At 74.0% G+C, this 57,671-nt stretch carries 22 protein-coding genes (1 of these 22 running past the window's edge); 12 read left to right on the top strand and 10 right to left on the bottom strand.

The genetic code is table 11. The annotated features are described in order from the left end of the window. The 4 genes from ACZ4A5_RS16630 to ACZ4A5_RS16645 all read right to left on the bottom strand — a co-directional run. On the bottom strand, positions 1-6,141 hold a 6,141-nt coding region (locus ACZ4A5_RS16630), incomplete at its 3' end, for a type I polyketide synthase (protein WP_467583576.1). 83 nt (positions 6,142-6,224) lie between these two features. Beyond that, the gene (locus ACZ4A5_RS16635; RefSeq protein ID WP_467583580.1) at positions 6,225-18,152 is read right to left on the bottom strand and encodes an SDR family NAD(P)-dependent oxidoreductase; all 11,928 of its coding nucleotides are present in this window, start codon (positions 18,150-18,152) and stop codon (positions 6,225-6,227) included. A 52-nt stretch (positions 18,153-18,204) separates the two neighbouring features. Then, entirely contained in the window at positions 18,205-24,681 is a 6,477-nt protein-coding gene (locus ACZ4A5_RS16640) for a type I polyketide synthase (protein WP_467583838.1), read from the bottom strand. A gap of 45 nt (positions 24,682-24,726) precedes the next feature. Further along, positions 24,727-32,013: a type I polyketide synthase gene (locus ACZ4A5_RS16645; RefSeq protein ID WP_467583582.1), complete on the bottom strand. Its 7,287-nt coding sequence runs from the start codon at positions 32,011-32,013 to the stop codon at positions 24,727-24,729. Between the two features lie 276 nt (positions 32,014-32,289). Here ACZ4A5_RS16645 and ACZ4A5_RS16650 point away from each other — a divergent pair, with 276 nt between their 5' ends. Continuing rightward, a complete protein-coding gene (locus ACZ4A5_RS16650) occupies positions 32,290-33,072 on the top strand; it encodes a thioesterase II family protein (RefSeq protein ID WP_467583585.1) in 783 nt (260 codons plus the stop codon). A 234-nt stretch (positions 33,073-33,306) separates the two neighbouring features. Here ACZ4A5_RS16650 and ACZ4A5_RS16655 read toward each other — a convergent pair whose 3' ends face one another. Together ACZ4A5_RS16655 and ACZ4A5_RS16660 are read right to left on the bottom strand one after the other, a co-directional pair. Beyond that, the gene (locus tag ACZ4A5_RS16655; RefSeq protein ID WP_467583588.1) at positions 33,307-33,918 is read right to left on the bottom strand and encodes a TetR/AcrR family transcriptional regulator; all 612 of its coding nucleotides are present in this window, start codon (positions 33,916-33,918) and stop codon (positions 33,307-33,309) included. Beyond that, on the bottom strand, positions 33,896-35,431 hold the full coding sequence (locus tag ACZ4A5_RS16660) for a DHA2 family efflux MFS transporter permease subunit (protein WP_467583590.1): 1,536 nt from the start codon (positions 35,429-35,431) through the stop codon (positions 33,896-33,898). The genes ACZ4A5_RS16655 and ACZ4A5_RS16660 overlap by 23 nt, the downstream gene beginning before the upstream one ends. A 301-nt stretch (positions 35,432-35,732) precedes the next feature. Here ACZ4A5_RS16660 and ACZ4A5_RS16665 point away from each other — a divergent pair, with 301 nt between their 5' ends. From ACZ4A5_RS16665 to ACZ4A5_RS16675, 3 genes are all read left to right on the top strand, one after another. Beyond that, positions 35,733-36,584 (top strand): alpha/beta fold hydrolase, encoded by an 852-nt coding sequence (locus tag ACZ4A5_RS16665; RefSeq protein ID WP_467583592.1) that lies wholly within the window; start codon positions 35,733-35,735, stop codon positions 36,582-36,584. A 122-nt stretch (positions 36,585-36,706) separates the two neighbouring features. After that, on the top strand, positions 36,707-39,112 hold the full coding sequence (locus ACZ4A5_RS16670) for a type I polyketide synthase (protein ID WP_467583594.1): 2,406 nt from the start codon (positions 36,707-36,709) through the stop codon (positions 39,110-39,112). A gap of 15 nt (positions 39,113-39,127) precedes the next feature. Continuing rightward, positions 39,128-39,436 carry an acyl carrier protein gene (locus tag ACZ4A5_RS16675; protein WP_467583597.1) on the top strand — a complete coding sequence of 103 codons (309 nt, stop codon included), beginning with the start codon at positions 39,128-39,130 and terminating at the stop codon, positions 39,434-39,436. An 82-nt stretch (positions 39,437-39,518) separates the two neighbouring features. On the opposite strand, the gene ACZ4A5_RS16680 is transcribed toward ACZ4A5_RS16675, so the two are convergent. Then, on the bottom strand, positions 39,519-42,272 hold the full coding sequence (locus ACZ4A5_RS16680) for a SpoIIE family protein phosphatase (protein WP_467583600.1): 2,754 nt from the start codon (positions 42,270-42,272) through the stop codon (positions 39,519-39,521). A 217-nt stretch (positions 42,273-42,489) separates the two neighbouring features. On the opposite strand from ACZ4A5_RS16680, the gene ACZ4A5_RS16685 reads away from it, so the two are divergent. The 3 genes from ACZ4A5_RS16685 to ctaF all read left to right on the top strand — a co-directional run bounded on the left by ACZ4A5_RS16685 (position 42,490) and on the right by ctaF (position 47,405). Then, the gene (locus tag ACZ4A5_RS16685; RefSeq protein ID WP_467583603.1) at positions 42,490-45,003 is read left to right on the top strand and encodes a sensor histidine kinase; all 2,514 of its coding nucleotides are present in this window, start codon (positions 42,490-42,492) and stop codon (positions 45,001-45,003) included. 306 nt (positions 45,004-45,309) lie between these two features. Then, positions 45,310-47,019, top strand: a complete 1,710-nt coding sequence (ctaD, locus tag ACZ4A5_RS16690) for an aa3-type cytochrome oxidase subunit I (RefSeq protein WP_467583606.1) — start codon at positions 45,310-45,312, stop codon at positions 47,017-47,019. Then, positions 47,016-47,405 carry an aa3-type cytochrome oxidase subunit IV gene (gene ctaF / locus ACZ4A5_RS16695; RefSeq protein ID WP_467583609.1) on the top strand — a complete coding sequence of 130 codons (390 nt, stop codon included), beginning with the start codon at positions 47,016-47,018 and terminating at the stop codon, positions 47,403-47,405. Before ctaD ends, ctaF begins: the two co-directional genes overlap by 4 nt. 10 nt (positions 47,406-47,415) lie before the next feature. On the opposite strand, the gene qcrB is transcribed toward ctaF, so the two are convergent. Together qcrB and ACZ4A5_RS16705 are read right to left on the bottom strand one after the other, a co-directional pair. Further along, positions 47,416-49,044, bottom strand: coding sequence for a cytochrome bc1 complex cytochrome b subunit (gene qcrB / locus ACZ4A5_RS16700; RefSeq protein WP_467583612.1), 1,629 nt, complete (start codon positions 49,042-49,044; stop codon positions 47,416-47,418). An 89-nt stretch (positions 49,045-49,133) separates the two neighbouring features. Next, positions 49,134-50,219 (bottom strand): carboxylate-amine ligase, encoded by a 1,086-nt coding sequence (locus ACZ4A5_RS16705; protein ID WP_467583615.1) that lies wholly within the window; start codon positions 50,217-50,219, stop codon positions 49,134-49,136. A gap of 166 nt (positions 50,220-50,385) precedes the next feature. On the opposite strand from ACZ4A5_RS16705, the gene ACZ4A5_RS16710 reads away from it, so the two are divergent. Together ACZ4A5_RS16710 and ACZ4A5_RS16715 are read left to right on the top strand one after the other, a co-directional pair. After that, on the top strand, positions 50,386-51,504 hold the full coding sequence (locus tag ACZ4A5_RS16710; protein ID WP_467583618.1) for an AI-2E family transporter: 1,119 nt from the start codon (positions 50,386-50,388) through the stop codon (positions 51,502-51,504). Between the two features lie 28 nt (positions 51,505-51,532). After that, positions 51,533-52,498, top strand: coding sequence for an LLM class F420-dependent oxidoreductase (locus ACZ4A5_RS16715; protein ID WP_467583620.1), 966 nt, complete (start codon positions 51,533-51,535; stop codon positions 52,496-52,498). Between the two features lie 21 nt (positions 52,499-52,519). Here ACZ4A5_RS16715 and ACZ4A5_RS16720 read toward each other — a convergent pair whose 3' ends face one another. Then, positions 52,520-53,350: a class I SAM-dependent methyltransferase gene (locus ACZ4A5_RS16720; protein ID WP_467583623.1), complete on the bottom strand. Its 831-nt coding sequence runs from the start codon at positions 53,348-53,350 to the stop codon at positions 52,520-52,522. A gap of 142 nt (positions 53,351-53,492) precedes the next feature. Between ACZ4A5_RS16720 and ACZ4A5_RS16725 the strand changes: the two genes are divergently transcribed. The 3 genes from ACZ4A5_RS16725 to ACZ4A5_RS16735 form a co-directional block, all read left to right on the top strand. Then, entirely contained in the window at positions 53,493-54,059 is a 567-nt protein-coding gene (locus tag ACZ4A5_RS16725) for a helix-turn-helix domain-containing protein (RefSeq protein ID WP_467583626.1), read from the top strand. 82 nt (positions 54,060-54,141) lie between these two features. Continuing rightward, a complete protein-coding gene (locus tag ACZ4A5_RS16730) occupies positions 54,142-56,874 on the top strand; it encodes an AfsR/SARP family transcriptional regulator (protein WP_467583628.1) in 2,733 nt (910 codons plus the stop codon). A 434-nt stretch (positions 56,875-57,308) separates the two neighbouring features. Next, positions 57,309-57,671 carry the 5' end (the start) of an ATP-grasp domain-containing protein gene (locus ACZ4A5_RS16735; protein WP_467583631.1) on the top strand. 927 nt of this gene lie beyond the right edge of the window, so only the first 363 of its 1,290 coding nucleotides appear in the window; its start codon is at positions 57,309-57,311; its stop codon lies beyond the right edge, outside the window.

The raw sequence follows: 57,671 nt of genomic DNA on the forward strand, positions 1-57,671 counted from the left end.
ATTACTCGCACCGTCCTGATTCACCGCCGAACCCCGCACCACCCCCCACACCCGATGCCCATGACGCCGAGCATCCGACAAACGCTCCAGCAGGATCAGGCCGACGCCCTCCGAGAATCCGACGCCGTCGGCCGCGGCCGCGTACGGCTTGCAGCGGCCGTCGGGGGACAGGCCGCGCTGGCGGGAGAAGCCCGCGAACACGTCGGGGTCCGCCATGACGGTCACGCCGCCCGCGAGGGCCAGGTCGCACTCACCCTGACGCAACGCCTGCGCCGCCATGTGAATGGAGACCAGTGACGACGAGCACGCCGTGTCGACCGTCACCGCCGGACCCTCCAGACCCAGCGTGTACGCCACCCGCCCGGAGACCACACTCCCCGAGCTCGCCAGGTAGGCGTAGCCCTCCAGTTGGGCGTCGGCCTCGGGGAACGCCTTGCCGTAGTCGTGGTACATGACGCCCACGTACGTACCGGTCAGCGTGCCCTTCAGCGACGTCGGATCGATACCCGCCCGCTCCAGCACCTCCCACGACGCCTCCAACAGCAACCGCTGCTGCGGATCCATCGCCAGCGCCTCACGCGGACTGATACCGAAGAACCCGGCATCAAAATCACCCGCGTCGCACAGGAACCCACCCTGATCGCTGTAGCTCGTGCCGGGGTGGTCCGGGTCGGGGTGGAAGAGCCGGTCCAGGTCCCAGCCGCGGTCGGTGGGGAACGCGCCCATCGCGTCCCCGCCGGACTCGACAAGGTCCCACAGCTCGTCGGCGGAGGTCACGCCGCCCGGGAAGCGGCAGGCCATGGAGACGATGGCTATGGGCTCGTCCGCCTCGACGGTGGCGGGGAGGGTGAGGGGCGCGGCCGCCGTGCCGCCCAGGCGGGTGCACAGATGGGCGGCCAGCGCCTGCGGCGTCGGGTGGTCGAAGACCAGCGTCGCGGGAAGCCGCACGTCGCAGGCGGCCGACAGGCGGTTGCGCAGCTCCACCGCTGTCAGCGAGTCGAAGCCGAGGTCCTTGAAGGCGGCGTCCAGCTTCACCTGGGCGGCCGAGCCGTGGCCGAGCACCGCGGCCACGTACTCGCGGACCAGATCGGTGACGGCGGCGAGGCGGCCCTCCTCGTCCAGGCCGGCCAGGCGCGCGGCCAGCGCGCCACCGGTCGTCCCGGCCGCCGCCACGCGGCGCTGCGTGGCGGGCGCAGCGAGTGTGCGCAGCAGTGGGGACAGGCCGTCGGCCGTGGTGCGCGGGTCGAGGTCGGCGGCCAGGACGTACGGTCGGCCGTGTGCACGGGCGGCGTCGAGCAGGGCCAGGCCGTTCTCGGTGGTCAAGGGCGCGAAGCCGGTGCGCTTCATGCGCGCCAGGTCCCTCTGGCCGAGTTGCCCGGTCAGGCCGCTGGTGGCCTGCCACAGCCCCCAGCCGATGGAGAGGCCCGCGAGTCCCTCGGCGCGGCGGTTTCGCATGAGCGCGTCGCAATAGGCGTTCGCTGCCGCGTAGTTGGCCTGGCCGGGGCTGCCGAGTGCCGCCGCGGCGGAGGAGAACACCACGAAGAGTCCGAGCGGCATGCCGCGCGTCGCCTCGTGCAGGTGGTGGGCGGCGGCCGCCTTGGCGGACCACACCCTGGCCAGGCTCTCGGCGGACTGGGCGGTGACGACGGCGTCGTCCAGGACGCCCGCCGCGTGCACGACACCGGTCAGTGGGTGGGCCGTGTCGATACCCGCGAGCAGTTCGGCGACCGCGGTGGGATCGCTGACGTCGGCCGCGGCGATGTGCACCTCGGCGCCCAGCCCGGTCAGCCGCTCCCTGAGTTCGGCGCTGCCCGGGGCGTCGGCACCGCGGCGGCCCACGAGGAGCAGGTGCCGTGCGCCCTCAGCGCGTACGAGGTGTTCCGCCACGGCCCCGCCGAGCACCCCCGTGCCGCCGGTGATCAGAACCGTGCCGTCCGGATCGATGTCCTCGGCGGCGCTCTCTCGCGTGGTGACGGCGCGGGTCAGCCGGGGCACACGGATCTCGTCGGCGCGCACGGCCAGTTGCGGTTCGTCCACATGCCGCGCGGCCGCCATGGCCGTGGCGAGCGTGTCGTCCGGGCCGAGGTCGATCAGGGTGAAACGGCCGGGATGCTCCGACTGGGCGCTTCGGATGAGGCCCCATACGGCTGCGGCCGCCAGGTCAACGTCGCCATCGAACGCTGCCGTCGCCCCGGATGTCACCAATACCAGGCGACTGTCGGCGAGTTGCGCGCAACCGAGCCAGAGCTGTGCCAGGTCGAGGATCTGTGTGGCGAGCGTCAGGCCGTCGTCGTCCGCGGCGGGTCCGACCGGAGCGGCCACGAGCGGTGGTGCCGGGTCGCCCGCTTCGAGGGACGCCACGAGGTCGGCGAGGCCGGAGCCGTTCCGGCCCAGCGTCAGCCAGGTGCCCTCCTGGGCCTCCGGCTCCCCGGCGGGCAGTAGTGGGGTCCAGTCCAGGTCGAACAGGCCGCTTCGCGAGCCGTGAGCCGCCGCCTCCGCGAGCCGGTCGATGTCGGCCGGGCGCGAGTGCAGGCCCTGAACGGTGAGCACGGGGGCACCGACGGCGTCGGCCACGGTAATCCGTACACCCTGCTCGACCCGCTCGCCGAGCGGCGCGAGCCGCACCCGGACCGTAGTGGCGCGCACCGCGTGCAGCTCCACATCGCTCCAGGCGAACGGCAGCCAGACCTGTGCGCCGTCGGAGGGCGGAAGGAGCAGCGCGGCGGGCTGGAGGACGGCGTCGAGCAGCGCCGGGTGGATGCCGAACCCCTCCGGGTCACCGGCCTCCTGCGGCAGCGACACCTCGGCCAGCACGTCACCGCCGTGCCTCCACAGCGCCCGCACGCCACGGAACGCCGGCCCGTAGCCGTACCCTGCGTGCTCCGCCCGTGCGTAGAGCTCCGTGACGTCGACCGGCTCGGCGCCGGCCGGGGGCCAGGCGCCGTCCAGGGACGCCGCTTCGCCACCCACCGGTTCGGGGCAGAGCACCCCGGTGGCGTGGCAGGTCCACGGCCGCGTGGCCGCGAAGGCATCGTCGTCATCGGGGCGTGAGAACACCTGGACGTCGCGGCGGCCGCGTGTGTCGGCCGCCTGCACGACGACCTGGATCTGCAGGGCCCCGCTGGCGGGGAGTACGAGCGGCGCCTGGAGCGTCAGCTCCTCCAGGGTCGGGCAGCCCGCCTCGTCGGCGGCGCGCAGCACCCACTCCACCTGCGCGGCGCCGGGCACGAGGGCCCGGCCTGCCACGACGTGATCGTCCAGCCAGGCACCCGACTGCCGGGACACCCGACCGCTGAGCAACTGCACGTCCCCGCTGGCCAACCCGACCGAGGCGCCCAGGAGCGGATGTCCCGACGCGGCGAGGCCGAGCCCTGCCGGGTCGCCTGCCCGTCCGCCGGTGACGGCCAGCCAGTAGCGCTGGCGCTGGAAGGCGTACGTGGGCAGGTCGACCGTACGAGGAGTCGGCTCGGCCGGGAACCACCGCCGCCAGTCGACGGCGACACCCGCCGTGAACGCCAGCGCGGCGGAACGCGTCAGCTGGAGCGTGTCACCCTGGTCACGGCGCAGAGTCGGCACCACCGTGGCGGAAACACCCGCCAGCTCGATGGTCTCCTCCATACCCAAGTTCAGGACCGGGTGCGGGCTTGCCTCGATGAAAACGCGGTAGCCGTCCGCCAGGAGGGCATCGACCGTGTCGGCGAAACGAACCGGCTGCCGGAGATTCTTGACCCAGTAATCCGAGGTCAGGACACCGGCGTTGACCCGCTCAGCGGTGACCGTGGAGTAGAACGCCACATCGGTTGCCTGTGGCGCGATGCCACTCAACCGGTCCGTCAGCAGATCCGCGATCTCATCGACCTGCGGCCCGTGCGAGGCGTAATCCACGTCGATGAGCCGGGCACGGAGCTCGCGCTCCTTCGCGTCGGCCACGACAGCGGCGACCTGCTCCGGAGGTCCGGAGATCACCGTCGAAGACGGGCCGTTGACGGCGGCGATGCCCACCCCGGCGTGGGCATCGATGAGCTCGGCAGCCAACTCCCGGCTCACACCGAGCGAAGCCATCGCACCACCCCCGGCCAACTGCCGCAGAGCATCACTGCGCACAGCGACAATCCGCGCCGCATCCTCCAACGACAACGCACCGGCCACACACGCCGCAGCCATCTCACCCTGGGAATGACCGATCACCGCAGCCGGGATCACACCACAGTCGGCCCAGACAGCGGCCAGCGACACCATCACCGCCCACAGAACCGGCTGCACCACCTCCACCCGCGACAACTCGCCACCATCACCACGCAGAACACCGGTGAGCGACCAGTCCACATACGGCGACAACGCCCGCTCACACTCGGCAATACGCGCCGCGAACACCGGCGAATCATCAAGCAGTTGAGCACCCATGCCCACCCACTGCGACCCCTGCCCCGGAAACACCAACACCGGACCAGCACCCGGAGAACCAGCCACCCCGGACACCACATGAGGCGAAACCTCACCCGCCGCCAACGCACCCAGCCCGGCCGTCAGCTCCTCCTGGGACCGGCCCACCACCACGGCCCGGTGTTCGAACACCGACCGTGTCGTGGCCAGCGACCAACCCACCTCCATCGCACTGGAGTGTTCCGAGGCGAACGCCCCCAGCCGGGCGGCCTGTTCCCGCAGCGCCTCGGTGTCGCGCGCCGATACCACCCAGGGCACCACGGCGTCCGGAGCGGGCTCCGGCGCCTCGGCGGTGGCTTCGCTTTCCGGGGCCTCCTCCAGGATCACATGGGCGTTGGTCCCGGACATCCCGAACGCGGAGACCCCCGCCCGGCGCGGCCGGTCACCACGCGCCCATGGCACCGGCCGGGTCAGCAGCCGGACGGAGCCGGAGGACCAGTCGACGTGCGGGGTCGGCTCGTCCGCGTACAGAGTGGCGGGCAGCAGTTCGCGCTGGAGCGCCATCACCATCTTGATCACACCGGCGACACCGGCGGCGCCCTGGGGGTGGCCGATGTTGGACTTCACCGAGCCCAGCCAGAGCGGGCGGTCCTCGTCGCGGTCGCGGCCGTAGGTGGCGAGCAGGGCCCCGGCCTCGATGGGGTCGCCCAGCCTGGTGCCGGTGCCGTGGGCCTCCACCGCGTCCACCTCGGCGGCGCCCAGTCCGGCGTTGGCCAGGGCGGCGCGGATGACGCGCTCCTGCGAGGGGCCGTTGGGGGCGGTGAGGCCGTTGCTGGCCCCGTCCTGGTTGACGGCCGAACCCCGCAGCAGCGCGAGGATCCTGTGCCCGTTGCGGCGCGCGTCCGACAGGCGCTCCAGCAGGATCAGGCCGACGCCCTCGGAGAAGCCGGTGCCGTCGGCCGTCGCGGCGAAGGGCTTGCAGCGGCCGTCGGGAGCCAGGCCGCGCTGACGGGAGAACTCCGTGAACATGCCCGGGGTCGACATCACCGTCACGCCGCCCGCGAGGGCGAGGTTGCACTCGCCCTGGCGCAGCGCCTGCGCCGCGAGGTGCATGGCCACCAGCGACGAGGAGCACGCCGTGTCGACGCTGACTGCCGGGCCTTCGAGGCCGAGGGTGAAGGAGACGCGGCCCGACAGGACGCTCAGGGCGTTGCCGGTCAGCAGGTGTCCCTCCACCGACCTGTCGGCCTGGCCGCTGCCGAAGCCGGGGACGCCCGCGCCGACGTAGACGCCGGTGGGGGTGAGCTTCAGGCCGGCGGGGTCGATGCCGGCCCGTTCCAGGAGTTCCCAGGCGGTCTCCATGAGGACCCGCTGCTGCGGGTCCATCGCCAGTGCCTCGCGCGGGCTGATGCCGAAGAAGGAGGAGTCGAAGCCGGGCGCGTCGTGCAGGAACCCGCCGTGGCGGACGTAGCTGGTGCCCGGGTGCTCGGGGTCGGGGTGGTAGAGGCCGTCCAGGTCCCAGCCGCGGTCGGTGGGGAACTCGCCGATGGCGTCGCCGCCTTCGGCGACCAGTTCCCACAGCGCCTCGGGCGAGCGGGTGTCGCCCGGGAAGCGGCAGGCCATGGAGACGATCGCGACCGGCTCCTGGTAGCGCTCCTCCACCTCGCGCAGCCGCTGGCGGGTCTGTCCGAGGTCGACGGTCACCCGCTTCAGATACTGACGAAGCTTCTCTTCGGTACTCGGTTCGGCACTCGACATCGAACGTCACTTCTCCATCAGCGAGGGGCACGGCAGGGCAAGGCCGCCGGTCGGGGAATGTGGGAGCTCCCGGTCGACGCGCATCACAGCTCGCGGTCGATGAACGCGAACATCTCGTCGTCGGAGACGCCGTCGAGCGCGTCCAGCTCGGTCGCGCCCGTGGCGGCGCGGTCCGCGCCGTTCAGCTTGGTCAGCAGGGCGTTGAGCCGCCTGGCGATCCGGCCGCGCGCCTCCTCGTCCAGCGCGAGCGCGTCCAGGCCCGACTCGATCCGGCCGAGGTCGCCCAGGACCGGGTCGGCCGCGTCCTGCGAGGGCGCGGGCGCGCCGTCGGGCGACAGGAGTGTCAGGAGGTGGTCGACGAGGGTGGCGCTCTCCGGGTAGTCGAAGACGAGCCCGGCGGGCAGCTTCAGGCCGGTGGCCGCCGAGAGCCGGTTGCGCAGTTCCACGGCGGTGAGGGAGTCGAAGCCGAGTTCCTTGAACGAGGTGTCCGGGCGGATCGCGTCGCGGTCGGCGTGGCCGAGGACCCCGGCGACGTTCGCGCGTACGAGATCGAGCAGCAGGCGCTGCCGTTCGGGGGCCGGCAGTCCGGCGAGCCGGTCGGCGAGGCCGTCCCCGGCGGCCGCGCCGGTGGCGGCGGTGGGCCGGCGGTCACGGCCGCCCGGCGCCGTGCCGGCCAGGGCGCGCAGGAGCGCGGGCCGGGACGCGGCCGGCTGGGCGGCGACGGCCCGTGGGTCGAGGTCGACCGCGACGAGGTGCGGGCGGCCATGGCCGCGGGCGGCGTCGAGGAGGGCCAGGCCACGCTCGGTCGTCAGAGGCGTGAAACCGGTGCGCTTCATGCGCGCAAGGTCCGTCTCACCGAGATGCCCGGTCATGTCGCTCGCGGTCTCCCAGAGCCCCCAGCCGACGGAGAGGCCCGGCAGCCCGGAGGCGCGGCGGTGCTGGATCAGAGCGTCGCAATAGGCGTTCGCCGCCGCGTAGTTGGCCTGCCCCGGGCTGCCCAGTGTCGCCGCGGCGGACGAGAACACGGCGAACAGGCCGAGGCGCAGATGCCGCGTCGCCTCGTGCAGGTGGTGCGCGGCGGCGGCCTTGCCCGCCCACACCCTGGCCAGGCTCTCGGGGGTCTGCGCGGTGACGACGGCGTCGTCCAGGACACCGGCGGCGTGCACGACGCCGGTGAGCGGGTGGGCGGGATCGATCTTGCCGATCAGTTCGGCCACCGACTCCGGGTCGCTCACGTCGGCCGCGACGACGGTCGCCGTGGCACCCGATCGGCCGATGCGGGCGAGGAGTTCCTCCGCGCCGGGGGCCTGTGTGCCGCGCCGGCCCGCGAGGAGCAGGTGCCGTACGCCCCATGCGCGGACGAGATGTTCCGCCACCGCCCCGCCGAGCACCCCCGTGCCACCGGTGATCAGGACCGTGCCCTCGGGTTCGAGGGCGGGCGGGATCTCCAGGGCCAGCTTGCCGGTGTGCTTGGCCTGGCTCATGAACCGGAACGCCTCACGTGCCCGGCCGAGCGGCCACGACTTGACGGGCAGCGGCTTGAGTGCCCCGGAGGCGAACAGTTCGCCCATCTCCGCCAGCATCTCGCCGATCCGGTCCGGCCCGGCGTGCGGTACGAGGTCGAAGGCCCGGTACCAGGCGCCCGCGTGGTCGGCGGCGACCTGGGCGGGGTCACGCTTGTCGGTCTTGCCCATGTCGACCATGCGCCCGCCCTCGGCGAGCAGCCGCAGGGAGGCGTCGGTGAACTCGCCCGCCAGACTGTGGAGCACGACGTCCATGCCCTGTCCGCCGGTGGCCTCCCGCAGGGTGTGCTCGAAGTCGAGGTCACGGGAGGAGGCGCGGTGGGCGGCGTCGATGCCCATCGCCTCCAGCACGGCGTGCTTGGCGGGACTCGCGGTGGCGTACACCTCGGCACCCAGGTGACGGGCGATCTGGGTGGCGGCCATGCCCACCCCGCCGGTCCCGGCGTGGATGAGCAGCGATTCGCCCGCCCCGAGACGGCCCAGGTCCACCAGGCCGTACCAGGCCGTCAGGAACACCACCGGCACCGCCGCGGCCTCCTGGAGGCTCCAGCCTTCGGGAACCGGCACGACCATCCGCGCGTCGGCGATCGCCACCGGTGCGAAGGCGCCCTCGAACAGGCCCATCACGCGGTCACCGACCGACAGGCCCGTCACGCCGGGGCCGACCTCCGTGACATGGCCGGCACCCTCGCTGCCCGCGAAGGTGCCCTTGTCGGGGTACATGCCCAGGGCGATCAGGACATCGCGGAAGTTCATGCCCGCCGCCCGTACGGAGATCCGCACCTGGCCCGGCTCCAGCGGCGCGAGCGCCTCCGGCGCCTCGATCACCGACAGGCTCTCGACGGTGGCGGTGCCCACGGTGCCCAGCCGCCAGGCGGGGGCGCCGACGGGCGGGACGAGCTCCGTGGGAGCACCGGCGGGAACCATCCTCGGGACGAGAACGAGGCCGTCACGCAGGGCGAGTTGCGGCTCGTCCTGCTCCTCGATCACATGGCGCAGGGCGGGCTGCGGGAGATCGTCGCCGTCCGCGTCCACGAGGGCGAAGCGGCCCGGGTTCTCGGACTGGGCGCTGCGGACCAGCCCCCAGACGGCCGCGGCCGCCGGGTGGGCATCGCTGCCGTCACCGGTGGCCACGGCACCGCGTGTCACCAGCAGCAGGCGGGACTCGGCCAGCTCGGGCGCCGCCAGGAACTCCTGGACCAGGGACAACGCCCTCCCCGCCGTCGCGAGACCGTCACCGGTCTCGACGGGGGCGACCACGGCCCACGGCGCGTCGCCCGCGGCGGACACCACGTCGGCCAGGCCGACACCGTCCGCCAGCGTGACCCAGGTGTCGCTGCCCGACGTGCCCTGCTCCGGCACCGGGAGCGGCGTCCACTCCACGGCGAAGAGACCGTCGACACCGCTGCGGGCGGCGGCCGAGAGCTGCGCGGGGTCGGCCGCTCGCAGGGTCAGGGACTCCACGCCGAGGACGGGCGCACCGGTGCCGTCGGCGAGCGTGACCCGCAGATCCCGCTCGGCCGACTCCCCCCGCGGGGACAGCCGGACGCGGACGCGGGTGGCCTGCTCGGCGTGGAGCGACACGCCGCTCCACGCGAACGGCAGCCACATCTGCCCGTCCTCGGGCCGGTCGATGAGCAGCAGCGGGTGCAGGGCGGCGTCGAGGAGGGCCGGGTGGATGCCGGAACCGTCGGCGTCACCGGCCTGTTCGGGCAGCTCCACCTCGGCGAGCAGGTCGTCACCGTGCCGCCACAGCGCCCGCACGCCCTGGAACGCCGGCCCGTAACCGTATCCGGCCTCCGCGGCCCGCGCGTAGAAGTCCGCGACGTCCACCGCTTCCGCACCGGCCGGAGGCCACTGCCCGTCCAACTGACCGGACGTGGCCGCCGGTTCCGGGCTCAGCACACCGACTGCGTGACACACCCAGGCGCCACCCGCACCGGGCTGGTCCGGGCGGGAGTGTACGCGTACGTCACGCCGGCCCTGCCCGTCGGCGGCGCCCACGGCCACCTGGACGGACAGGCCGCCCGCTTCGGGCAGCACCAGCGGTGCCTGGAGCGTCAGCTCCTCCACCGTGGCGCATCCCGCCTCGTCGGCGGCCCGCAGCGCCCACTCCACGAGCACCGCGCCTGGCACCAGCACCGTCCCGCCCACCACGTGCTCCGCGAGCCAGGAGGGCGCCTCGCGGGTGAGCCGCCCGGTGAGCAAGTACGAGTCGGCGTCGGCCAGTTCCACAGCGGCGGCGAGGACCGGGTGCCCGGAGGAGGCCATTCCGAGCTCGGCCGGGTCGCCGGTGAGCCGGGTGGGCGCGTCAAGCCAGTAGTGCTGGTGCTGGAAGGCGTAGGTGGGCAGGGTGACGGTACGAGGGGTCGGCTCGGCCGGGAAGAAGCGCCGCCAGTCGACCTCGACACCGGCCGTGAACGCCTGCGCGACGGCACGGGCGAGCTGGGCGCTGTCACCGTGATCACGGCGCAGAGTGGGCACCACCATGGCGGGGACGTCCGTCTTCTCGATGGTCTCCTCCATCCCCAGGTTCAGGACCGGGTGCGGGCTTGCTTCGATGAAGACGCGGTAGCCGTCCGCCAGGAGGGCGTCGATCGTGTCGGCGAAACGAACGGGCCGACGCAGGTTGGTGACCCAGTAGTCGGTGGTCAGGATGCCGGTGTCGATCCGCTCGGCGGTGACCGTGGAGTAGAACGCCACATCGGTGGCGTGTGGCTCGATGCCGTTCAACCGCTCGGTCAGCAGATCCGCGATCTCATCGACCTGCGGCCCGTGCGAGGCATAATCCACATCGATGAGCCGGGCCCTGTGACCACGCGCCTCCGCCCCCGCGACCAAGGCCGCCACCCGCTCCGGCGGACCAGAAATGACCGTCGACGACGGGCCGTTCACCGCCGCGATGCCCACACCGGCGTGGCCGTCGATGAGCTCGGCAGCCAACTCCCGGCTCACACCGAGCGAAGCCATCGCCCCGCGACCGGCCAACTGCCGCAGAGCATCACTGCGCACAGCGACAATCCGCGCCGCGTCCTCCAACGACAGCGCACCGGCCACACACGCGGCAGCCATCTCACCCTGGGAATGACCGATCACCGCAGCCGGAGTCACGCCACAGTCGGCCCAGACAGCGGCCAGCGACACCATCACCGCCCACAGAACCGGCTGCACCACCTCCACCCGCGACAACTCGCCACCATCACCGCGCAGCACGCCGGTGAGCGACCAGTCCACATACGGCGACAACGCCCGCTCACACTCGGCGATACGCGCCGCGAACACCGGCGAATCATCAAGCAGTTGGGCACCCATGCCCACCCACTGCGACCCCTGCCCCGGAAACACCAACACCGGACCAGCACCCGGAGAACCAGCCACCCCGGACACCACATGAGGCGAAACCTCACCCGCCGCCAACGCACCCAGCCCCGCCGTCAGCTCCTCCTGGGACCGGCCCACCACCACGGCCCGGTGCTCGAACACCGACCGCGTCGTGGCCAGCGACCAGCCGATGTCCGTCGCGGTGGCTTCGGCGTCCCCGGCGAGGAACGTGCCCAGCCGACGGGCCTGCTCACGCAGGGCGTCCGCCGTACGGGCAGAGACGACCCACGGCACCACCGCACCCGGCGCGAGCCGCGGCGCTTCCCGCTCCACCGGCGGCGGCGCCTCCTCCAGGATCAGGTGCGCGTTCGTGCCCGAGATACCGAACGAGGACACGCCGGCCCGGCGCGGCCGCTCGCCGCGGGACCACGGAACCGGCTCGGTCAGGAGGCGGACGGCACCGGAGGACCACTCGACGTGCGGGGTCGGCTCGTCCGCGTGCAGGGTGGCGGGCAGCAGCTCGTGGCGCAGCGCCATCACCATCTTGATCACACCGGCGACACCGGCGGCCGCCTGCGTGTGGCCGATGTTGGACTTGACCGAGCCGAGCCACAGCGGCCGGTCCTCGGGGCGCCCTTGGCCGTACGTCGCCAGCAGGGCCTGTGCCTCGATGGGGTCGCCGAGTGTGGTGCCCGTGCCGTGGGCCTCGACCGCGTCGATCAGGTCGGGGCTCTGGCCCGCTCCGGCCAGGGCGGCGCGGATGACGCGCTCCTGCGAGGGGCCGTTGGGCGCGGTCATGCCATTGCTCGCGCCGTCCTGGTTGACCGCTGAACCGCGCAGGATCGCGAGGACGTCGTGGCCGTTGCGCCGGGCGTCGGAGAGGCGTTCCAGGAGGACGAGGCCCGCGCCTTCGCCCCAGCCGGTCCCGTCGGCGGTGGCGGCGAAGGGCTTGCAGCGGCCGTCGGGGGCCAGGCCGCGCTGGCGGGAGAACTCCACGAAGGTGTTGGGGGTGGCCATCACGGTCACGCCGCCGGCCAGGGCCAGCGTGCATTCGCCGCGCCGCAGCGCGTCGGCCGCGAGGTGCATCGCCACGAGGGAGGAGGAGCAGGCGGTGTCGACCGTGATGGCGGGGCCTTCGAGGCCGAAGGTGTAGGCGACCCGGCCGGACGCCACGCTCGGTGTGCTGCCGGTCATGATGCGGCCCTCGTAGCCGTCCGGCTTGTGGGCGAGGAAGCGGGAGCCGTAGTCGTCGTACATGATCCCGGTGATGACGCCGCACGGGGTGCCGCGCACGGTGGCCGGGTCGATGCCCGCGTCCTCGAAGGCGTGCCAGGCGCATTCGAGGAGCAGTCGCTGCTGGGGGTCGGTGGCGGCGGCCTCGCGCGGGCTGATGCCGAAGAAGCCGGCGTCGAACCGGGCCGCGTCGTAGAGGAATCCGCCCTCGCGTGTGTAGCTGTGGCCGACCTGGTCGGGGTCGGGGTCGAAGAGGCCGGTCACGTCCCAGCCCCGGTCACCGGGGAAGGGGCCGATGGCGTCCGTGCCGTCGGCGACGAGCCGCCAGAGCTCCTCGGGCGAGGTGACGCCGCCGGGGTAGCGGCAGGCCATGCCGATGATGGCGATGGGGTCGTCGTCGGTGGCGGCGCCGCGGACCGCCGGCAGGGGGGTGGCCGGGGCGGCGTCGGGCAGGTGGCTGCGCAGGTGGCGTACGAGGGCCCCGGGGGTGGGGTGGTCGAAGATCAGGGTGGCGGGCAGCCGGATGCCGGTGGCGGTGGAGAGGCGGTTGCGCAGCTCCAGGGCGGTCAGCGAGTCGAAGCCCAACTCGTGGAAGGCACGGCCGAGTTCGATGGAGCCGGGTGAGGGGTGGGCCAGGACGGTCGCGATCTGTTCGCGGATCAGGTCGGCGAGGGCGCGGTCGCGGTCGGCGGCGGAGAGCGCGGCCAGGCGGGCGCTCCACGAGGTGGGCGCGGCCCCCTCGCCGGTGGCCGCCGCCGTGGCCCGGGGCCGGGGGGCGCGGACGAGGCCGCGCAGGACGGGGGGCAGTGTGTGGGCGGCGGCCTGTCCGTGCAGGACGGACCGGTCGAAGCGGGTGGCGAGGACGGTGGCGTGCGGGGCGGTCAGGGCCGCGTCGAAGAGGGTGAGAGCCTGCTCGTCGGTGAGTCCGGCCACGCCGGTGCGGTGGATGCGGGCGCGGTCGGTGTCGCCGAGCCGGGCGGCCATGCCGCCGCTCGCGGACTCCCACAGGCCCCAGGCCAGGGAGGTGGCGGCGAGGCCGTGGGCGCGGCGGTGTCCGGCCAGGGCGTTGAGGAAGGTGTTGGCGGCCGCGTAGTTGGCCTGGCCGCCGTTGCCCAGGACGGAGGCGCCGGAGGAGAAAAGGACGAAGGCGGCGAGGTCCAGGTCCCGGGTGAGTTCGTGGAGCCGCCAGGCCGCGTCGGCCTTCGGGGCCAGGACGGCGTCCAGTTGTCCGGGGGTCATGGCGGTGACGAGGGTGTCGTCGATGATGCCCGCGGTGTGGACGACGGCGGTCAGCGGGTGGGCCGCGGGGATGTCGGCGAGGAGCCGGGGCAGCGCGTCGGGGTCGGTGATGTCGCAGGCCGCCACGCGGACGTCGACGCCCTCGGCGGTCAGTTCGCTCCGCAGGTCCGCGAGTCCCTCGGCGGTCTCGCCGCGCCTGCTGACGAGCAGCAGGTGGCGGGCTCCGTGGGCGGTGGCCAGGTGGCGGGCGGTGGCCCGGCCGAGGCCGCCGGTGCCACCGGTGATGAGGACGGTGCCCTCGGGGTCGAGGCGCCGCTGCGGGGAATTGTCGGCTTCCCGGGCGTCCCCGGCCTCGGGGCTCGTGACGGCGAGGCGCGGTACGAGGGCGGTGCCCGCGCGCAGGGCCAGCTCCGTCTCGGCCTGGGCCGTCGCCGTCGTCACCGCCGCGGGCACGGCGCGGTGGGTGGCGGGGTCCTGGTCGATGTCCAGCAGCAGGATCCGGCCCGGCTGTTCGGCCTGGGCGGCACGGACCAGGCCCCACAGGGGGGCGGTGGCCAGGTCGGCCGGGGCGTCGTCCGGGTGGGCCGCGACCGCGCCCGTGGTGAGGATGACGAGGCGGGCCGGGGCGAGGGCGTCGGCCGTCAGCCAGTCGCGCAGCAGGTTGAGGGTGGCGTGGGCGTGGGCCCGCGCCTGGGCCGGGATGCCGTCCCGGTCGCCGGGCAGGACGGGGGCGAGGACGAGGCCGGGGACCGGCTCGCCTGCCTCGACCGCCGCCGTCAGCGCGGCCAGGTCCTCGTAGCGCGGGCCGGGGACGAGGTCCGTTCCCTCCGTACCGAGCACGGCCCAGGTGCCGGTGGCGGGTTCGTCGGCCGGCAGGGCGAGCGGCTGCCATTCCACGTGGTGCAGGGGCGTCCCGGCGGGACGGGCGGAGCGCCAGCGGTCGGCGGGGATCAGCCGCAGCTGGAGCGTGCCGACGGTGGCGACGGGCGCGCCGTCGGGGTCGGTGAGCGTCAGCCGCAGCTGGTCGGCGCCCTGGCCGCTGAGGCGGACCCGCACCCGGGTCGCGCCGGTCGCGTGGTGGCGGACCTGGCCGAAGGAGAACGGCAGGCGCACCGGCGAGGTGTCGTCCCCCGCGCCGTAGAGCTCGTCGACGGCGTGCAGCGCGGCGTCGAGGAGCGCGGGGTGGAGCGTGAAGTGCTCGGCGTCGCCGAGCTGTTCGTCGTCGAGGCGGACGTCGGCGTAGAGGTCGTCCCCGTGCCGCCAGGCGGCGTGGACGGCGCGGAAGACGGGCCCGTAGCTGTAGCCCTGCTCGTCGAGGCGGGCGTACAGCGCGTCGACGTCGAGGGGGGTGGCGTCGGCGGGCGGCCAGGGCGTGGTGTCGGTGGCGGGCGGCGCGGTGGTACCGGCCGCGGTCAGGGTGCCGGTGGCGTGGCGGCGCCAGCCGTGCGCCGTGTCCGTGTCCGCGTCGATGTCCCCGGTGTCGTCGGCGGGACGGGCGTGGATGGTCAGGGCGCGGCGGCCGGAGGCGTCCGGGGCGCCGAGGGCGAGCTGGACGCTGACGCTGCCGGTGTCGTCGAGGAGCAGCGGGGTTTCCAGCGTCAGGTCGTCGACGGTGTCGCAGTCGGCGTAGCGCCCGGCGAGCAGCGCGAGTTCGACGAAGGCGGTGCCGGGCAGCGGGATGCTTCCGGCGATGCTGTGGTCGGCGAGCCAGGGGTGCGTACGCAGGGAGAGCCGCCCGGCGAGGAGCAGGCCGCCGTCGGCCTGCCGGATGACGGCGGGCAGCAGCGGGTGGCCGGTCCCGGCGAGGTCGGCGGCGCGGGCCGGGGCCGCGCCGTCCGGGGTGGGGCGCCAGTAGCGGCGGCGCTGGAAGCGGTAGGTCGGCAGCGGCAGTCGCTCGGTGCCGGCGGGGAAGAGCGCCGTGAAGTCGACCGGCTGCCCGTCGGTGTGGAGCGCGGCGAGGGCCGTCAGCAGGGTGCGGTCCTCGTCGTGGCCGGAGCGCAGGGCGGCGGTGACGACGGGCTGGGGCTCCTCGTCGGGCGCGGTGGCCGGGAGGCAGTCCTGGACCATGGTGGCGAGGACGGGGTCGGGTCCCAGCTCCAGGTAGCGCACCACGCCCTGGCCGTGGAGGGTGCGCAGCCCGTCGTGGAAGCGCACCGGCTGCCGGACGTGCCGTACCCAGTAGTCGGCGTCCGTCAGGAGTCCGGGGCCGGCGAGGTCGCCGGTGAGGTTGGAGACGACGGGGATCTTCGGTGCGTGGAAGGTCAGCCCCTCCGCGACGCGCCGGAATTCGTCCAGCATCGGCTCGATCAGGGGCGAGTGGAAGGCGTGGCTGACGTTGAGGCGCTTGGTCTTGTGCCCGCGCCCGCGCAAGGTCCCTTCGAGCTCGGTGACGGCCTGGCCGGTGCCGGACACGACGACGGCGGTGGGGCCGTTGACGGCGGCGAGCGAGAGGTGTTCCTCGCGGCCGGTGAGGAGCGGGAGTACGTCGGTCTCGGCCGCCTGGACGGCGAGCATGGCACCGCCCGCGGGGAGGGCCTGCATCAGGCGGCCGCGGGCGGCGACCAGCGCGCAGGCGTCCGGGAGGGAGAGCACGCCCGCCGCGTGGGCGGCGGAGATCTCGCCGACGGAGTGGCCGGTCAGGTGGCTCGGGGTGACGCCGAGGGAGGTGACCAGGCGGTACAGCGCGACTTCGAGGGCGAACAGGGCGGCCTGGGTGAGGCCGGTCCTGTTCAGGGAGGCCGCCTGCTCGGTGCCCGCCTCGGCGAACAGCGCTTCGCGCAGGGGCTGTTCGAGCAGCGGGTCCAGGTGGGCGCAGACCTCGTCCAGGGCCTCGGCGAACACGCCGTAGGCGCGGTGGAGTTGAGCGCCCATGCCGGGGCGCTGGCTGCCCTGGCCGGTGAAGAGGAAGGCGGTGCCTCCGGCGCGGGCCGGGCCCGTGCCGGTCGTGAGTGCCGGGTGGGTACGGCCCGTGGCGAGCGCGGCCAGGGCCTCGGCGCGCTCGTCCCGGTCCGCGCCGAGGACCACGGCACGGTGCTCGAAGAGGGAGCGGCGCAGCAGGGTGCCGCCGACGTCGGCCGGTGAGGTGTTCTCGTGGCCGGCGAGGTGCCCGGCGAGGGCCTCGGCCTGGGCGCGCAGGGCGGGGGCGGTGCGGGCGGAGAGCAGCCAGGGCAGGCGCGGGCTGGCTTCCCGGGCGGCCGGGCCGTCTGGGGCGGCCGTGTCCTTACGGGCAGCCGTGTCCTTCCGGGCGACCGCGACGGCGGGAGCGCCGGCGGTCGGCTCGCCCTCGGCTCCCTCACCGGCGACCTCGGCGTCGGCCGTCGGCGGTTCCTCCAGGATCAGGTGCGCGTTCGTGCCGGAGATGCCGAAGGACGAGATGCCCGCCCGGCGGACCCGCTCCCCGCGCGGCCAGGTCACCGGCTCGGTGAGCAGGCGTACCGCGCCTGATTCCCAGTCGGCGTGCGGGGTCGGCCGGTCGACGTTCAGGGTGGGCGGCAGCGTCTGGTGGCGCAGTGCCAGGATCATCTTGATGAGTCCGGCCGCTCCGGCGGCGCCCTGTGTGTGGCCGATGTTGGACTTGACCGAGCCCAGCCACAGCGGCCGGTCCTCGTGCCGCTCCTGGCCGTAGGTGGCGAGGAGCGCCTGTGCCTCGATGGGGTCGCCGAGCTTCGTCCCGGTGCCGTGCGCCTCGACCGCGTCGACCTCGGCGGGCGAGAGGCGGGCCCCGGCGAGGGCGGCGCGGATGACGCGCTGCTGGGAGGGGCCGTTCGGGGCGGTCAGGCCGTTGCTCGCGCCGTCCTGGTTGACAGCCGAGCCCCGGATGACCGCGAGGATCTCGTGCCCGTTGCGGCGGGCGTCGGAGAGACGTTCGAGCACCAGCAGGCCCGCGCCCTCGGAGAAGGCGGTGCCGTCGGCGGCGGCCGCGAAGGGCTTGCACCGCCCGTCGGCGGCGAGGCCCCGCTGCCGGGCGAACTCGGTGAAGACGTACGGCGTGGTCATCACCGTGACGCCGCCCGCGAGGGCCAGGTCGCACTCGCGGCGGCGCAGCGCGTGGGCGGCCAGGTGCACGGCGACCAGGGACGACGAGCAGGCCGTGTCGATCGTGACCGCCGGGCCCTCCAGCCCGAAGGTGTAGGCGAGGCGGCCGGAGAGCACGCTGGGGGCGTTGCCCGTGACGAGGTGACCCTCGGCCTCGGGGTCGATGTGCGGGGTGCCGAAGCCGGGCAGGGCCGCGCCCGCGTAGACGCCGGTGCGGCTGCCCTGGAGCGACCGCGGGTCGATGCCCGCGCGTTCGAGGGCTTCCCAGGCGCACTCCAGGAGAAGCCGCTGCTGCGGGTCGAGGGCCTGTGCCTCGCGGGGGCTGATGCCGAAGAACTCCGGGTCGAACAGGTCGGCGTCGTGGAGGAAGCCGCCCTCGCTCGCGTAGGTGGTGCCCGGGTGGTCGGGGTCGGGGTGGAAGAGCCGTTCCAGGTCCCAGCCGCGGTTGCCGGGGAAGGCGCCCAGGGCGTGGCCGCCCGCGGCGACCAGGTCCCACAGGTCCTCGGGGGTGCGCACGCCGCCGGGGTAGCGGCAGGCCATCTGGACGACGGCGACCGGTTCCTGGTCGCGCTCCTCGGCCTCGCGCAGCCGCTGCCGGGTGGCGTGCAGGTCCGCGGAGACACGCTTGAGGTAGTCGACCAGTTTCTCTTGGCTCACCATGTGCGCTCTGTCTCCCCGCGGGTGGTCGCGAGGTGTTCGGCGTGCACTCGCCTCACACCCCCAGTTCGTTGTCGATGAAGTCCAGCACTTGCTCGGCGGTGGCGGCCTCCAGGTGGTCCACGGCGGCGTCGGGCGCTGCCGCCGCGAACCGCGCGAGGAGCGCCTCCAGCCGTGCCACGACCGCCGCCCGGTCGAGGTCCCGCTCCACGGCCGCGGACAGGGTGTGCTCGACGCGCGCCACCTCCCGCAGGACCTGGGCGGTGATGTCGTCCGTCGCGGCGGGCGCGCCCTCGGGGGCGAGCCGCTCGACGAGGTGGGCGGCGAGCACCCGGGCCTGCGGGTAGTCGAAGACCAGGGCGGCGGGCAGCTTCAGGCCGGTGGCGGCGGCGAGCCGGTTGCGCAGCTCGACGGCGGTCAGGGAGTCGAAGCCGAGCTCCTTGAACCGCGTGTCCACCTGCACCGTCCCGGGGTCGGCGTGGCCGAGCACGCCTGCGGCGTGGGTGCGCACCAGGTCGGTCAGCAGCTCCAGCCGCTCCTCGCCGGTCAGGGCGGCGAGCCTGCCGGGCCAGTCGGCCGCGTCGCCGGCGGCGGCCGTGGGCCGGGAGGTGGTGGGTGCTCCGGCAGCGGCGAGTGCGCGCAGCACGACGGGAACGGCCGTCTGCGAGGCGGCGGGCACCCGGGCGTCGAGGTCCAGGGCGAGCAGGTCGGGGCGGCCGTGGGCGCGGGCTGCGGACAGCAGGGCACAGCCCTTCGCCGCGCTGGTGGGCCGGATGCCGTAGCGGTCGATGCGGGCCCGGTCCGCCGCGGACAGCGTCCCGGTGAGGCCGCTCACCGCCTCCCACAGTCCCCACGCCACGGACAGGCCCGGCAGGCCACGGGCCCGCCGGTGCCGGGCGAGGGCGTCGCAATAGGCGTTGGCGGCCGCGTAGTTGGCCTGGCCGGGGGTGCCGAGGGTGGAGGCGAAGGAGGAGAACATGACGAACATCCCGAGCCTCGCCCCCTCCGTCGCCTCGTGGAGGTACCGCGCGGCGGCGGCCTTGGCCTGCCACACCCGGGCGAGGCGCTCGGGGTCCTGGGAACCGATCAGGGCGTTGTCGAGCGCCCCGGCCGCGTGCACGACGCCGGTCAGCGGATGCGCCGGGTCGATGCCGGCGAGCAGCTCGGCCACGGCCCCGGGCGCGCTCACGTCGGCCGCCACGAAGGTGGCCTCGGCGCCCAGTGCGGCGAGTCGCGCGGCGAGTTCGGGAGCGCCGTCGGCGTCGGGTCCGCGACGGCTGACCAGCAGCAGATGGCCGCTCTCCCCCGTGCGCGCCAGGTGTTCGGCGACCGCGGCTCCGATGGTGCCGGTGCCTCCGGTGATCAGGACGGTGCCGTCCGGGTCGAGCGGTGCGGGCACGTCGAACACCAGCTTGCCGGTGTGCTGCGCCCGGCTCATGAACCGGAACGCCTCCCGCGCCCGGCCGAGCGGCCAGGCGCTGACCGGCAGCGGCTCCAGCCCGCCGGACGCGAACAGCTCACCGAGGCGGTCGAGCATCCCGCCGAGCCGTTCGGCGCCGGTGTCGGCGACCAGGTCGAAGGCGTGGTACGCGATGCCGGGGTGCTCCAGTGCGACGGCCTCGGGGTCGCGTACGTCGGTCTTGCCCATCTCCAGGAACCGGCCGTCGTCGCCCAGCAACCGCAGGGAGGCGTCGAGGAGTTCACCGGTGAGGCTGTTGAGCACGACGTCCACGCCGCGCCCGCCGGTCGCCCGCCGGACCGACTCCTCGAAGCCGGCGTCGCGCGAGGAGGCCCGGTGGGCGGCGTCGATACCCATCTCCTCCAGCAGGCCGTGCTTGGCGGGGCTCGCCGTGGCGTACACCTCGGCGCCCAGGTGGCGGGCGATGCGTACCGCCGCCATCCCCACCCCGCCGGTCGCGGCGTGGATCAGCACCGACTCCCCGGCCCGCAGGCGGGCCAGTTCCACCAGGCCGTACCAGGCCGTCAGGAACGCGGCCGGGGCGGCGGCGGCCTCCCGCATGTCCCAGCCTCGCGGGACGGGGGCCAGCGTTCGCGCGTCGGCGACGGCCCACGGCCCGAACGCGCCGTCCAGCATGCCCATCACACGGTCGCCGACCGCCACGCGCGCGACACCGGGGCCGACCTCGGTGACCACACCGGCGGCTTCCGTGCCCGGCAGGGCGCCCGGGTCCGGGTACATGCCCAACGCGATCAGCACATCGCGGAAGTTGACGCCCGCGGCGTGCACGGCGATACGGGCCTGTCCCTCTTCCAGCGGCCGCAGCGCGTCCTCGCACGCCACCGCCGTGACGGCGTCCAGCGTTCCGGAGGAACCGCCGACGAGGCGCCAGGCCCGCTCTCCGGGCGGCGCGGCGAGCTCGGCGGTCCCGGTCACCCGCTCCCACCGGGGGACGAACGCCCGGCCGCCCCGCAGGGCGAGCTGCGGCTCGTCCGCGCCCACCGCGGCCCGCACCAAGCCGGCGACGGCGTCGTGGGTGTCGCGGGCGGGCGGCGCGTCGGTATCGAGCAGGACGAAGCGGCCCGGGTTCTCCGACTGGGCGCTGCGCACGAGCCCCCACACGGCGGCGCCCGCCAGGTCCGGATCGCCCGGCAGGCCGGCACCGTCGGCCGGATCGGTGGCGTCCACCGCGCCCCGGGTCACGAGCACCAGCCGGGCCGGCTCCAGGTCCGGCGCGGCCAGGAATTCCCGTACGAGACCCAACGCCCGCTCGGTGACGTGCAGTTCGTCCCCGGCTGGGGTGTCCACGGCCGCGAACACGAGGTCGGGCACGGGAGTTCCCGGGGCGGCAGCGTCGACGAGCGCGCCCACGTCCGGGTAGCGGTCCACGCAGAGGTCGAGATCGCCCAGGGCCACGGAGCCGGTGGCTTCGCCGTCCGCGCTCGGCAGGGACAGCGGCGTCCACCGCAGCTCGTAGAGCCCGTCCGCGCCCGGCGCCGCGGCCGCCCGCACCTGCTGGGCGCTCGCGGCCCGCAGCCGCAGCGCCGCCACGTCCACCACCGGTCCGCCCGCGGGATCGGTCACGGTCACGCGCACCGTCTCCTCGGCGCCCCCGCTCAGCCCGGAGAGCCGCACCCGCACGGCGGTGGCCCCGGTGGCCCACAGCGAGACACCGCTCCAGGTGAACGGCAGCAGCACCCGCCCGTCCTCGGAACGGTCGGCGAGCAGCAGCGGGTGCAAGGCGGCGTCGAGGAGCGCGGGGTGGATGCCGAACCCGCCCGCGTCACCGGCCTGTTCGGGCAGCTCCACCTCGGCGAGCAGGTCGTCACCGTGCCGCCACAGCGCCCGCAGCCCCTGGAACGCCGGGCCGTACGCGTATCCCGCGGCGGCGACCCGCTCGTAGAAACCGCTCACGTCCACCGGATCGGCACTCGCCGGCGGCCACTGCCCGGCCTGCCGGGACGGCCGCTCGGCCGACTCGCGCCCCAGCTCGCCGACGGCGTGGCACACCCATGCCGTGGCGGCCTGCTCCGGGCGCGAGTACACGCGTACGTCACACCGGCCCTGCGCGTCGGGCGCGTCCACGACGACCTGGACGTCGACGCTCCCGGAAGCGGGGAGCACGAGCGGCGCCTGGAGCGTCAGCTCCTCCAGGGTGGGACAGCCCGCCTCGTCGGCGGCCCGGAGCACCCACTCCACCAGGGCCGCGCCCGGCACCAGTACCGTTCCGGCCACCTCATGCCCGCTCAGCCACCCGCCGCCCTTGGCGGAGATCCGGCCGTCGAGCACCACTCCCCCGTCGGCCAGCGCGACCGCGGTGGGCAGCAGCGCGTGCCCCGCCCCGCCCCGGACGCCATCGGCGGCACCCGCCCTGGCCGCGGTGTCGGCCAGCCAGTAACGCTGGTGCTGGAAGGCGTAGGTGGGCAGGGTGACGGTACGAGGGGTCGGCTCGGCCGGGAAGAAACGCCGCCAGTCGACCTCGACACCGGCCGTGAACGCCTGCGCGACGGCACGGGCGAGCTGGGCGCTGTCACCGTGATCACGGCGCAGAGTGGGCACCACCATGGCGGGGACGTCCGCCTTCTCGATGGTCTCCTCCATCCCCAGATTCAGGACCGGGTGCGGACTGGCCTCGATGAAAACGCGGTAGCCGTCCGCGAGGAGGGCCTCGACCGTGTCGGCGAAACGGACCGGCTGCCGGAGGTTGGTGACCCAGTAGTCGGTGGTCAGGATGCCGGTGTCGATCCGCTCGGCGGTGACCGTGGAGTAGAACGCCACATCGGTAGCGTGTGGCTCGATGCCGTTCAAACGCTCGGTCAGCAGATCCGCGATCTCATCGACCTGCGGCCCGTGCGAGGCATAATCCACATCGATGAGCCGCGCCCTGTGACCACGCGCCTCCGCCTCCGCGACCACGGCCGCCACCCGCTCCGGCGGACCCGAAATGACCGTCGACGACGGGCCGTTCACCGCCGCGACGCCCACCCCGGCGTGGCCGTCGATGAGCTCGGCAGCCAACTCCCGGCCCACACCGAGCGAAGCCATCGCACCACGCCCGGCCAACTGCCGCAGAGCATCACTGCGCACAGCGACAATCCGCGCCGCATCCTCCAACGACAACGCACCGGCCACACACGCGGCAGCCATCTCACCCTGGGAATGACCGATCACCGCAGCCGGAGTCACACCACAGTCGGCCCAGACAGCGGCCAGCGACACCATCACCGCCCACAGAACGGGCTGCACGACCTCCACCCGCGACAACTCGCCACCATCACCCCGCAGGACGTCGGTGAGCGACCAGTCCACATACGGCGACAACGCCCGCTCACACTCGGCAATACGCGCCGCGAACACCGGCGAATCATCAAGCAGTTGAGCACCCATGCCCACCCACTGCGACCCCTGCCCCGGGAAGACCAACACCGGACCGGGTCCCGCTTCTCCGGCCACCCCGGACACCACGTCCGCGGTCACCTGGCCGGCCGCCAGCGCCTCCAGACCGGCGGCGGCCTCGGCGTGGTCGTGTCCCACCACCACGGCCCGGTGCTCGAACACCGACCGCGTCGTGGCCAGCGACCAGCCGATCTCCGTCACGGTGGCTTCGGCGTCCCCGGCGAGGAACGCGCCCAGCCGACGGGCCTGCTCACGCAGGGCGTCCGCCGTACGGGCAGAGACGACCCACGGCACCACCGCACCCGGCGCGAGCCGCGGCGCTTCCCGCTCCACCGGCAGCGGCGCCTCCTCCAGGATCAGATGCGCGTTCGTGCCCGAGATACCGAAGGCGGAGACGCCCGCGCGGCGCGGGTGGCCGGTGTCCGGCCACACGGTGGGCTCGGTGACGACCTCGACCGCTCCGGTGTCCCAGTCGACGTGCGGGCTGAGCTCCTCGACGTGGAGGGTCGCGGGCACGACGCCGTGCCGGATCGCCATGACGGTCTTGATGACGCCGGCGACGCCCGCGGTGGCGTGGGTGTGGCCGATGTTGGACTTGAGCGAGCCGAGCAGGAGGGGCCGGTCGCGGTGGCGTCCGTAGGTGGCGAGCAGGGCCCCGGCCTCGATGGGGTCGCCGAGCTTCGTGCCGGTGCCGTGCGCCTCGACGGCGTCCACCTCGGCGGGGGTCAGCCGGGCGTTGGCCAGGGCGGCGCGGATGACGTTCTCCTGCGCGGCGTCGTTGGGCGCGGTGAGGCCGTTGCTGGCGCCGTCCTGGTTGACGGCCGAGCCCCGGACGACGGCGAGGACGTCGTGGCCGTTGCGGCGGGCGTCGGAGAGGCGCTCCAGGAGGATCAGGCCGATCCCCTCGGAGAATCCGGTGCCGTCGGCGGCCGCGGCGAACGGCTTGCAGCGCCCGTCCGGGGCGAGGCCACGCTGGCGGCAGAACTCGGTGAACATCAGCGGGCTGGACAGCACGAGCACACCACCCGCGACGGCGAGGTCGCACTCGCGCTGGCGCAGCGCCTGGGCGGCCAGGTGGATGGCCACGAGGGAGGCGGAGCAGGCCGTGTCGACGGTGACCGCCGGGCCCTCCAGCCCGTACGTGTAGGCGACCCGCCCGGAGATGACGCTGGTGAGGCTGCCGGTGGTGGCGTGCCCTTCGAAGCCCTCCGGGATGCGGGGCAGTTGGGACATGTAGTCCTCGCTCGACACCCCGGCGTAGACACCGGTGCGGCTGCCCTTGAGCGTGGCGGGGTCGATGCCGGAGCGCTCGAACAGCTCCCAGGAGGTCTCCAGCATCATCCGCTGCTGCGGGTCCATGGCCAGCGCCTCGCGCGGGCTGATGCCGAAGAAGTCGGCGTCGAAGGAGCACGCGTCGTCCACGAACCCGCCGTGCCGGACGTAGCTCGTGCCGTAGTGGGCGGGGTCGGGGTGGTAGAGCGCGTCGAGGTCCCAGCCGCGGTCGGCGGGGAAGTCCTCGATGGCGTCCTTGCCCGCGGCGACCAGGTCCCACAGGTCCTCGGGCGAGGCGACGCCGCCGGGGAAGCGGCAGGCCATGCCGACGATCGCGATCGGTTCCTGGTGGCGGTCCTCGGCCTGGCGCAGGCGCTGCTTCGTGTCGTGGAGTTCCGTGGTCACGCGGCGCAGATACTCGACCAGCTGTTCTTCGCTCGGCATGTGGGGTCACCCGGCCTTCGGAGTGGGGTTCGCGGGCGCGGTGTCGCGCGAGACACCCAGCTCGTTGTCGATGAAGTCGAAGATCTGATCGGCGGACGCGGCCTTGAGCCGGTGGGCGGCGCTGTCGCCGTCCGCCGCGGCGTTCGTGGACTTCCACCGGGCCAGCAGCGCCTCGAGCCGGGTGGTGATCTCCCCCGCGTCCCCGTGGGGCAGGCGGGCGGCGATCGCGGTCAGGTCGTTCTCCACGCGGGTCAGGCCGCTCAGGACGGTGTCGGCGGTGAGCGGCCCCGGCCGCGCGCCGGCCGGGGCCTCGCTCTCACCCGCCCTGTCCTGGCCGGTCAGCCGTTCGCGCAGGTGGCCGGCGATGGCCGCGGGGGTCGGGTAGCGGAAGACGAGGGCGGTGGGCAGCCGCAGGCCGGTGTCCGCGACGAGCCGGTTGCGCAGCTCGACGGCGGTCAGCGAGTCCAGGCCCAGCTGTTTGAACGTGGCGTCGCCGCGCAGCGCGTCCGGGTCGGTGCGGCCGAGGACCTCGGCGGCGTGGGTGCGTACGGAGTCGATGAGCACCCCGAGCTGTTCCGCGGCGGACAGGGGGGCCAGGCGGTCCGACCAGTCGGTGGGAGGGCGGTGGTTGGCAGCCGAGCGCCGGGCCGGGGTGTGCGGGGCGGTGCGGGAGCGCGGCGGCGCGGCGGCCGTTTCGACGGCCCGCAGCTGCCGGGACGCGGCCGCCACCAGGACCAGGCCCTCGCACGTGAGCACCTCGGCCCCGGCGAGGTCGCTCACCCGGACCTGCCAGGTCCGGCCGGACCGTGCGTCCCGCTGCCCGTCGACGGGCGACAGGTGGACGCGTGCGGAGGTGGCACCGGTGGCCCACAAGCAGACCCCGGTCAGCGTGAAGGGGAGCCACACGTGGTCCGCCTCGACAGGCCCGGCGAGCAGCGCGGGGTGCAGCGCGGCGTCGAGAAGGGCCGGATGAATACCGAATCCTTCGGTCTCTGCGGCTCCTTGAGGGAGCGTCACCTCCGCGTAGAGATCCGAGCCACGGCGCCACATCGCGCGCAGCCCCTGGAAGACGGGTCCGTAGCCGACGCCGGACGCGGCGGCGTCTTCGTAGAAGCCGTCCAGGCCGACGGGTTCGGCACCGGCGGGCGGCCAGGCGCTGTCCGCGGTGGCGGGCGGTTCGGGGGCCTCGGTGGCGAGTTGGCCGCTCGCGTGGCAGGTCCACGGTGTGCCCGCGCCGGGGGCCGCGTCCTCGTCGGGGCGGGCGTAGAGGTGGAGGTCGCGCCGGCCTTCCCGGTCGTCGGCCGGGCCCACGACGATCTGCACCTGGACGCCCCCGGTCTCGGGCAGCACGAGCGGCGTCTCGAAGGTGAGGTCGTCGACGCCCGCGCATCCGGCCTCGTCGGCGGCCCGCAGCGCCCACTCGGTGAGGACCGAGGCGGGAACGACGGCGGCGCCGAAGAGGGTGTGCTGGGCGAGCCACGGGTGGCTGTGCCGGCCGACCCGGCCGGTGAGCAGGCGCACGCCGCCGTCGGCGAGTTCGGTGGCCGCGCCGAGCAGCGGGTGCCCGGCCGGTGCCAGGCCGAGGACGGCGGCGTCCTGGCCGCCGGTGGGTGTCTCCAGCCAGTAGCGGTGGCGCTGGAAGGCGTACGTCGGCAGGTCGAGCGCGGGCGCGCCGGGTGCCGTGAACCACTGCGCCCACCTGACGGCGCAGCCCGCGCCGAAGGCGTCGCCGAGCGACTGCGCCAAGCGCGCCAGGCCGCCGTCGTCGCGTCGCAGCGTGGGCACGGTCACGGCGTCCGCGTCGGCCGCCTCGATGGTCTCCTCCATGCCGAGGGTCAGCACGGGGTGGGGGCTGGCCTCGACGAAGACGCGGTAGCCGTCGGCGAGCAGGGCCTCGATGGTGTCGGCGAAGCGGACGGGCTGCCGCAGATTGGTGACCCAGTAGCCGGTGTCCAGGCCGGTGGTGTCGATCCGGGCGGCGGTCACGGTGGAGTAGAAGGCGATGTCCGTGGCGACGGGCCGGACGCCGGCCAGGACGCGGGTCAGTTCATCGGTGATCAGGTCGACCTGGGGGCCGTGGGAGGCGTAGTCCACATCGATGACACGGGCCCGCAGCCCGCGCGCCTCCGCCTCGGCCACGACCGCGGCCACCGCCTCGGGCGGCCCGGAGATCACCGTCGAGGACGGCCCGTTGACCGCCGCGACACCCACCCCCGCATACCCCTCGATGAGCCCGGCCGCCTCCTCCCGCCCAGCCCCCAGCGAGGCCATCGCGCCGCCCCCGGACAGCTCCCGCAACGCCCGGCTGCGCAGCGCCACGACCTTCGCACCGTCCTCCAGCGACAGCGCACCCGCCACACAAGCAGCCGCGATCTCACCCTGCGAATGCCCCACCACAGCAGCGGGCGTGACACCGTACTCCGCCCACACCGCGGCGAGAGAGACCATCACCGCCCACAGGACGGGCTGCACCACCTCCACCCGCGCCAGCTCCTCGCCACCACCACGCAGCACCCCGGCCAGCGACCAGTCCACATACGGCGACAACGCCCGCTCACACTCCGCGATCCGCGCCGCGAACACCGGCGACTCGTCAAGCAGTTGAGCACCCATACCCACCCACTGCGACCCCTGCCCCGGGAACACCAGCACCGGACCGGGCCCGACAGCGCCCGCCGCCGTGCCCGCGGGGGTGTCGCCCGCGGCGAGCGCGCCGAGCTTGTCCAGGAGTTCCGCGCGGTCCTGCCCCACCACCACGGCGCGGTGCTCGAACACCGACCGTGTCGAGGCCAGCGCCCAGCCCACGTCCGCGGCTGTCACGGACGCCGATTCCCGCACGAAAGAGGCCAAGCGGCGGGCCTGTTCACGCAGGGAGTCCGGAGTCAGCCCCGAGATCACCCATGGGATCACCGCACCGCCGTCCGCCACCGGGGCGGCCGCCTCCGCGTACGGCGCCGTCTCGTGCGGGGCCTCCTCCAGGACCAGATGCGCGTTCGTCCCGGAGATACCGAAGGAGGAGATCCCGGCCCGGCGCGGGCGGGCGCCGCGCGACCACGCGACCGGCTCGGTGAGCAGCCGCACGGCACCCGAGGACCAGTCGACGTGCCGACTCGGCTCGTCCACGTGCAGGGTGGCGGGCAGCAGCTCGTGGCGCAGCGCCATCACCATCTTGATCACACCGGCGACACCGGCGGCGGCCTGCGTGTGGCCGATGTTCGACTTGACCGAGCCGAGCCACAGCGGCCGGTCCGCGGGCCGGTCCTTGCCGTACGTCGCGAGGAGCGCCCCGGCCTCGATCGGGTCACCCAGGGTGGTGCCCGTGCCGTGCGCCTCCACCACGTCGACGTCCTCGGCGGACAGCCGCGCGTCGGCGAGGGCGGCGCGGATGACGCGCTGCTGGGAGGGGCCGTTGGGTGCGGTGAGGCCGTTGCTGGCGCCGTCCTGGTTGACGGCGGACCCCTTGACCACCGCCAGGACGCGATGCCCGTGGCGGCGTGCGTCCGAGAGGCGCGCCAGGAGGACGAGGCCGACGCCCTCGGCCCAGCCGGTGCCGTCGGCGCCGTCGGCGAACGGCTTGCAGCGGCCGTCGGGGGCCAGGCCGCGCTGCCGGGAGAACTCGGTGAACATGCCCGGCGTGGCAAGCACCGTGGCGCCCCCGGCCAGGGCCAGGTCGCACTCGCCGCGCCGCAGCGCCTGGGCCGCCAGATGGAGTGTGACCAGGGACGACGAGCACGCGGTGTCCACCGTGAGGGCGGGCCCCTCCAGGCCGAACGTGAACGCCACGCGGCCCGAGGCCACGCTGGGTGTGCTGCCGGTCAGCAGATAGCCGTCGGTGGACTGCGAGGGTTCGTGCAGCCGGGGTCCGTAGTCCTGCCCCGTCATGCCGACGAAGACGCCCGTGGGGCTGCCCTTGAGCGCGTGCGGGTCCAGTCCGGCCCGCTCGAACGCCTCCCAGGCGCATTCGAGGAGCAGCCGCTGCTGCGGGTCGACGGCCAGCGCCTCGCGCGGGCTGATGCCGAAGAACTCGGCGTCGAAGCCGGCCGCGTCGTAGAGGAATCCGCCCTGCCGGGTGTGGCTGGTGCCGGACCGGTCGCTGTCGGTGTGGAAGAGCCGCTCCAGGTCCCAGCCGCGGTCGCCGGGGAACTCCCCGATGGCGTCGCCGCCTTCGGCGACCAGTCGCCACAGGCCCTCGGGCGAATCGCCGCCGCCGGGGTAGCGGCAGCTCATGGCGACGATGACGACCGGGTCCTCGGCCGCGTCGGCCCCGCCCTGGCGGGTGGGCGTCGGGGTGGTGTGTTCCGGTGTGCCGGTGAGGAGTGCGCGCAGGTGGCCGGCGACGGCCAGGGGTGTCGGGTGGTCGAAGGTGAGCGTGGCGGGCAGCGGGAGGCCGGTCGCCGTGCCGAGCCGTTCGCTCAGCTCGGCGGCGGCCATGGAGTCGAAGCCCAGCTGCTTGAAGGTCCGCGCCGTGTCGACCGCGCCGGGGGCGGCGCCGAGGACGACGGCCACCTGCCGGCCGACCAGGCCGAGGAGTTCGGCCTCGGAGAGCGCGGCGAGCGCTGCCTCTGCGGCCGCCGGTGGCACGGCGGTCTCCCGCGGGCCGGACGGGGTGGCCGCCGGTTCCGTGTCGGGCCAGTGGCGCTCGCGCTGGAAGGCGTAGGTCGGCAGGCTCACCCGCGTGCCACGGCGCTGGGCGGCCCGCCCGGCGGTGCAGTCGACGTCGGCGCCGCGCGTGTACGCCTGGGCGAGGGCCGTCATCAGCGTGGCGGTCTCCGCGCGGCCTCTGCGGCACACCGCGACCGCCGTGGGGCGCGGGCGGCCCGGGGCACCGGAGGCGGGGAAGCACTCGCGGGCCATCGCGGACAGCGGGGCGTCGGGGCCCAGTTCGACGAAGGTGGCCACGTCCCGCTCGCACAGGTGGCGTATGCCGGACAGGAACTGTACGGGCCTGCGGGCGTGCTCCGCCCAGTAGTCCGGGCGGGCCAGGTCGGCGGCGGTGACCGGCAGGCCGGTGACGTTGGAGATGACCGGGATGACCGGTTCGCGGAAGGTCAGCCCCGCGGCGACGGTGCGCAGTTCGTCGAGAACCGGGTCCATGTGGGGTGAGTGGAAGGCATGACTGACCTTCAGCCGACTGGTCTTGCGGCCGCGTTGCCGCCAGGCGGCGGTCAGTTCCTCGACGGTGTCGCGGTCGCCGGAGACGACGACGGAGCGGGGGCCGTTGACCGCGGCGAGGGCGACCCGCTGTTCGTGCCCGGCGAGCATGGCGGCGGCCTCGTCCGCGCCGGCCTGCCAGGCGGCCATGGCGCCGTCCGCCCGTACGGCCTGCATCAGACGCCCGCGCGCGGCGACCAGGGCGCTCGCGTCCGGCAGCGAGAGGGCACCGGCCACGTGCGCGGCGGTGATCTCGCCGACCGAGTGGCCCAGCACGTAGTCGGCCTCAAGGCCGAAGGAGGACACGAGGCGGTACAGGGCCGTCTCGATCGCGAAGAGCGCGGGCTGGGTGTATGCCGTCCGGTCGAGGAGCGCGTCCTGCCCCGGGCCATCGCCGAGGACGATGTCGCGCAGCGGGCGGTCCAGGTGGGCGTCGAGCTCCGCGAACGCCTCGTCGAGGGCGTCGGCGAAGACGGGGAAGACGCCGTACAACTCCCTTCCCATGCCCGGGCGTTGGGCGCCCTGGCCGCTGAAGAGCAGGGCGATCTTGCCGTCGGTGACGCTCTCGCCTGTCACCACGGAGGCGGTGTCCGTGCCGTCGGCGAGCGCGTCGAGGGCGGCGAGCAGGTCGCCGGTGCCGCTGCCGAGGAGTACGGCGCGGTGGGCCAGGGCCGCGCGGCCGGTGGCCAGCGCGTGCGCCACGGCCGCGGCGTTTGCGCCGGGGCGGGCGGCGAGGTGGTCGCGCAGCCGCCCGGCCTGGGCGCGGAGCGCGGGGGCGCTGTGGGCGCTGACGGTCCACGCCACCGGTAGCGACGTGGCGGGCGGCTCCGCCGCGGCGGCGGGGCCGGTCTCCGGGTCGGGGGCCGCGGCCAGGACGACGTGCCCGTTGGTGCCGCCCATGCCGAAGGACGACACCCCGGCGACCAGGGGCTGTTCGGGGCGCGGCCAGTCGCTCAGCCGCCGCTGGACGGCGAGGCCGAGGCCGGCGAGCGGGATGGCCGGGTTGGGGGTGTCGAAGTTCAGGCTCGGCGGGAGCTTGCGGTGGTGGATGCTCAGGGCCGTCTTGATGAACCCGGTGATCCCGGCGGCGGCTTCGAGGTGGCCGACGTTCGTCTTGACGGAGCCGACGGCGAGGGGCGTCGCGCGTGCGCCGCCCCGGCCCAGCGCGGCGCCGAGGGCCGCGGCCTCGATGGGGTCGCCGACGGGGGTGCCGGTGCCGTGCAGTTCGACGTACTGCACCTGGTCCGCGGTCACCCGGGCGCTCCGGCAGGCCAGGCGCACCACGTCCTGCTGCGCCCGGCCGCTGGGCAGGGTCAGGCCGTCGGTGGCGCCGTCGCTGTTGACGGCGCTCCCCTGGACCACGCAGTAGACGGTGTCGCCGTCGCGCCGCGCGGCCGCCAGCGGCTTGAGCACCACCAGGCCGCCGCCCTCGCCGCGTACGAAACCGTCGGCGCGGGCGTCGAAGGTGTGGCAGCGGCCGGTGGCCGAGAGGCCGCCGAAGCGGGCGGCGGCCAGTTCGGTGGACTCCGGGGAGCAGATGAGGCTGACCCCGCCGGCGAAAGCGAGCTCGGACTCGCCGTTGCGCAGGCTCTCGCAGGCCAGGTGCAGGGCGACCAGCGAGGAGGACTGGGCGGTGTCCACGGTGAGGCTGGGGCCGGTCAAGTGGTAGGTGTACGAGATGCGGTTGGCCAGGATGCTGCGGTGCACGCCGGTCATGGTGTGCCGGGTGACGGCCCGGTCCCCCTGACGGCGCAGGACGTGGGTGTAGTCGTCCCAGAACGCGCCGACGAAGACGCCGGTGCGGCTGCCGCTCAGGGTGGGCGGGCGGATCCCGGCGTCCTCGAGCGCTTCCCAGCTCAGTTCGAGGAGGAGCCGCTGCTGCGGGTCCATCGCCACGGCCTCGCGCGGGCTGACGCGGAAGAAGTCCGCGTCGAAGCCGTCGACGCGGTCCAGGAAGCCGCCCGGTCCCGTGAGGCCCGAGTCCGCCTGCCGGTGCGGGGGCGGGCTGGGGAGCACGGCGCTGCGGCCCTCGCTCAGGAGCCGCCAGAACGCGGCCGGGCCGGACGCTCCGGGCAGGCGGCAGGCCATGCCGACGACGGCGACGGGCTCGGGGCGGGCGCCGGGGCCCGTGGTGGCCGTCACGTCAGGTGCGATCGGTGGGGGGACAACTGGCTGCCACACAACATCAACGGCGCTCCCGGTCCGAAATCGGAGATCGCTTCGAGTACCGGGCTCATCGTGAGCGGGGTCTCTAAAGGGGAGCCAAACCGCACCTTGCCGCCTGCCGCTTTAGTCCGCCGCTATGGGTCCCGGTCAGCATCGGGCGCGTACGGCACCGGGTGTGCGCCGGGCGCGAGCCGGGCCGGCCGCAGCGGTCGCGCGGAGGATCCGCGGTACGGCGGGACGAGAGGGAGGGCCATGGACAAGGGCATACAGCAGGCGTGGGGCACGGGAGCCGGACTGTGGTTGCGCCGGTACCACGAGAGCGCGGGGGCGCCGGTGCGGCTGCTGTGCTTTCCGTTCGCGGGCGGCTCGGCGAGCTATTTCTTCGGTCTCTCGCGTCTGCTCTCGCCCGATGTCGAGGTCCTGGCGGTGCAGTATCCGGGGCGGCAGGACCGGCACGGTGAGCCCTGCCTGGAGTCGGTGGCGGGGCTGGCCGACGCCGTGGTGGCCGAACTGCCCGCGGACGGCAAGCCGTTCGCGCTGTTCGGGCACAGCATGGGCGCGCTCGTGGCCTTCGAGGTCGCGCGGCGGCTGCGGGATCCGGGTGGTCCCGGCAGCCCGGTGCGGCTGTTCGCCTCCGGCGGCATCGCGCGGCCCTACCGGCCGGAGGGCCCGGACGAACTGCCCGGCGACGGGGACATCCTGGCGCACCTGCGGTCGCTGGGCGGGACCGATGAGAGGTTCTTCGCCAGCGAGGAGTTGCAGGCCCTGATCCTGCCGGCGCTGCGGGCGGACTACCGGGCGGTCGGCGCCTACGAGCCGCCGGGTCCGGAGCGGCTGGACTGTCCGGTGACGGCGCTGATCGGGGACGCGGACGGGCGGACCTCGCCCGCGGAGGCGGCCACCTGGCGGGAGCGCACCAGCGCTGACTTCGAGCTGCATGTGCTGCCCGGCGGGCACTTCTATCTCGACGCCTGCCAGGAGCAGGTGGCGGGCATCGTCGCCGACGCGCTGGCCGCGGTCCGTACGGGCCGCTGACGGGCCTGGCCGTGCTCCCTGGCGCGCCCCGCCGGGGGGCGGGGCGCGTCAAGGGGCGGACCGTTGCGTGACTGCCGGGGGATCGAAGCCGCGCACGGCCGGCCGGGGCCCCGCGAGTCCCGCCGGGGGAGGTCGGGACTCGCGGGGGCGCCGTACGCGGAAGGCGGGGGCTCCGCCGCGTACGGCAGTCGGTCGGGGGCGGGGGGCTGCCCCGCCCCGTGCCGGGGACCGCGGTCAGGGCCGCAGGTCCTCCAGGAACAACAGCGCTTCGTCGAGGGCTTCGGTGAAGTCCATCTCAGGATTCTTCGCCCACTCCAGCGAGACCTGGAGCATCACGCCGAAGACCGCTCCGGTGTAGGCGCGGACCGAGGCGTCGCCCGGGGAGCGGCCCGCGCGCTTGGCCACCTGCTCGGACATGATCTCCATGGTCCGGCTCATGTTGCCGAGGCTGGCCCCCCACAGCTCCGGCTCGGAGATGATGAGGACCCAGCGTTCGCGCTGGAGGGCCAGTTCCTCGGCGGGGATGTCCTTGAGCATCGACCTGATCGTCCGGCGCTCCGCCTGGATGGGCGTGAGGTCGGGCGACTGCGCCTGGAGCATCATCGCGAAGGGCAGATCGTAGTCGTGGGAGAAGACCAGGTCCTGCTTGGTCGCGAAGTAGCGGAAGACGGTGCTGGGAGCGACCTCGGCGGCCTCGGCGATCTGCTCGATGGTCGTGGCCGTGTAGCCCTGTTCCCTGAACAACCGCACCGCCTCCCGCTGGATTGCGGCCTTGGTCCTGGCCTTCTTGCGTTCTCTCAGGCCAGGCACCGGTTTGGCCTGGTCAGACTGCGTCTGCGGCTTCATGCTCAGATTTTGCGGGCTCGGTGGCACGATCACCAACATGGCGCGGCAGCATCACCGCGGCGAGCAGTACACCGAGCAGGCCGAGGCCGCCGGAGACCACCAGGACGACGTCCAGGCCGTGGACGAAGGCGGTGCGCACCGTGTCGGCGAGCGCGGAGGACTTCACCGCGCGGGCCACGGCCAGGCCGCCGAAGACGGAGTCCTTGACCGCGTCCTGCGCGCGTTCGGGCAGGCCGCCGACGTCGAGCTTGCCGCGGTAGCTGGAGTTGAGGATGGATCCCAGGATGGCCGCGCCGAAGCTGCCGCCGAGCGTACGGATCGACTGGTTGACGGCCGAGCCGACGCCCGCGCTCTCCGTGGACAGCTCGCCGAGGGCCGCGTCCATGGCGGTGGGCAGGGCGAAGCCGAGGCCCAGTCCGTAGGCGGCGGTCCAGGCGGCCGCGAGGCCGGTGCCGCTGCCGGTGTCCGTGGTGCCGCCGTAGAACAGGGCGGCGGCGAGGAGGGCGAAGCCCAGGCCGACCGCGGCCTTCGGCCCCATGGCCTTGGCGATCTTGCCGGCGATCGAGACACCCACGAGCAGGCCGCCGACCATCGGCAGCAGCCGGAAGCCGCTGCCCATCGCGTCGGTGCCCAGGATCGCCTGGTAGTACTGCGGCATCGTGAACAGCACACCGAACATGGTGAAGTTGATCACCGTGCCGAGCAGGGTGCCCGAGGTGAAGCGGGCCGAGCGGAAGAGCGACAGATCGATCAGCGGATCGGTCGCCCGCTTCTCCCAGAGCACGAAGACGACGACGGCGAGCAGGCCGCCGAGCAGCGGGGCCAGGGTGCTGACGTCCGTCCAGCCCTTCTCGCCGCCCTGGATCACGCCGTAGGTCATCGCGGCCAGGCCCACGCTGGAGAACACCAGGCCGCCCACGTCGAACCGCTTGACCTGCGACGCCTTGGACTCAGGCAGCCAGGCGGAGACCGCCAGGAAGGCCAGGATCACCACCGGCACGTTGATCAGGAACACCGCTCCCCACCAGAAGTGGTTGAGGAGGTAGCCGCCCAGGATCGGGCCGAGCGGATAGGCCAGCATCGCCGCACCCGCCACCGCGCCGATCGCCTTGGGACGCTCCTCGTCGGTGAACATCACCGGCAGCAGCGACAGCGTCGTCGGCATGATCAGGGCGGCGCCCAGGCCGAGCACCGCCCGCGCGGCGATGAACGTGCCCGACGACGTGGAATAGGCGCAGGCCAGCGAGGCCAGGCCGAAGATCACCAGGGCGGCGAGCAGTACCTTCTTGCGCCCGTAGCGGTCCCCGAGCACACCGGCCGGGATCATCCCGGCGGCGAAGACCAGCGTGTACGACGTGACGAACCACTGCAGCTGGACGTTGTTGGCGCCCAGGTCACCGGCCATGGCCGGCAGGGCCAGGCTCAGGATCGTCACATCGAAGCCCACGACCAGGGACGCAAGCACGAGAGCCCCGACAGCCCACCACCTGCGCGCACCCAGATCTGCTGACACGAGAGTCCACCTCCTAACGAGAGTTCAATGTCTTGTCGGAGCGTACTCTCATTTTTTCGGCGGGGGCAATCCCCGTCGCGGGCGGACCCCTCGCACGAGGCCGGGGATTGCCCCGGCCCCTTTCCGTACGGCAGGCTTCGATCTCCGGAACAGGCGGACATCGCACGAGACCGCCGGGATCCACGACGGCCACGCCGAGCGGATCCGCGCCCGCCGGGACGCGTATGCCGTCGCCGTCGCACAGCGCCCCTGCCCCCTTCCCGCTACCGAGGGCCCACCTGTGAAGAACCTCCGTATCCCCGTGTCGAAAACCGTCTCCCTGAACGTCCGGCACCTGCCCGCGGCCGGGCCGGGAGCCGCGGGCAGACCCTTCGTCCTGCTGCACGGCCTGCTGTCGAACGCCCGGATGTGGGACGAGGTAGCCGAGCGCCTCGCGGCCGCCGGGCACCCGGTCTACGCCGTCGACCAGCGCGGCCACGGCGCCTCCGACACCCCGCCGGACGGCTATGAGCACGCCGCCGTCGTCACCGACCTGGCCGGCGTGTTCGCCGCCCTGGAGCTGGAGCACGCCCTCGTCGCCGGGCACTCCTGGGGCGGGCACCTGGCGCTGCGCCTGGCCGCCGAACACCCGCGCCTCGTCGACGGGTTGGTCCTGGTCGACGGCGGCTGGTACGAGTTCGACGGGCCGGTGATGCGCGCCTTCTGGGAGCGCACCGCCGATGTCGTGCGGCGCGCGCAGGAGGGCACCACCAGCGCCGCCGACATGCGCGCCTACCTCCGCGGCGCGCACCCCGGCTGGTCGCCCGCGGCCGTGGAAGCACGCCTGGCCGACTACCACATCAGCCCGGACGGCCTGCTGATCCCGCGCATGACCGCGGCGCAGGTCATGTCGATCGTCGAGAGCCTCCAGCGCGAGTCCCCCGCCGACTGGTATCCGCGGATCACCGTGCCGGTCGCGCTCCTGGCCGTCGTCCCGGCCATCCCCCAGCTCGCCGGCCAGGTGCGCGCGTGGGTGGACGCCGCCGAAGCCGCCCTGGACCGGGTGCGGGTGCGCTGGTACCCCGGCTCCGAGCACGACCTGCACGCCGACGCCCCCGACGAGGTCGCCGCCGACCTCCTCCGGCTGGCCGGCACGGTCTCCGCCGCCCGCTGACCCCGAAGCCCGTGGGCAAGGCGGGAGTTAGAACCGCTTAAGCGGGCGCGGCGACCCTGGCTGCGGCACCGTACGGCACCGCTTGAGGCTTCATGCTCGACCGAGGAAGGCTGATCATTTCCGTGGCGAACGAAGAGAAGCTGGTCGAATACCTCAAGTGGACCACCGGGGAGCTGCATCGCGCGCAGCAGGAGCTGCGCGACCTCAAGGCGGCGCGACACGAGCCGGTGGCCGTCGTCGCGATGTCCTGCCGGCTGCCCGGCGGGACCCGCACCCCCGAGGACCTGTGGGAGCTGGTCGCCGCCGGGCGGGACGCCGTCACCGGCTTCCCCGACGACCGAGCCTGGGACGTCCCCGAGGATCCCCCGTACGCCGAGCTCGGCGGCTTCCTCCCGGACGCGGCCGGCTTCGACGCGGGCTTCTTCGACATCAGCCCCATCGAGGCCGTGGCCACCGAGCCCCTGCAACGGCTCATGCTCCAGCTCGCCTGGGAGACCGTCGAGCGCGGCCGCATCGCCCCGCACACCCTGCGCTCCACGCTCACCGGCATCTACGTCGGCGCCACCGGGCACGACTACGCGACCCGCCTGGACAGCGCGCCCGACGAGCTCCTGCCCTACCTCGGCGGCGGCACCTCCGGCAGCCTCGTCTCCGGCCGGATCGCCTACGCGCTCGGCCTGGAGGGCCCCGCGATCACCGTGGACACGGCCTGCTCGTCCTCCCTGGTCGCGATCCACCTGGCCTGTCAGGCGCTGCGCCGCGGCGAGTGCGCGCTCGCGCTCGCCGGCGGGGGAACCGTCATGTCCACCCCCCACACCTTCCACGCCTTCGCCCATCAGAAGTCCCTCGCGGCCGACGGGCGTTGCAAGCCCTTCGCCGCGGCGGCGGACGGCATGGGCCTGGCGGAGGGCGCCGGCCTGATCCTCCTGGAGCGCCTCTCCGACGCCCGGGCCAACGGCCACCCGGTGCTCGCCGTCATCCGGGGCTCGGCCCTGAACCAGGACGGCGCCGCCTACGGTCTCGCCGCCCCCAACGGCCCCTCCCAGCAGCACGTCATCCGGGCCGCCCTCGCCGACGCCCAGCTCACCCCGGACGAGATCGACGCGGTCGAGGCCCATGGGACGGGCACCCCCATCGGCGACGCCATCGAGGCCCAGGCCCTCATCGCCACCTACGGCGCCCGCCGCCCGCAGGAACGGCCCCTGTGGCTCGGCTCCGTCAAGTCCAACACCGGGCACACGCAGGGCGCCGCGGGTACCGCCGCGCTCATCAAGATGGTCGAGGCCCTGCGGCACGGCACCCTTCCCCGCACGCTCCACGTCGACCGCCCCACCCCGCTGGCCATGTGGAAGAAGGGAGCGGTGCGGCTGCTCACCGACCCGGTCGACTGGCCGCGCCGGGACCGCCCGCGCCGCGCCGGCATCTCGGCGTTCGCCACCTCCGGCACCAACGCCCACCTCATCATCGAGGAGGCACCCGCACCGGAGGAGACGGCGCCGGGTGAACCCGCCCCGTCCGCACGCCCGGTGGCCTGGCCCCTGTCCGCCCGTACGCCCGAGGCCCTCCGGGCCCAGGCACAGGCCCTGGTCGCCCGGCTGACCGCCATGGACCCGGCGCCCGCCCCCGCCGAGGTCGGCTACTCCCTGGCCGTCACGCGTACGCCCTTCGAGCACCGCGCCGTCATCGTCGGGGCCGACCACTCCCAACTGCTCGCCGCCGCCAGGGCGCTGGCCGCCGGGGGCGGGCATCCCGGCCTGGCCCTGAGCGTCCCCGACAGCACCCCGAAGAAGGTGGCCTGGCACTTCGGCGCCGAGGCGCCCGCATCGGCGGACGCCGGACCCCACACGCACATCCCGGCCTTCGCCGCCGCCCTCGACGAGGCCCGCGCCCTCCTCGCCGCCCATCTGCCGTCCCCGGACCCCGGCCACACCCGGCTCGGTCTCTTCGCCCGGCAGACCGCGCTCGCCCGGCTGCTCCTCGAAGCCGGGGTCCGTCCCCACACGCTCAGCGGTGCGGGCGTCGGCCACCTCGCCGCCGCGTACGCCGCGGGCGTCCTCACCCTCGACGACGCGTGCCGCCTGGCCGCCGCCCACGACCGGGCCACCGCCGACCCCACCCGGCCGCCCACCGCGGAGGCGTACCGCACGGCCCTGGAACACGTCACGTGCCGGCCCCCCACGCTCACGCTGGCCGGCACCGCACCGGCGGACGCCACGATCACCACGCCCGCCTACTGGCACCACCACCTCAACTCCCCGCCCCCCGCCGCTTCCCCCGGCGCCGACACCCACACCCTGCTCCACCTGGGCCGCTCACCCGGGGCCGGCCCCACGGCACACGCCCTGCTCGACGGCGGGCAGGACGCCACCACGGCGCTCCTGACCGCGCTCGCCGCTCTCCACACCACCGGCACCACCGTCGACTGGACCCCGGTCCTGCGCTACGCCGCCGAGCCGCGCACCGTCGATCTCCCGACATACCCCTTCCGGACCACCCGCTACTGGCTGCACGACCACACCACCGTCTGACTCACAGGAGCCTTCATGACCAGCACCCCGGACCACGGCACCACCGAGTTCGAGCAGCAGCTCGCGGCGGCCACCCCCGAGCAGCGCGAGAAGCTGCTCACCGACCTCGTCCGCACCCAGGCGAGCACGATCCTCGACACCCCGCTCACCGACGACAGCAACTTCCTCGAGAACGGCCTCAACTCCCTCACCGCCCTCGAACTCACCAAGACCCTCATGGCGTTGACCGGGCTGGAGATCGCCATGGTCGCCATCGTCGAGAACCCCACCGCCGCCCAGCTCGCCCGGCAGCTCGGCGAGGAGCTCGCGCACACCCCTTCGTGACGCGGCGCGAAGCCGCCGGGCCGGGAATTGCAGGAGCGCCCCGTCAGGGGCGCTCCTGGCCGCGCTCCGGGGAGGAGCCGTGTCAGGCCAGCGGCTGCTCGGCCCAGATGACCTTGCCGTCGGGGGTGTAGCGGGTGCCCCAGCGGTCGGCGAGCTGGGCCACGAGGAAGAGGCCGCGGCCGCCCTCGTCCTCGGCGGCGGCGTAGCGCAGGTGGGGCGAGGTGCTGCTGGCGTCGGAGACCTCGCAGATCAGGCAGCGGTCGCGGAGCAGCCGTACGCGGATCGGCCCGTCGGCGTGCCGGATGGCGTTGGTGATCAGCTCGCTGAGGATCAGCTCGGTGGTGAACACCGTCTCGACCAGGCCCCATTCCTCCAGCTTCCGTGAGACATCGGCGCGGGCCCCGGCCACGACCGCCGGGTCCGAGGCCAGCTCCCACTCCGCGATGCGGTCGGGCTCCAGGACGCGGGTGCGGGCGACGAGCAGGGCGATGTCGTCGCTCTGGCGGGCGGGCAGCAGCGCGGCGATCACCGCCTCGCAGGTCGCCTGCGGGGTCCGGCCGGGCGCGGCCAGGGTGCTGCTCAGGATCTCCAGGCCCACGTCGATGTCCCGGGTGCGGTCCTCGATGAGGCCGTCGGTGTAGAGCACCAGGCTGCTGCCTTCGGGGACGTCGATCTCCACGGTCTCGAAGGGCAGGCCGCCCAGGCCGAGCGGCGGCCCCGCGGGCATCTCGGGGAACTCCACGGTGCCGTCGGGGCGCACCAGCGCGGGCAGCGGGTGCCCGGCGCGGGCCAGGCTGCACGTCCCGGACACCGGGTCGTAGATGGCGTAGAGGCAGGTGGCACCCGCGATCGCGGCCTCGCCGCCCGCCTCGGCGACCTCCTGGTCGATGCGGCCCACCAGTTCGTCGAGGTGGCCCAGGACCTCCTCGGGCGGCAGGTCCAGTGAGGAGAAGTTCTGCACGGCGGTGCGCAGCCGGCCCATGGTGGCGGCGGCGTGCAGGCCGTGTCCGACGACGTCGCCGACGACGAGGGCGACGCGGGCGCCGGGCAGCGGGATGGCGTCGAACCAGTCGCCGCCCACCCCGGCCTGGGCGGGCAGATAGCGGTAGCCGATGTCGAGGGCGTTCTGCTCGGGCAGGCCGCGCGGCAGCAGGCTGTGCTGGAGGGTGACGGCCATGACGTGCTCGCGGGTGTAGCGGCGGGCGTTGTCGATGCACACGGCGGCCCGGGCCGCGAGCTCCTCGGCCAGGGAGAGGTCGTCCTCCTCGAAGGGCTCGCTCTGCCGGGTGCGCCAGAAGTTGGCGATGCCCATGAGGACGCCGCGCGCCTTCAGCGGCACGGTGATGAGCGAGTGGAAGCCGTAGTCCAGGATCTCCTGGGTGCGCTCGCGGTCCTGGGTGCGCCAGCCCGCGTCGGCCCCCAGGTCCGGTACGAGCACGGGACGGCCGCTGACGAAGCCGGTGGCCTGCGGGGTGGGCGCGGCGAACCGGTGCAGCTCGCCCGCGCGGTAGAGGGGGTGGTCGTCGGTGACGCCGGTGAGGGCGACCCGGCGCAGCTCCGGCGCCTCGGTGCCCACGGCCTGGGGCTCCTCGCCGTGCAGCACGGGCTCGGCGAGGTCGACGGTGGCGTAGTCCGTGAACCGGGGGGCGGCCGCCTGGGTGAGTTCCTCGGCGGTGCGCTGGACGTCGAGGCTGGTGCCGATGAGCAGGCTCGCGTCGTAGAGCAGCCGCAGCCTGCCGCGGGCGACCTCGGCCTTGCCGGCGAGCGCCTGGAGGTCGGTGGAGTCGCGGAGGGTGGCGACGCTGCCGGGCGGGCCGCCGCCGCGGTCGGTGGGCCGGTTGTTCACGGCGAGCAGCCGGTCGCCGAAGGGGATGACCTCGTCGGTGGCGACCCGGCGGGAGACGAGGAGCTCGGCCATCCGGGGGTCGAGCCCCAGGCCGGTGACCTCGCGCCCCTCCACGTCGGGGGCGAGGTCGAGGAGGCGGCGCGCCTCGTCGTTGGCGAGCAGGATGCGGCCGTCGCCGCTGACGATGACCACGCCCTCGCGGACCGCGTGGAGAACCGCGTCGTGGTGTTCGTACATCCGGGTCATCTCGGTGGGGCCGAGGCCGTGGGTCTGGCGGCGCAGCCGCCTGGTGACCAGGGCCGTGCCGCCCGTCGCCAGGACGAGCGCGAGGGCTCCGGCGCCGAGGACGACGGGCAGCTGGCGGTCGAAGGCGCTGCTCACGGCGCTGACCTTGATCCCGGACGACACGAGGCCGACGACCGTGCCGTGGGAGTCCTCGACCGGGACGACCGCCTGCACCTCCTCGCCCAGCGGGCCGTGGACGCTCTCGACGGTGATGCGGCCGGCCTGGGATGGGCCGATGTTGCCGATGAAGTGCTTACCGATCAGCTCCGGCTTGGGGTGGGTGTAGCGGAGGCCGTTGCGGTCGGTCACCACGATGAAGTCGACCCCGCCCTCTCTGCGGGCGGCCTCGGTCAGGGGCTGGAGTACGGCGCTGGGGTCGGGGCCGGCCAGCGTGGCGACCAGGCCGGGGGCGTGGGCGAATGCCTCGGCGGCGGCGAGCGAGCGGTCGCGCGCCGCCTGGAAGCGGTCGCTGCGCGCCTGGACGAGGAGGATGGCCACGGCGGCCACGACGAGCAGCAGCACGATCAGCACCTGGAGCAGGAACATCTGACCGGCGACGCTGCGGGTCGCCACCAGTCGCAGCCGCCGTGCGGACGCCGCCCGCGAGCCTTGGCGCCCCTCTCGCCGCTCATGGCGGGGCTGCGGGCGCCGGCGATCGAACCAGCGGCCCGAGAGGCCCCAGGAGCGGCCCCGGATTCGGGCCATACCCCCATGTCTACCCTGCCCTCTTGCGCGGCGCGAACGATGGGACGGCCGCCCGGCCGGCCGGCCGGGGTCAGGAACGTGTCAACGTCGGGTCGCCGTCGCTCCCGATCCGGTGCTCCGACCCGACGATGAGCAGTGCGTATGTGGTGCGAACCCGTCCCGGACGCCATGCCGCCCCGTCCGGCGGACGCGTCCCTTTTCCGCAGAGGAGCAACCGATGGTGCAGGGCAGCCTTCCGACCGACGCGCCGGGCCCGCGTCCCGGCAGGCTCAAGGTCTTCCTGGGCGCCGCCCCCGGCGTCGGGAAGACGTATCGCATGCTGGACGAGGGCCGGCGCCGGGCCCGGCGGGGCACCGATGTGGTGGTGGCCTTCGCGGAGTGCCACCGGCGGCCGCACACCGAGGCGATGCTCGACGGGCTGGAGGTCGTGCCCCGGGCGCGGCGCGCCTACCGGGGCACGGCGCACACCGAGCTGGACCTGGAGGCGGTGCTGGCCCGGCGCCCGGACGTGGCGCTGGTGGACGAGCTGGCCCACACCAATGTGCCGGGCACAGGCAACGTCAAGCGCTGGCAGGACGTCGAGGAGCTGCTGGCCGCGGGCATCGATGTGGTGACGACCGTCAACATCCAGCATCTGGAGTCCCTCAGCGACGTGGTGCAGAAGATCACCGACGTGCCGCAGCGCGAGACGGTGCCGGACGACGTGGTCCGCCGCGCCCATCAGATCGAGCTCGTCGACATGCCTCCCGAGGCGCTGCGGCGGCGGATGGCGCACGGCAACATCTACGCGCCCGAGAAGATCGACGCGGCGCTGTCGCACTACTTCCGGGTCGGCAATCTCACCGCGCTGCGGGAGCTGGCCCTGCTGTGGGTGGCCGAGCGCGTCGACGAGACCCTCCAGCGCTACCGCGCCGAGCACGGCATCGGGGGCGTCTGGGAGACCCGTGAGCGCGTCGTCGTCGCGCTCACCGGCGGGCCCGAGGGCGAGACGCTCATCCGGCGGGCCGCCCGTATCACCGCCCGGTCCTCCGGCGATCTGCTCGCCGTCCACGTGACCCGCAGCGACGGGCTCGCGGGGGCCTCGCCCGCGGCCCTGGCCGGTCAGCGGCGGCTGGTGGAGAGCCTCGGCGGTACGTACCACACGGTGATCGGCGACCATGTCCCCACCGCCCTCCTGGACTTCGCCCGCGCGGAGAACGCCACCCAGCTCGTGGTCGGCGTCAGCCGCCGCGGCCCGCTGCCGCGCTTCACGCGGGGCGTGGGCGAGACGACGGTCGCGCTGTCGGGGGACATCGACGTCCATATGGTCACGCACGAGCGGGCCGGGCGGGGCCGGCCCCGGCCCGCGCCCCGGCGGGACCTGCCGGCGGCCCGGCGGGTGGGCGGCCCGGTCTCGGGGCTGCTCGTGCCGCTGCTGCTGACCCTGCTGCTGCGGCAGGTCTCCGGTCCGCTGGACCTCAACCTGACCAGTGTGACGCTGCTGTTCCTGCTGGCCGTCGTCGGTGTCGCCTGCATCGGCGGGGTGGTCTCGGCGCTGCTGGCCTCCGTCGCGGCCTCGCTGCTGCTCAATTACTCCTTCGTGCCGCCGACCGACCGCTTCACCATCGACGAGGCCAACAACGTGCTGGCCCTCGCGGTGTTCGCCGTCGTCGCCGCCACCGTCGCGGCCGTCGTGGACCGTTCGCTGCGGCTGAGCCGGAGAGCGGCGAGCGCGACCGCCGAGGCCGAGACGCTGTCGTCGCTGGCGGGCGGCATCTTACGGGGCGAGCACGACGTGCCGGTGCTGCTGGAGCGCACCCGGGAGACGTTCGGCATGGAGTCCGCCGAGCTGCTCCCCCGCGGCGCCGGGCAGGGGCGGAACGCGGAACCGGAGGGCGTGCGGGCCGTGCTGACGGTGCCCATAGGGGCCGACGGCGAGCTGGTGCTCCGCGGCCGGGACCTGCCCGCGGCCGAACGCCGGGTGCTGACCGCCTTCGCCGCCCATCTGACCGCGGCCGTCGAGCACGCGCGCCTCGCCGAGGCCGTCGCCGAGGTCGAGCCGGTCAAGGCAGCCGACCGGATGCGCACCGCCCTGCTCGCCGCCGTCAGCCACGACCTGCGGACCCCGCTGGCGGGCAGTTGGGCCGCCATCAGCTCGCTGCGCAGCCGGGAGGTGGAGTTCTCCGAGGCCGACCGGGAGGAACTGCTCGCCACCGCCGAGGAGTCCCTCGTGAAGCTGAACCGGCTGGTCGACAATCTGCTGGACATGAGCCGCATCCACGCGGGGGCGCTCACGCTGCGGCTGGAGCCCACCGCGCTCGCCGGGGTCCTGGCGCTGGCCCTCGACACCCTGCCGGAGGCCCCGGAGGTGCCGGTCGTGCCGCACTCCCTGGAAGGCGTGCCGAAGGTGCTCGCCGATCCGCCGCTGCTGGAACGGGTGGTCGCCAACCTCGTGGCCAACGCGACCCGGCACTCGCCCCCGGACCGGCCGGTCAGCGTCGCGGCCAGCGTCCTGGCCGGGCGGGTCGAGCTGCGCGTCATCGACCGGGGTCCGGGGATCAGCCCCGCCGACCTGGAGCGCGCCTTCGCCCCCTTCCAGCGGCTGGGCGACACCGACAACACCACGGGACTCGGTCTGGGCCTCGCCATCTCCCGGGGCCTGACCGAGGCGATGGGCGGCACGCTCACCCCGGAGGACACGCCGGGCGGGGGCCTGACGATGGTGGTCTCCCTGCCGGCGGCGATGGCCTGAGCGGCCCGCCCGCGGACTCCCGCGGGCCGTCCCGTGCGCGCACCGCCACTGCGGGGCGGTCTCCTCGAACGCCGGCAGGATTCCATGACGGCGTTCGAGGCCCCCCGACTTCCCGAGGGCGCCCGCCGCCGCGGGCGGCCAGACGCACCCGCACCCGACGACGAACCGTTTGCCGAACGCGGCCCGGCGTCCGCCGTATGGCGCACGCCCGGGTTTGCCCATGGGCGGGCCCGGCTACACACGAGGCGCCCAGGGACACCGGTCCCGTCGACAGCCCGCGCCGGGCCGGGGCCCACGGAGGGGCGCATGCCGCAACTGGAGCAGGAGAATTCCGCGGAGACCGGGCAGGCGGCCGGGAACCCCCGGGTCCGGGCGGGCGGCAGGCTCCTGAACTACCTCACCACCACCGATCACAAGGTGATCGGGAACATGTATATGGTCACGGCGTTCGCGTTCTTCCTCGCCGCCGGTCTGATGGCGATGCTGATGCGGGCCGAACTGGCCCGCCCCGGCCTCCAGATCGTCTCCACCGCGCAGTACAACCAGCTGGTGACGCTGCACGGCACGCTGATGATGCTGCTGTTCGCGACGCCGATGTTCGCCGGGTTCGCCAACGCCGTGATGCCCTTGCAGATCGGGGCGCCCGACGTGGCCTTCCCGCGGCTGAACGCCCTGTCGTACTGGCTGTTCCTCTTCGGCGGCCTGATCGTCGTCTCCGGTCTGGTGGTGCCGGGCGGGGCCGCGCCGTTCGGGTGGTTCGCCTACGCGCCGCTGAACAGCGCGGTCTATTCGCCGGGAGCGGGCGGCGACCTGTGGGCCATGGGGCTGGTGGTCGCCGGGCTCAGCACCACGCTGGGGTCGGTCAACTTCATCGCCACGATCCTGTGCCTGCGGGCGCCCGGTCTGACGATGTTCCGCATGCCGGTCTTCACCTGGAACATCCTCTTCACCTCCATCCTGGCGCTGCTCGCCTTCCCGGTGCTCACCGCGGCGCTGCTGGTGCTGGAGGCGGACCGGAAGTTCGGGGCGCGCGTCTTCGAGGCGGCGAGCGGCGGGGCCGTCCTCTGGCAGCACCTGTTCTGGTTCTTCGGCCACCCGGAGGTCTATATCGTCGCCCTGCCGTTCTTCGGGGTGATCACCGAGATCATCCCGGTCTTCAGCCGCAAACCGCTCTTCGGCTACACGGGCATGGTGGGGGCGACCACCGCCATCACCATGCTGTCGGCCTCGGTGTGGGCGCACCACATGTTCGCGACGGGGGCGGTGCTGCTGCCGTTCTTCTCCTTCATGTCGTTCCTGATCGCCGTGCCGACAGGCGTGAAGTTCTTCAACTGGATCGGCACCATGTGGCGCGGCAGCCTCTCCTTCGAGACGCCGATGCTGTGGGCGACGGGCTTCCTGGTGACGTTCCTCCTGGGCGGGCTCAGCGGGGTCCTCATCGCCTCGCCACCGCTCGACTTCCACGTCACCGACAGCTATTTCATCGTGGCGCACCTGCACTACGTGCTCTTCGGCACCGTGGTCTTCGCGATGTTCGGGGGCTTCTATTTCTGGTGGCCCAAGTGGACCGGCCGGATGCTCGACGAACGGCTGGGCAGGATCCACTTCTTCACCCTCTTCACCGGATTCCAGGTCACGTTCCTGGTGCAGCACTGGCTGGGCGAGTCGGGCATGCCCCGCCGCTACGCCGACTACCTCGCGTCGGACGGCTTCACCGCCCTGAACACCGTCTCGTCCATGGGCGCCTTCCTGCTGGGGATCTCCACCCTCCCGTTCCTGTACAACGTGTGGCACACGGCCCGGCACGCGCCCAGGGTGACGGTGGACGACCCCTGGGGCTTCGGGCGCTCCCTGGAGTGGGCCACCAGCTGCCCGCCGCCCCGCCACAACTTCACGTCCCTGCCGCGCGTGCGCTCCGACTCCCCCGCCTTCGACCTGCACCACCCCGGCGTCACCGAGGCGGCGGCCGTGACGTCCGGGAGCCGGGCCCTTCCCCGCGGAGAGGCGGACACGTGAAGACCGAGGCGTATCTCTTCGCCGGGGTGGCCGGCTTCTTCCTCGGCACCGGCGCCTTCTACACCTGGCTGTCCGACCGGGAGCCCGCGGGCACGGCCGCCCTGACCGTCTCCTTCGTCATGGCGTCGCTGATCTCCTTCTTCTGCGCCATGAACCACCGGCGCCGCGGCCCCCGGCCGGAGGACCGTAAGGGCGCCGAGGTCGCCGAGCGCGCCGGGCCGCTCGACTTCTTCCCGCCGCGCGGCGCCTACCCTCCGCTGACCGGCCTCGGCGCGGCCCTCACCGCGCTGGGCATCGTCTACGGCCTGTGGCTCTTCCTCATCGGCTTCGGGGTGCTGGGCGCGGGCGTCCTGGGCCTGACGTTCCAGTACGGACGGCGCGACTGACCGCCCGGCGTCACTCCCCCGGCTCGACCGGGGCCGCCGTCCGCTCCTCGATCTCCCGCCGCTGTTCCGGAGTGACGGGCAGCTCCACGCGGTCGCGGTAGTACCAGGTGCTCAGGGCCGTACGGAGCCGCTGCCGGCGGGAGACCGGGTCCTCGCCGGCGGGCAACGGCAGCGGGATCTCACGCACCATCAGGCGGTAGCCGCGCCGGGCCGACAGCGGGTGGTGGCCCTCCCGCAGCCCGCCCTCGACGCTCTGCTCCACCTCGCCGCTCTCCTCGCCCTCGGCGAGCGTCCTCCGGTCGTGGTCCTGGAGGGCCAGGCACATCCGCTTGGTGACCATGAAGGCCGCCACCGGCCCGAGGACGACGGCGACCCGGAAGATCCACGTCAGGGTGTTGATCGAGACCCGGAAGGAGTACGCGATCACATCGTTGCCGCCCGCCGCGAGGAGCACGGCGTAGAAGACGATGCCGGCCACTCCGAGGGCGGTGCGCGTGGGGCGGTTGCGGGGCCGGTCGCTGAAGTGGTGCTCCGCGCCGTCCACCGTGATCCACTTCTCCAGGAACGGGTAGAGGTAGAGGGCCGTGAACAGCACGCCCGGCAGGATCACGGCGGGGATCAGCACGTTCCACATCCAGGTGTGGCCCCACAGCACCGTTTCCCAGGGCGGCATGACGCGCAGCGCGCCCTCCAGGAAGCCGACGTACCAGTCGGGCTGGGCGTCCGTCGCCACCTGGTCGGCGCGGTAAGGACCGTAGTTCCAGACCGGGTTGACCTGGGCGAGCGCGCCGCCCAGGGCCAGCAGGCCGAAGAGCATCATGAACAGGCCGGTGGACTTGGTGACGAACTGGGGGAACATCGGCTGCCCCACCGCGTTGCGGTTGGTCCGGCCCCGCTCCGCCCAGTGGGTGTGCTTGAGGTAGACGACCAGCACCAGGTGCGCGGTGATCAGCGCGATCAGCAGCCCCGGGACGAACAGCACGTGCACGATGTACAGCCGCGGGAGGATCACATGGCCGGGGAAGGCGCCGCGCCAGATGAGCGAGCTCGCGTACGTGCCCACGACCGGGATCGACAGCACGATCGTGTTGGCCGTGCGCATGCCCGTGCCGGAGAGCAGGTCGTCGGGCAGGGAGTAGCCGCAGAAGCCCTCCAGCAGCGCGAGGAGGAACAGCGTCATCCCCACCAGCCAGTTGGCCTCCCGCGGCCGGCGGAAGGCGCCGGTGAAGAAGACCCGCAGCATGTGCACCGCGGCGGCGGCGACGAACACCAGCGCCGCCCAGTGGTGCATCTGCCGGATGAGCAGCCCGCCGCGGACCTCGAAGCTGAGGTCGAGCGTGGAGAGGTACGCCTGCGACATCAGCTGGCCGCGCAGCGGCACGTAGGGGCCGTGGTAGACGCTCTGCGTCATGCCGGGGTCGAAGAACAGCGCGAGGTAGGAGCCGGTGAGGACGAGCACCACGAAGCTGTACAGCGCGAGCTCGCCGAGGAGGTACGACCAGTGGTCCGGGAACGCCTTGCGCAGCAGCGCCCGGGCCGCTTCCGCGAGGGGCAGCCGCCGGTCGAGGACGACGAATCCGGTCACCGCGGCCGCCCGGGCCCGCTGCCCGGCCCGCTCGCGCCGTCTCCGGAACAGCATGAGGCACGCTCCCAATCGCCGGCGCACCCCGCTCCGCGCGGCGAAGTGCGACTGATGGGTAACCCGGGCGCCGGCCGCTCAACCGGCGATTAGCCAGAACAGAGCACCAGTTCCGTCAGCGCTTCCAGGCCCCCGGCGGCGAGCGCGCGGCGCTGGCGGTCCGCCGGGGCTCCCTGCCGCCAGAACCGCCGGAGCAGGCGCGTGACCTCGGCCGTGTCGCCCGACTCGTCGAGCGCGGGCGTGATGTGGTCCAGGAGCGCCCGCACCGCGCCGTCGGCCCGGTGCCGTCGGCCCCGGCTGTCGAGGAGATCACCGCGCAGCCCGTAGCGCGCGGCGTGCCAGTTCGCGGCGTGCAGCATCTCCGGCGGGCACGGCCGGAGGGGCACGCCCTCCCGGTCCGCGCGCAGGGCCGTGGCCACCAGGCCCCGGACGATGCCCGCGAACATCATCGCGTCGTCGGCGGTGAGCTGGACGTCCAGGCAGCGCACCTCGATCGTGGGGTAGCGCTCGGACAGCCGGGCCTGCCAGTAGACCTGCTGGGAGTCCAGGATCGCCCCGGCCTCGACCAGCGCGCCGACGCGCCGTTCGTAGTCGGCCGGGCCGTCGAAGTGGGGCGGGGGTCCGCTGACGGGCCAGCGGCCGAAGACGACGGTGCGCCAGCTCGCGAAGCCGGTGTCCCGTCCCCACCACAGGGGGGAGTTGCCGCCCATGGCGACGAGCACGGGCAGCCAGAGGCGGACGCGGTTGAGTACGGCGGTGCCCACGCGCTTGTCGGGGACGGCGACGTGCACGTGCATGCCGTTGACCAGCTGTTCGTCCGTCAGGCGGGCGCCGAGCGCCGCGACCGCCGCGTACCGCGGCTGCTCGGTGACCGCGACCGGTGCGGCGCAGGCGAGGGGCGCGGTGCCGATCGCGGCGGCCCGGCAGCCGGCCTTGTCGGCCGCGACGGCGACGGCCCGGCGCAGCCGCAGGAGGTGCGCGCCCACGGCGGCCAGGTCGGCGCAGACGGGGGTGGCGACCTCCAGCTGGGCCTGGAGCAGTTCCGACTGGACCTCCCGCGCGTCCACACTCGGCTGCAGGCCCGCCACCGCGCGCACCTCGTCCGCCACCGGCACGAGCGTGGCCGTGGCGGGGTCCAGCAGGAGGTACTCCTCCTCCACTCCCATGGTGATCACAAGGCACGTGTACCCCACGGGGAGCGGAATGCTCAGGAGAGTTCCCGATATCCGGTATCCGCCGGGGCTGGCTCGGCCCAGCAGGTGGAATTCGGCAGGTCCCCGGTGCTCCGGTGCGGCCGCGGGGTACGGAGAGGTCCAGCGAGGAACGGCCGGAGAGGGTGCGATGCAGTCGGAGAACGATCCGCGGAGCGGGGGTGAGCCGCCCGGTGGCACCCGGGGCGGCCCGCGCGCGGGGCGCCCCGGGCGGGTGCTGGTGCGGCCGACGGCGTCCTGGTTCGCGGCGGGCTTCAGCACGGGTCTCGGGCTGACGCTGGCCTATCTGGCGGTGCAGACGGTCCTGCGGATCAGCGGTGTGCTCACCCTCCTGCTGCTGGCGCTCTTCGTGGCGATCAGCCTGGAGCCGGTGGTGGGCTGGCTCGCGCGCCGGCGGCTCGGGCGGGGCTGGGCGGTGGCCGTGGTGATCGTCGCGTCGCTGGCCCTCCTGGCGGGCTTCCTCGCGCTGGTGATCCCGCCCGTCTCCAACGAGATCTCCGCGCTGATCGACTCCGTGCCGAAGTGGCTGCGGCAGCTGCACGACCACCACTCCGCGCTGGGCCGCCTGGAGGACCGCTACCACCTGATCTCGAAGGCCCGCCGGCAGCTCGGCTCCGGCGGGGGGACGGCCGTGCTGGGCGGGCTGCTGGGCGCGGGCCACCTGGTCGTCAGCGCGGTGACCGGGACCGTGCTCGTCGTGGTCCTGACCGTGTACTTCATGGTGGGGATGGAGCAGCTGAAGCGGTTCGCCTACCGCTTCGTACCGCACAGCCGCCGGGCCGGGGTGGTGACGCTGACGGAGGCGACGCTGGTGCGGGTCGGGCGCTACATGCTGGGCAACGCCGCGACCTCGGCCGTCGCGGGGCTGGCCACGTTCGCCTGGTGCGCGGTGCTGGACGTGCCGTACGCGGCGGCGCTCGGGGTGCTCGTCGCGCTGCTGGACATGGTCCCCGTCGTGGGGTCGACCGTGGGCGGGGTGGTGGTGAGCCTGGTGGCCCTGGCGGTGTCCTTTCCCGTGGCGCTGGGCACCGCGGGCTTCTACACCGCGTTCCGGCTGGCCGAGGACTATCTGATCATGCCGAAGGCGATGCGGTACGCCGTGGACGTGCACCCACTGGTGACGGTCGTCGCCGTGGTCGTCGGCGGGGCCCTGCTGGGCATCGTGGGGGCGCTGATCGCCATCCCGGTCGCCGTGGCGATCGGGATCGTGCTGGAGGAATCGGCGTTTCCGCGGATCGACGCCGCATAGCCGGCGCCGACCGGGGAACCCGGGGCCTATGGTGCAAATCGGATACACGATGATGACCGAGCAGGCGGGTCCCCTGGACCTCGTCGAGCATGTGGTGGCCGCCGAGGAGGCGGGGTTCGACTTCTCCGTGACCTCGGACCACTTCTTCCCGTGGCTGGCCTCGCAGGGCCACTCGCCGCACGCGTGGACGGTCCTGGGCGCCGCCGCGCGGGCCACGTCCCGGATCCCGCTCATGACCTTCGTGACCTGTCCGACCACCCGCTACCACCCGGCCGTGGTCGCCCAGCAGGCCGCCACGCTCCAGCTGCTGTCCGGGGGGCGCTTCCGCCTCGGGCTCGGCTCGGGCGAGAATCTCAACGAGCACGTGGTCGGCGGCGGCTGGCCCTCGGCGGAGGTCAGGCTGGACAAGCTCGCGGAGGCGGTCGGCATCATCCGGCGGCTCTTCGAGGGGCGGCTCCTCAACCACCACGGCACGTATTTCGACGTCGAGCACGCCAAGCTCTGGGACCTGCCGGGCGAGCCCCCGCCCATCGGCATCGCGGTCTCGGGCGAGGTCTCCTGCCGGCTCGCCGGGCACCTGGCCGACCTGGTCATCGCCACCGAGCCGAAGAAGGAGCTCCTGGACCTCTTCGACCGGCACGGCGGAACGGGCAAGCCGAGGGTGGGCCAGCTGCCCGTCTGCTACGACCCGGACCGCGACGCGGCGATCGACCGGGCGCACGAGCAGTTCCGCTGGTCCGGGCTGGGCTGGCCGGTGAACTCCGAACTGCCTCACGACGGCGCCTTCGCCGCCGCGACCCGCACCGTCACCAAGGACGCCGTCGCGGAGGCGATCCCCTGCGGCGCCAAGGTCGACGACTTCGTCGACGCGGTGCGGGCCTACACCGACGCGGGCTTCACGGAGGTGGCCCTGGTCCAGATCGGCGGGGACCAGCAGGCTCCCTTCCTGGCCTGGGCGGAGCGGGAGCTCCTCCCGGCGCTGCGGGAGCGCTGAGGAGCCCCTCGGCGGGTGCCGTCACTCGGGGCGGCGGCCGAAGTGCACGGTCTTCGCGGTGAGCAGGAACAGGTCCGCGCGCCGGTCGACACCCGCCGGGTCGGCCGGGTCCAGCAGCCGGTCCAGCGTCGCCAGGTCCTCGGCGCCGAGGAGCTCGCCGAGGGAGTTCCGGCTGCGCTCCAGCTGGGCGCGCACCGACCGGCGGACCGCGTCGGACGGGGGTGCCGGGTGGTCCACGAGGAAGGACTTGGACCGCACCTCGGTGAGCCCTGCCGTACGCAGCATGCCGGGCCAGTCCTCGACCACCGCCACTGTGCCGGGCAGTTCGGCCCGCATCCGGTCGAAGCGCACCTCCATGGCCGCGTCCAGCCTGGTCTGGAGGCCGGGGACGCCGAAGCCCAGGTCCCTGGGCAGCCAGCGGGCGGGCAGCCCGCCCTCGACGACGGCCAGGACCCCGCCGGGGGCGAGCAGCCCGGCCAGCCGGTCCAGCGCGTCCTGCTGGTCGCCGACGTGGTGCACGACCTGGCCCGTCCACACCAGGTCCGCGGGCCCGAGCCCGTCGAGCCCGGCGGGGAACTCCGCCACCTCGGTGCGCAGCCGGACGCCGAGCCGCCGGGCCCGCTCCTCGGCCCGGGCCAGCAGCTCCGGCGACCCGTCCACCGCCGTGACCTCCGCCCGGGGGAAGACCGCCGCCATCCGGCAGGCCGCCACACCCGGCCCGCTGCCGACGTCCAGGACCCGCCGCGGGGCCAGGTGCGCCAGCTCGTCGAGCGCCTGCCGCACATAAGGGCTATGGGTCTCGCCCTCGCGCTCCAGCATGTCGGCCATCGCGGCCCAGTCGAAGTCGTTCATCCCACCCGCTCCTTCAGCTCTTCCTCGGTCGAGATCCGTGCCCACCCGCGAGATCCCTCCGCGGCCGGGCACCTCCTGCCGCCGACCATGCGCCCTGGTCCGGCGGATTGACAAACCTTGTTGCCGTTTCTGCAATAGAGGGATGGAAGAGGTACTCGCCGCCGTCGGTCCGCGGCTCAAGCGGATCCGTCAGCAGCGCGCGTGCACGCTGGCCGCGCTGTCGCGGACCACCGGGATCTCGGTGAGCACGCTGTCCCGGCTGGAGTCCGGGCAGCGCAGGCCGAGCCTGGAGCTCCTGCTGCCGATCGCGCACGCCCACCAGGTGCCGCTGGACGAGCTGGTCGGCGCGCCGCCGGTGGGTGACCCGCGGGTGCGGCTGAAGCCGGTCGAGCGCGGGGACACGACGGTGGTACCGCTGACCCGGCAGCCCGGCGGCCTCCAGGCGTTCAAGATGGTCATCCGCACCGCCCGCGACACGCCCGAGCCGCGCACCCACGACGGCTACGAATGGCTCTACGTGCTGGGCGGCGAGCTGCGGCTGGTGCTCGCCGAGCACGACCTCGTGCTCAAGGCGGGCGAGGCCGCGGAGTTCGACACCCGGCTGCCGCACTGGTTCGGCAGCACCGGGAAAGGGCCGGTGGAGGTGCTCAGCCTGTTCGGCCCGCAGGGCGAGCGCATGCACGTCCGCGCCCAGCCCCGCACCCCCTGACCAGGCCATTCGCCACCACCGAGCGTGCCAGGGAAACCGCTTCCCGGTATTCTGTGGGCTTCCCGCAGGAGGTGGTGCACCGATGGAATTCCGGCTGCTCGGAGCGGTGTCGGTGGCCACCGGGAACGGCGAGCTCCCGATCGGGCCCGCCAAGCGGTGCAGCCTGCTCGCCGCCCTGCTGCTGCGCCCCAACTGCCCGGTCTCCGTCGACCAGTTGGCGGCGGCCCTGTGGGACCACGAACCGCCGCAGCGCGCCCGCGGCGTCATCCAGGGGCACGTGTCCCGGCTGCGGGCCCTGCTGCTGGCGGCCGACGCCGAGGTGTACGGCGTCAAGCTGGTCACCCAGGGCGCGGCGTACACCCTGCGGATGCCCGAGAGCCTGCTGGACGCCCACCGCTTCGAGGAACTGGTGACGCTGGCCCGCGGCCGGCGCGCCCCGGAGGAGGCGGTGGCGATGTATCAGGAGGCCCTGTCCCTCTGGCAGGGGCCCGCGCTGGCCAATACGTACCCGAGCCCGCCGCTCCAGGCCGCCGCGCACACGCTGGAGGAGCTCCGGCTGGCCTCGGTGGAGCAACTGGCCTCCTGCTACACACGCCTGGGCGAGCACGCCAGGGCGGCCGCGGTGCTGCGCCCGGTGGCGGCCGCCCATCCCTTGCGCGAATCGCTGGCCGCCGCCCTGATGCGGGCGCTCCAGCGCGCGGGGCGCCGCTCGGAGGCCCTCGACTGGTTCCACCGCACCCGGCGGCTGCTCGCCGACGAGTTGGGGGTCGACCCCGGCCGGGAGCTGGCGGACGCCTACGGCACGGCCTTGCGCGGGGACGGCGACGCCGCGGCGGAGGCGGTGGCCGTGACCCCGCCCGCCGCCGCCCCCGCGGCCGCCCCGCCCGCCGCTCCCCACCTCGTCGTGGCCGACCTGCTGCCCCGCGCGCCGCGTGGCTTCCACGGGCGGGCGGCCGAACTCACCGCCCTGTCCCGGGCCGCGGCGGGCGAGGCCCCCGTCTGCCTGGTCACGGGCCCGGCCGGGGTCGGCAAGACGGCGCTCGCGGTGCAGTGGGCCCACCGCAACCACGCGGTCTTCCCCGACGGCCGCCTCTACGCCGACCTGCGCGGCTTCAGCGACACGGGCGAGCCGACGCTCGCCGAGACGCTGCGCGAGTTCCTGCTGGCGCTGGGCGTCGCGCCGCGCCGGATACCGGAGTCGGCGAACGGCTCGGCCGCGCTCTTCCGCTCCCTCACCGCCGACCGCCGCCTCCTGGTCGTGCTCGACAACGCGCGCGACTCCGAGCAGGTCAGACCGCTCCTGCCGGGCGGCGCCCGCTGCGTCACCGTCGTCACCAGCCGGCACCGGCTGGCCGGACTGATCGCCTCCGACGCCGCCCGCCCCGTCCCCCTGGACGTGCTCGGGCCAAAGGACGGCACGGCGCTGCTCGCCGGAGTGCTCGGCAAGGACCGGGTGCTCGCGGAGCCGGTGGCCGCGCGGAAGGTGGCCGAGCTGTGCGGCGGCCTGCCGCTCGCCCTGCGGGTGGCGGCCGCCAGGCTGGCGGACCGGCCGCGGTGGCCGCTGGACGCCATGAGCGCCGAACTCTCCGACGAGACACGCCGGTTGGGCCTCCTCGACGTGGAGGACACCGGCGTGCGGGCGGCGCTGCGGCTCAGCGTGGGGCAGCTCCCCGGGTCCGTCGCCCACCACTTCGCCCACCTCGGCCGCCACCCCGGCACCCACGTCGACCGGTACGCGGCGGCGGCCCTCGCGGGCACCTCGCCGGACGAGGCCGAGGCCGCGCTGGAACGGCTGGCCGCCGCGCACCTCGTCACGGAGACCGCCCCGGGCCGCTGGACGCTGCACGACCTCGTACGGCTCTACGCGCGTGGACTGGACGCCGGGCCCGACGCCCTCACCCGCGTCCTCGACCACTACGCCGCCACCGCCCTCGCGGCGGCGACCGCCGCCGAGCCCGGTGACGAGGAGTGCTTCACGCTGCCCGCCGACTTCCACATCCCCGTCCCGGCAAGGGCGTTCGCGGACCGGGAGGAGGCCATGGCCTGGTACGCGGCCGAGCGCGACGACCTCGCGCTGGCAGCGGCCGCGGCGCACCGCGCCGGGCTGCACGGCAGGACCTGGCGGATCGTCCTGGCGCTGTGGCCGCTCATGGTGTGGCGGGTGCTCGACGGCTGGACTCCCCTGCTGGAGAAGGCACTCGCGGCGGCGCGGGCCGACGCCGACCCGCGCACCGAGTCGCGGGTGCTGGCCCTGCTCGGCTGGGTGCTGACCGAGGAGGGCCGCACCGCCGAGGCCCTGGCGCACCTGGAGGCCGCCCCCGCGCTCGCCGTCCGGGCCGGCGATCTGAGCGGCGAGGCGACCGCGCTGGTCAACCTGTCGCTGGCGCAGGCGGCGCTGGGCGATCCGGAGGAAGCCGCGGAAGGGTGCCTGCGAGCGGCGGAACTGGCCCGCGAGGCCGAGGACCGGCCCACCGAACGGCTGGCCCTCTACCACCTCGCGCGGCATCGGCTGGATGCCCGGGAATGGCGGTCGGCCCTCGACACGGCGACCGCGGCCATGGCCCTCGACGAGCTCTCCGGTGCGCATGCCGCGTCCCGCGTGCTGCTGTCCACGGTGATCGGGGAGGCCCTGCTCGGGCTCGGCGACGAGGAAGAGGGGGTCCGGCGGCTCGACCGGGCGGCGCGGGAGGCGGAGGCGGCCGGCTTCGACGACGGCGCGGCGCGCGCCCTGGGCGTGCTGCTGCGGGTGTCGGCGGACGAGGGTTTCCGGGTGCGGTACGAAGCGGCGCGGGCGCGGCTCACGGCACGGGCGTAAGGCCCGTCCCGGCCGCGTGAGCGGGACGTGAGCGGCGCGTGAGCGGAACGGCAGCGATCTCCGCCAAGCTGGTCGGGAGCGGGAAACACCACCGCGAGATTCGCTCCTTCGCGGACTTCCGATCCACCTGATCTCCCCATGACGTGAGGGTCCGGCTCTTCGAGCCGGGCCCGGCACTTCGTGCTGCCTCGACGCAGAACTCAATGTTCACCTGGAATTCGTAAATTGTTCACCTCGTGTCTCACATCCATTGACTTACCTGCCACTTCACTCCATGATCCATTTTGTCGCGGCACCCACTCCCGGCCGGCGCGCGGATCGCACCCAGCGCCGCTGTCGCCCCCGTGTGCCGATCGACGACCTCACCTGGGACGACTCGGTCCGGCGCGCCCACCACGCCGCGAACCTGCCTCCCGAGAACGAAAGTTGTGGCAATGGACGCGAAAGCCCTCCTGCTCCTGATTCGTGTGGGCTGCTTGCGTGAACAAGCACTGACCTCCTGGACCCGCCGGGCGGACTTCCGGCTGGCCGTGGCCGAGAGCGCCACCGCCGCCTATCTCAGGCTGGCGGAACACCAGATTCCGCTCTCTCCGGAACGCCCCGCGGAAGAGGTGTACGAAGCCTGCCGCGCCGCTCTCGCGGCGGCGCCGGGCGAGAAGGGCGTCATCGGATTCCTCGACTCGACCCTTCCTCTTGTGGCCCGGCTCGCCGAGGAGTTCGGACTGCCGGGCTGCTCGCCGAGCACCTTGAAGTCCCTCACGGACAAGACCTGGGCGAGGCAGCGCTTCGCCGAGGCA

The sequence above is a fragment of the Streptomyces sp. NPDC025618 genome (assembly GCF_055558795.1).

What these genes read in the sequence shown, in the direction of transcription:
- ACZ4A5_RS16710 (WP_467583618.1), top strand. Translation starts at nt 50,386, where the DNA reads ATGCAGTCGGAGAACGATCCGCGGAGCGGGGGTGAGCCGCCCGGTGGC.
- ACZ4A5_RS16725 (WP_467583626.1), top strand. Translation starts at nt 53,493, where the DNA reads ATGGAAGAGGTACTCGCCGCCGTCGGTCCGCGGCTCAAGCGGATCCGT.
- ACZ4A5_RS16650 (WP_467583585.1), top strand. Translation starts at nt 32,290, where the DNA reads ATGGACAAGGGCATACAGCAGGCGTGGGGCACGGGAGCCGGACTGTGG.
- ctaD (WP_467583606.1), top strand. Translation starts at nt 45,310, where the DNA reads ATGCCGCAACTGGAGCAGGAGAATTCCGCGGAGACCGGGCAGGCGGCC.
- ACZ4A5_RS16720 (WP_467583623.1), bottom strand. Translation starts at nt 53,350, where the DNA reads ATGAACGACTTCGACTGGGCCGCGATGGCCGACATGCTGGAGCGCGAG.
- ACZ4A5_RS16675 (WP_467583597.1), top strand. Translation starts at nt 39,128, where the DNA reads ATGACCAGCACCCCGGACCACGGCACCACCGAGTTCGAGCAGCAGCTC.
- ACZ4A5_RS16655 (WP_467583588.1), bottom strand. Translation starts at nt 33,918, where the DNA reads ATGAAGCCGCAGACGCAGTCTGACCAGGCCAAACCGGTGCCTGGCCTG.
- ACZ4A5_RS16715 (WP_467583620.1), top strand. Translation starts at nt 51,533, where the DNA reads ATGGTGCAAATCGGATACACGATGATGACCGAGCAGGCGGGTCCCCTG.
- ACZ4A5_RS16680 (WP_467583600.1), bottom strand. Translation starts at nt 42,272, where the DNA reads ATGGCCCGAATCCGGGGCCGCTCCTGGGGCCTCTCGGGCCGCTGGTTC.
- ACZ4A5_RS16635 (WP_467583580.1), bottom strand. Translation starts at nt 18,152, where the DNA reads ATGGTGAGCCAAGAGAAACTGGTCGACTACCTCAAGCGTGTCTCCGCG.
- qcrB (WP_467583612.1), bottom strand. Translation starts at nt 49,044, where the DNA reads ATGCTGTTCCGGAGACGGCGCGAGCGGGCCGGGCAGCGGGCCCGGGCG.
- ACZ4A5_RS16730 (WP_467583628.1), top strand. Translation starts at nt 54,142, where the DNA reads ATGGAATTCCGGCTGCTCGGAGCGGTGTCGGTGGCCACCGGGAACGGC.
- ACZ4A5_RS16685 (WP_467583603.1), top strand. Translation starts at nt 42,490, where the DNA reads ATGGTGCAGGGCAGCCTTCCGACCGACGCGCCGGGCCCGCGTCCCGGC.